Source organism: Rickettsiales bacterium, assembly GCA_035765535.1.
GTDB lineage: Bacteria > Pseudomonadota > Alphaproteobacteria > Rickettsiales > JABCZZ01 > JABCZZ01.
Map to the genome: position 1 here is coordinate 115,343 of DASTXE010000004.1, position 57,671 is coordinate 173,013.

Annotated in this window: 56 protein-coding genes, 1 tRNA gene, 1 other RNA gene and 2 pseudogenes (2 of these 60 running past the window's edge); 25 read left to right on the top strand and 35 right to left on the bottom strand. The window is 52.8% G+C overall.

Going from position 1 to position 57,671, the window contains the following annotated elements; translation table 11 throughout:
* On the top strand, positions 1–1,080 hold the 3' portion of the coding sequence (locus VFT64_06440) for an SLC13 family permease (protein HEU5047466.1). The gene continues 765 nt to the left of window position 1, outside the view; the window shows 1,080 of its 1,845 coding nt (coding positions 766–1,845); the start codon falls outside the window, past its left edge; its stop codon occupies positions 1,078–1,080.
* On the opposite strand, the gene VFT64_06445 is transcribed toward VFT64_06440, so the two are convergent.
* A complete protein-coding gene (locus VFT64_06445) occupies positions 1,077–2,126 on the bottom strand; it encodes a nitronate monooxygenase (protein HEU5047467.1) in 1,050 nt (349 codons plus the stop codon). The genes VFT64_06440 and VFT64_06445 overlap by 4 nt on opposite strands.
* A 100-nt stretch (positions 2,127–2,226) precedes the next feature.
* Here VFT64_06445 and VFT64_06450 point away from each other — a divergent pair, with 100 nt between their 5' ends.
* Positions 2,227–2,985: a hypothetical protein gene (locus VFT64_06450; protein HEU5047468.1), complete on the top strand. Its 759-nt coding sequence runs from the start codon at positions 2,227–2,229 to the stop codon at positions 2,983–2,985.
* A 161-nt stretch (positions 2,986–3,146) separates the two neighbouring features.
* Here the strand turns inward: VFT64_06450 and VFT64_06455 are convergent, their stop codons facing one another.
* Positions 3,147–4,067, bottom strand: coding sequence for a hypothetical protein (locus tag VFT64_06455; protein ID HEU5047469.1), 921 nt, complete (start codon positions 4,065–4,067; stop codon positions 3,147–3,149).
* Between the two features lie 320 nt (positions 4,068–4,387).
* Positions 4,388–5,221: a PDZ domain-containing protein gene (locus VFT64_06460; protein HEU5047470.1), complete on the bottom strand. Its 834-nt coding sequence runs from the start codon at positions 5,219–5,221 to the stop codon at positions 4,388–4,390.
* Between the two features lie 184 nt (positions 5,222–5,405).
* On the opposite strand from VFT64_06460, the gene VFT64_06465 reads away from it, so the two are divergent.
* Positions 5,406–6,002, top strand: a complete 597-nt coding sequence (locus VFT64_06465) for an MEDS domain-containing protein (GenBank protein ID HEU5047471.1) — start codon at positions 5,406–5,408, stop codon at positions 6,000–6,002.
* Positions 6,003–6,201: 199 nt separating this feature from the next.
* Here VFT64_06465 and VFT64_06470 read toward each other — a convergent pair whose 3' ends face one another.
* Together VFT64_06470 and VFT64_06475 are read right to left on the bottom strand one after the other, a co-directional pair.
* The gene (locus VFT64_06470) at positions 6,202–6,792 is read right to left on the bottom strand and encodes an integrase arm-type DNA-binding domain-containing protein (GenBank protein HEU5047472.1); all 591 of its coding nucleotides are present in this window, start codon (positions 6,790–6,792) and stop codon (positions 6,202–6,204) included.
* A 168-nt stretch (positions 6,793–6,960) separates the two neighbouring features.
* A tRNA-Arg gene (locus VFT64_06475) sits at positions 6,961–7,037 on the bottom strand.
* A 156-nt stretch (positions 7,038–7,193) separates the two neighbouring features.
* On the opposite strand from VFT64_06475, the gene VFT64_06480 reads away from it, so the two are divergent.
* The 3 genes from VFT64_06480 to VFT64_06490 are packed head-to-tail and all read left to right on the top strand — an operon-like array spanning position 7,194 to position 11,670.
* Positions 7,194–8,858, top strand: a complete 1,665-nt coding sequence (locus tag VFT64_06480) for an NHL repeat-containing protein (GenBank protein ID HEU5047473.1) — start codon at positions 7,194–7,196, stop codon at positions 8,856–8,858.
* A 53-nt stretch (positions 8,859–8,911) separates the two neighbouring features.
* Entirely contained in the window at positions 8,912–10,669 is a 1,758-nt protein-coding gene (locus VFT64_06485) for an NHL repeat-containing protein (GenBank protein ID HEU5047474.1), read from the top strand.
* Positions 10,670–10,713: 44 nt separating this feature from the next.
* The gene (locus tag VFT64_06490; GenBank protein HEU5047475.1) at positions 10,714–11,670 is read left to right on the top strand and encodes a homoserine kinase; all 957 of its coding nucleotides are present in this window, start codon (positions 10,714–10,716) and stop codon (positions 11,668–11,670) included.
* 4 nt (positions 11,671–11,674) lie between these two features.
* Here the strand turns inward: VFT64_06490 and VFT64_06495 are convergent, their stop codons facing one another.
* The 5 genes from VFT64_06495 to VFT64_06515 form a co-directional block, all read right to left on the bottom strand.
* Positions 11,675–12,247 carry a hypothetical protein gene (locus tag VFT64_06495; protein ID HEU5047476.1) on the bottom strand — a complete coding sequence of 191 codons (573 nt, stop codon included), beginning with the start codon at positions 12,245–12,247 and terminating at the stop codon, positions 11,675–11,677.
* A gap of 101 nt (positions 12,248–12,348) precedes the next feature.
* On the bottom strand, positions 12,349–13,104 hold the full coding sequence (hisF, locus tag VFT64_06500) for an imidazole glycerol phosphate synthase subunit HisF (GenBank protein ID HEU5047477.1): 756 nt from the start codon (positions 13,102–13,104) through the stop codon (positions 12,349–12,351).
* 4 nt (positions 13,105–13,108) lie between these two features.
* On the bottom strand, positions 13,109–13,450 hold the full coding sequence (locus tag VFT64_06505; protein HEU5047478.1) for a hypothetical protein: 342 nt from the start codon (positions 13,448–13,450) through the stop codon (positions 13,109–13,111).
* A gap of 1 nt (position 13,451) precedes the next feature.
* Entirely contained in the window at positions 13,452–14,381 is a 930-nt protein-coding gene (locus VFT64_06510) for a class I fructose-bisphosphate aldolase (GenBank protein HEU5047479.1), read from the bottom strand.
* Positions 14,382–14,504: 123 nt separating this feature from the next.
* Positions 14,505–16,346, bottom strand: a complete 1,842-nt coding sequence (locus tag VFT64_06515) for a type IV secretory system conjugative DNA transfer family protein (GenBank protein ID HEU5047480.1) — start codon at positions 16,344–16,346, stop codon at positions 14,505–14,507.
* Positions 16,347–16,537: 191 nt separating this feature from the next.
* Here VFT64_06515 and grxC point away from each other — a divergent pair, with 191 nt between their 5' ends.
* The 4 genes from grxC to VFT64_06535 all read left to right on the top strand — a co-directional run bounded on the left by grxC (position 16,538) and on the right by VFT64_06535 (position 18,294).
* The gene (gene grxC / locus VFT64_06520; GenBank protein HEU5047481.1) at positions 16,538–16,795 is read left to right on the top strand and encodes a glutaredoxin 3; all 258 of its coding nucleotides are present in this window, start codon (positions 16,538–16,540) and stop codon (positions 16,793–16,795) included.
* A gap of 66 nt (positions 16,796–16,861) precedes the next feature.
* Positions 16,862–17,258: a transfer-messenger RNA gene (gene ssrA, locus VFT64_06525) on the top strand.
* A gap of 26 nt (positions 17,259–17,284) precedes the next feature.
* The gene (locus VFT64_06530; protein ID HEU5047482.1) at positions 17,285–17,776 is read left to right on the top strand and encodes a ClpXP protease specificity-enhancing factor SspB; all 492 of its coding nucleotides are present in this window, start codon (positions 17,285–17,287) and stop codon (positions 17,774–17,776) included.
* 95 nt (positions 17,777–17,871) lie between these two features.
* Complete coding sequence (locus VFT64_06535; GenBank protein ID HEU5047483.1) at positions 17,872–18,294, top strand: hypothetical protein; 423 nt, start codon at positions 17,872–17,874, stop codon at positions 18,292–18,294.
* Between the two features lie 46 nt (positions 18,295–18,340).
* Here VFT64_06535 and VFT64_06540 read toward each other — a convergent pair whose 3' ends face one another.
* The 4 genes and pseudogenes from VFT64_06540 to VFT64_06555 all read right to left on the bottom strand — a co-directional run bounded on the left by VFT64_06540 (position 18,341) and on the right by VFT64_06555 (position 22,065).
* Positions 18,341–18,505 carry a Flp family type IVb pilin gene (locus VFT64_06540; protein ID HEU5047484.1) on the bottom strand — a complete coding sequence of 55 codons (165 nt, stop codon included), beginning with the start codon at positions 18,503–18,505 and terminating at the stop codon, positions 18,341–18,343.
* Between the two features lie 95 nt (positions 18,506–18,600).
* Positions 18,601–20,082 (bottom strand): annotated as a pseudogene (locus VFT64_06545) (DNA translocase FtsK).
* A gap of 369 nt (positions 20,083–20,451) precedes the next feature.
* Positions 20,452–20,979 (bottom strand): annotated as a pseudogene (locus VFT64_06550) (DNA translocase FtsK 4TM domain-containing protein).
* A gap of 54 nt (positions 20,980–21,033) precedes the next feature.
* A complete protein-coding gene (locus VFT64_06555; protein ID HEU5047485.1) occupies positions 21,034–22,065 on the bottom strand; it encodes an acyltransferase in 1,032 nt (343 codons plus the stop codon).
* Between the two features lie 238 nt (positions 22,066–22,303).
* On the opposite strand from VFT64_06555, the gene prfA reads away from it, so the two are divergent.
* Positions 22,304–23,380, top strand: a complete 1,077-nt coding sequence (gene prfA, locus VFT64_06560) for a peptide chain release factor 1 (protein HEU5047486.1) — start codon at positions 22,304–22,306, stop codon at positions 23,378–23,380.
* 12 nt (positions 23,381–23,392) lie between these two features.
* Here prfA and VFT64_06565 read toward each other — a convergent pair whose 3' ends face one another.
* The 4 genes from VFT64_06565 to VFT64_06580 all read right to left on the bottom strand — a co-directional run bounded on the left by VFT64_06565 (position 23,393) and on the right by VFT64_06580 (position 27,645).
* Positions 23,393–23,863 carry an RNA pyrophosphohydrolase gene (locus tag VFT64_06565; GenBank protein HEU5047487.1) on the bottom strand — a complete coding sequence of 157 codons (471 nt, stop codon included), beginning with the start codon at positions 23,861–23,863 and terminating at the stop codon, positions 23,393–23,395.
* A complete protein-coding gene (locus VFT64_06570; GenBank protein ID HEU5047488.1) occupies positions 23,860–24,972 on the bottom strand; it encodes a divergent polysaccharide deacetylase family protein in 1,113 nt (370 codons plus the stop codon). The genes VFT64_06565 and VFT64_06570 overlap by 4 nt, the downstream gene beginning before the upstream one ends.
* Positions 24,973–25,032: 60 nt before the next feature.
* Positions 25,033–26,346 carry a S41 family peptidase gene (locus tag VFT64_06575; protein ID HEU5047489.1) on the bottom strand — a complete coding sequence of 438 codons (1,314 nt, stop codon included), beginning with the start codon at positions 26,344–26,346 and terminating at the stop codon, positions 25,033–25,035.
* A 180-nt stretch (positions 26,347–26,526) separates the two neighbouring features.
* On the bottom strand, positions 26,527–27,645 hold the full coding sequence (locus VFT64_06580; protein ID HEU5047490.1) for a TadE/TadG family type IV pilus assembly protein: 1,119 nt from the start codon (positions 27,643–27,645) through the stop codon (positions 26,527–26,529).
* A gap of 207 nt (positions 27,646–27,852) precedes the next feature.
* Between VFT64_06580 and VFT64_06585 the strand changes: the two genes are divergently transcribed.
* The gene (locus tag VFT64_06585; protein ID HEU5047491.1) at positions 27,853–28,785 is read left to right on the top strand and encodes a complex I NDUFA9 subunit family protein; all 933 of its coding nucleotides are present in this window, start codon (positions 27,853–27,855) and stop codon (positions 28,783–28,785) included.
* Positions 28,786–28,917: 132 nt separating this feature from the next.
* A complete protein-coding gene (gene atpH / locus VFT64_06590) occupies positions 28,918–29,469 on the top strand; it encodes an ATP synthase F1 subunit delta (protein ID HEU5047492.1) in 552 nt (183 codons plus the stop codon).
* Positions 29,470–29,514: 45 nt separating this feature from the next.
* On the opposite strand, the gene VFT64_06595 is transcribed toward atpH, so the two are convergent.
* From VFT64_06595 to VFT64_06615, 5 genes are all read right to left on the bottom strand, one after another.
* Positions 29,515–30,492, bottom strand: coding sequence for a prepilin-type N-terminal cleavage/methylation domain-containing protein (locus VFT64_06595; protein ID HEU5047493.1), 978 nt, complete (start codon positions 30,490–30,492; stop codon positions 29,515–29,517).
* A gap of 7 nt (positions 30,493–30,499) precedes the next feature.
* A complete protein-coding gene (gene ddpX, locus VFT64_06600; GenBank protein ID HEU5047494.1) occupies positions 30,500–31,051 on the bottom strand; it encodes a D-alanyl-D-alanine dipeptidase in 552 nt (183 codons plus the stop codon).
* Positions 31,048–32,172 carry a thiolase family protein gene (locus VFT64_06605; GenBank protein HEU5047495.1) on the bottom strand — a complete coding sequence of 375 codons (1,125 nt, stop codon included), beginning with the start codon at positions 32,170–32,172 and terminating at the stop codon, positions 31,048–31,050. Before VFT64_06605 ends, ddpX begins: the two co-directional genes overlap by 4 nt.
* Positions 32,173–32,275: 103 nt before the next feature.
* Positions 32,276–33,160 carry a hypothetical protein gene (locus VFT64_06610; protein HEU5047496.1) on the bottom strand — a complete coding sequence of 295 codons (885 nt, stop codon included), beginning with the start codon at positions 33,158–33,160 and terminating at the stop codon, positions 32,276–32,278.
* 100 nt (positions 33,161–33,260) lie between these two features.
* Positions 33,261–33,803, bottom strand: coding sequence for a DUF1697 domain-containing protein (locus tag VFT64_06615; GenBank protein HEU5047497.1), 543 nt, complete (start codon positions 33,801–33,803; stop codon positions 33,261–33,263).
* A 175-nt stretch (positions 33,804–33,978) separates the two neighbouring features.
* On the opposite strand from VFT64_06615, the gene VFT64_06620 reads away from it, so the two are divergent.
* Positions 33,979–34,305, top strand: coding sequence for a BON domain-containing protein (locus VFT64_06620; protein ID HEU5047498.1), 327 nt, complete (start codon positions 33,979–33,981; stop codon positions 34,303–34,305).
* A gap of 166 nt (positions 34,306–34,471) precedes the next feature.
* Here the strand turns inward: VFT64_06620 and rlmN are convergent, their stop codons facing one another.
* A complete protein-coding gene (rlmN, locus tag VFT64_06625) occupies positions 34,472–35,572 on the bottom strand; it encodes a 23S rRNA (adenine(2503)-C(2))-methyltransferase RlmN (protein HEU5047499.1) in 1,101 nt (366 codons plus the stop codon).
* Between the two features lie 36 nt (positions 35,573–35,608).
* Between rlmN and VFT64_06630 the strand changes: the two genes are divergently transcribed.
* The 3 genes from VFT64_06630 to ybgF all read left to right on the top strand — a co-directional run bounded on the left by VFT64_06630 (position 35,609) and on the right by ybgF (position 37,901).
* Positions 35,609–36,325: a YbhB/YbcL family Raf kinase inhibitor-like protein gene (locus tag VFT64_06630; protein HEU5047500.1), complete on the top strand. Its 717-nt coding sequence runs from the start codon at positions 35,609–35,611 to the stop codon at positions 36,323–36,325.
* Between the two features lie 182 nt (positions 36,326–36,507).
* Positions 36,508–37,002 carry a peptidoglycan-associated lipoprotein Pal gene (gene pal, locus VFT64_06635; GenBank protein HEU5047501.1) on the top strand — a complete coding sequence of 165 codons (495 nt, stop codon included), beginning with the start codon at positions 36,508–36,510 and terminating at the stop codon, positions 37,000–37,002.
* Between the two features lie 107 nt (positions 37,003–37,109).
* The gene (gene ybgF, locus VFT64_06640) at positions 37,110–37,901 is read left to right on the top strand and encodes a tol-pal system protein YbgF (GenBank protein ID HEU5047502.1); all 792 of its coding nucleotides are present in this window, start codon (positions 37,110–37,112) and stop codon (positions 37,899–37,901) included.
* Positions 37,902–37,957: 56 nt separating this feature from the next.
* Here ybgF and murJ read toward each other — a convergent pair whose 3' ends face one another.
* The 3 genes from murJ to phaZ form a co-directional block, all read right to left on the bottom strand.
* Positions 37,958–39,499 (bottom strand): murein biosynthesis integral membrane protein MurJ, encoded by a 1,542-nt coding sequence (gene murJ / locus VFT64_06645; protein HEU5047503.1) that lies wholly within the window; start codon positions 39,497–39,499, stop codon positions 37,958–37,960.
* Between the two features lie 159 nt (positions 39,500–39,658).
* Positions 39,659–39,922 (bottom strand): accessory factor UbiK family protein, encoded by a 264-nt coding sequence (locus VFT64_06650; GenBank protein HEU5047504.1) that lies wholly within the window; start codon positions 39,920–39,922, stop codon positions 39,659–39,661.
* Positions 39,923–40,090: 168 nt separating this feature from the next.
* The gene (gene phaZ / locus VFT64_06655) at positions 40,091–41,335 is read right to left on the bottom strand and encodes a polyhydroxyalkanoate depolymerase (protein ID HEU5047505.1); all 1,245 of its coding nucleotides are present in this window, start codon (positions 41,333–41,335) and stop codon (positions 40,091–40,093) included.
* 168 nt (positions 41,336–41,503) lie between these two features.
* On the opposite strand from phaZ, the gene rlmB reads away from it, so the two are divergent.
* From rlmB to VFT64_06685, 6 genes are all read left to right on the top strand, one after another.
* On the top strand, positions 41,504–42,262 hold the full coding sequence (rlmB, locus tag VFT64_06660; protein HEU5047506.1) for a 23S rRNA (guanosine(2251)-2'-O)-methyltransferase RlmB: 759 nt from the start codon (positions 41,504–41,506) through the stop codon (positions 42,260–42,262).
* Positions 42,263–42,268: 6 nt separating this feature from the next.
* A complete protein-coding gene (locus VFT64_06665) occupies positions 42,269–42,832 on the top strand; it encodes a hypothetical protein (protein HEU5047507.1) in 564 nt (187 codons plus the stop codon).
* Between the two features lie 46 nt (positions 42,833–42,878).
* Complete coding sequence (dusB, locus tag VFT64_06670; protein HEU5047508.1) at positions 42,879–43,868, top strand: tRNA dihydrouridine synthase DusB; 990 nt, start codon at positions 42,879–42,881, stop codon at positions 43,866–43,868.
* A gap of 26 nt (positions 43,869–43,894) precedes the next feature.
* The gene (locus VFT64_06675; GenBank protein HEU5047509.1) at positions 43,895–44,506 is read left to right on the top strand and encodes a YqgE/AlgH family protein; all 612 of its coding nucleotides are present in this window, start codon (positions 43,895–43,897) and stop codon (positions 44,504–44,506) included.
* Between the two features lie 59 nt (positions 44,507–44,565).
* On the top strand, positions 44,566–45,474 hold the full coding sequence (locus VFT64_06680; protein HEU5047510.1) for a prepilin-type N-terminal cleavage/methylation domain-containing protein: 909 nt from the start codon (positions 44,566–44,568) through the stop codon (positions 45,472–45,474).
* Between the two features lie 170 nt (positions 45,475–45,644).
* On the top strand, positions 45,645–47,312 hold the full coding sequence (locus VFT64_06685) for an autotransporter outer membrane beta-barrel domain-containing protein (protein ID HEU5047511.1): 1,668 nt from the start codon (positions 45,645–45,647) through the stop codon (positions 47,310–47,312).
* 43 nt (positions 47,313–47,355) lie between these two features.
* On the opposite strand, the gene prfB is transcribed toward VFT64_06685, so the two are convergent.
* The 6 genes from prfB to VFT64_06715 form a co-directional block, all read right to left on the bottom strand.
* Positions 47,356–48,481, bottom strand: a protein-coding gene (gene prfB, locus VFT64_06690) for a peptide chain release factor 2 (protein HEU5047512.1) whose coding sequence is annotated in 2 segments (ribosomal slippage) — positions 47,356–48,411 and positions 48,413–48,481 — 1,125 coding nt in all. Because the reading frame shifts where the segments join, the coding sequence is not laid out codon by codon here.
* A gap of 73 nt (positions 48,482–48,554) precedes the next feature.
* On the bottom strand, positions 48,555–49,484 hold the full coding sequence (locus tag VFT64_06695; protein HEU5047513.1) for a hypothetical protein: 930 nt from the start codon (positions 49,482–49,484) through the stop codon (positions 48,555–48,557).
* Positions 49,485–49,560: 76 nt separating this feature from the next.
* The gene (locus VFT64_06700; protein ID HEU5047514.1) at positions 49,561–52,092 is read right to left on the bottom strand and encodes a penicillin-binding protein 1A; all 2,532 of its coding nucleotides are present in this window, start codon (positions 52,090–52,092) and stop codon (positions 49,561–49,563) included.
* 187 nt (positions 52,093–52,279) lie between these two features.
* Positions 52,280–52,801 carry a CarD family transcriptional regulator gene (locus VFT64_06705; protein HEU5047515.1) on the bottom strand — a complete coding sequence of 174 codons (522 nt, stop codon included), beginning with the start codon at positions 52,799–52,801 and terminating at the stop codon, positions 52,280–52,282.
* 343 nt (positions 52,802–53,144) lie between these two features.
* Positions 53,145–54,113 carry a class II fructose-bisphosphatase gene (gene glpX / locus VFT64_06710; protein ID HEU5047516.1) on the bottom strand — a complete coding sequence of 323 codons (969 nt, stop codon included), beginning with the start codon at positions 54,111–54,113 and terminating at the stop codon, positions 53,145–53,147.
* Positions 54,114–54,157: 44 nt separating this feature from the next.
* Positions 54,158–55,450 carry a homoserine dehydrogenase gene (locus VFT64_06715; protein ID HEU5047517.1) on the bottom strand — a complete coding sequence of 431 codons (1,293 nt, stop codon included), beginning with the start codon at positions 55,448–55,450 and terminating at the stop codon, positions 54,158–54,160.
* A gap of 123 nt (positions 55,451–55,573) precedes the next feature.
* Here VFT64_06715 and VFT64_06720 point away from each other — a divergent pair, with 123 nt between their 5' ends.
* Positions 55,574–56,128 (top strand): TlpA disulfide reductase family protein, encoded by a 555-nt coding sequence (locus VFT64_06720; protein HEU5047518.1) that lies wholly within the window; start codon positions 55,574–55,576, stop codon positions 56,126–56,128.
* Between the two features lie 5 nt (positions 56,129–56,133).
* Here VFT64_06720 and VFT64_06725 read toward each other — a convergent pair whose 3' ends face one another.
* Positions 56,134–56,703, bottom strand: coding sequence for a YdeI/OmpD-associated family protein (locus tag VFT64_06725; protein HEU5047519.1), 570 nt, complete (start codon positions 56,701–56,703; stop codon positions 56,134–56,136).
* Between the two features lie 161 nt (positions 56,704–56,864).
* On the opposite strand from VFT64_06725, the gene VFT64_06730 reads away from it, so the two are divergent.
* Positions 56,865–57,323, top strand: coding sequence for a PAS domain-containing protein (locus VFT64_06730; protein ID HEU5047520.1), 459 nt, complete (start codon positions 56,865–56,867; stop codon positions 57,321–57,323).
* Positions 57,324–57,521: 198 nt separating this feature from the next.
* On the opposite strand, the gene mscL is transcribed toward VFT64_06730, so the two are convergent.
* Positions 57,522–57,671 carry the 3' portion of a large-conductance mechanosensitive channel protein MscL gene (gene mscL / locus VFT64_06735; GenBank protein HEU5047521.1) on the bottom strand. Its footprint extends 237 nt past the window's final position, so the window shows 150 of its 387 coding nt (coding positions 238–387); the start codon falls outside the window, past its right edge — the gene reads right to left on this strand; it ends in the stop codon at positions 57,522–57,524.

Here is a 57,671-nt window from a genome sequence, read left to right on the forward strand (position 1 = left end):
GAAACAGGAGCAAGATCGGGAGGCATTTTCGCCCGCGTCAAGGATGCACTGGAAGAACCCTCTTCGTCCGCAAGCAAGCGCTCCACTTTACGCGATATTCCTCTTCAGGCAGGCGACCGTCTTTGGTTTAAGACAAACCGCAATGAGCTGCTACAACTCAAACAGCAGATCGGCATCACCTTTGCAACGGAAGATATGCATCTGGCAGAGCCTCTGGCCACACGCGAAACGGTGATGGTCGAAGGAGTAGTCGGCCCGAACTCCGCTTTTATCGGCCGCAATCCGGATAGTTTACGGCTGCGCCGCCGCTACGGCTGCTATATTCTTGCCATTCATCGCGGTGAAGCGCATATCAGCAGCGATTTCAGCTCTCTCGTATTACGCAGCGGCGATACGCTGCTGCTGGAAGGTCCGCGTGACGAGCTGGAAAAATTATTCGAGCATGAGGGAATATTAAGCCTCGGAGAAATCCGGCGACGCAGTTTCGACCGGCGCAAAGCCCCGCTTGCCATAGGCGTGTTGCTGGGCGTAATTCTGCTTTCCGCCGTGGGAATGATGCCGATTGCAGGGCTGGCGCTCATCGGCGCAATAGTGCTGATTGTAACAGGCTGCGTGACGGGGGAACAGGCTTATGCGAGCATTCAGTGGCGCATCCTGCTGCTGATCTTCGGCACGCTCGGCATCTCGCGGGCCATGGAAAGCAGCGGCACGGCACGCCTGATCATCGATGCCGTTGCACATGCCGCTCAACCCTTCGGACCGCAGGCTGTGCTGGCCGTGGTGTATCTGGTTGCGATGCTGCTTACCGAATTCATGAGCAATAACGCCGTGGGTGTTCTGGTTACCCCCATTGCCATCGGAATCGCACAGTCATTAGGCGTCAATCCCCGCCCCTTTATCGTGGCCGTGATGTTCGCCGCTTCCGCAAGCTTCGCCACTCCCATCGGCTACCAGACGAACAGCCTTGTTTTCGCGGCAGGCAATTACCGGTTCCGGGATTTTCTACGCATCGGCATCCCGATGAATCTGCTGATGATGGCACTGACCGTGACCATCGTTCCGCTGCTCTGGAAGTTCTAGGACAAACCCGCCATTTCACGCGCAAGTGTTCTGACCAGTTCAGCCGCAGGCATGGACCGGGCAAGCGGTGCGCCCTGCCCCGCCCATTGCGCGCCGAATCCTCCTTCGCCCTTAGCTAGAGCCGCCGCATTCAGCGCCTTACCTGCATCATACGCAATGGGATAATCCGGCACCGGCAACCCTGCAAGCGCTTCGCTCAAAGCGGTAAACCGGTTCGCAAGGCACCGCGCCGGACGGCCTGAAATCATGTCGGTCATCACCGTATGCTGCGCGCCGGGCCCTTTCAGAGCGGCACGAAACGCATCATTCGCGCTCGATTCCGGACAGGCGATAAAGGCAGTGCCAAGCTGTGCGGCAACCGCGCCAAGGCGCAAAGCTGCTGCAATACCCGCACCATCCATAATACCGCCGCTTGCGATCACCGGAATATCAAGCCTTTCCACCAGCAGCCTTGTGAGCACAAAAGTACTGAGCGCATCGTCATGCGCTTTAGGATCGAACACGCCGCGATGGCCGCCCGCTTCAATCCCCTGCGCCACGCCCGCATCGATCCCTGCGGCCTGGATAGCATGAGCTTCATCCAGATTCGTCGCTGTTGCGAGCAATGTAATGCCCGCATTTTTTAATGCCGCAATATAAGCAGGAGACGGAAGGCCGAAATGAAAGCTGACCACGGCAGGCCGTGCCGCAAGCAGCATATCGAGCATGTCGCCATCTTCACGGAAACTCTTATAGATTTCCCGAATCGACTTCGGCGGCTCAGCATCATACGTTTGGAAATACGGAGCAAGGGCTTTGAGCCACGCAGCCTCACGTTGCGCATCCGCACGAGCCGCCTCATGCACAAACACATTCACATTAAAGGGCTTGTCCGTGAGCGCTTTCGTTTCCTCTATCGTACGGCGTGCACAAGCCGCATCCATCGCACCGACGCCCAGCGAACCAAGTCCCCCTGCATTCGAAACGGCTGCAGCAAGCACAGGCGTGGATACACCCGCCATCGGCGCCTGTATGATCGGCAATTCAATTCCCAGTTTTGAAAACACGAGCTACCCCTTCATTGCGATATCATAAACTTATTTTGTATATCTTATATAATCTGCTACTCAGAGTATATATACAGAGAGCAAAATAGGAGTCAGAAAATTGGCTTATAGTACAATCAAGACTTACTCTACTGCAATGGCAGCGGCTTTAGTAGCCTTCGGTTTTTCACTGCCCGCACTGGCAGGTCCTTACCGGGTGGATTCTCCCACGGTCGACCCCGGCATCCTGTCTCTTGAAACCCGTAACCATTTCGACTCCGACCACCGCGCCGCGGATGACGGGCTGCAGGGATACCAGCTCCTGATGAAATACGGCATGACGGACCGTATGAGCATTGAACTTAAAACAGACGGTGAACACCGCCCCGATCAGGATTTCGTAGCAGCCTCCTCGCAGATGGAAGTGAATTACTGGCTCACCAAACAAAAAGATAACTGGTTCTTTGACACGGCGGTTCGCGGTTATTACCGGGTCAGTGAAGAAAGCGGCGTTCCCGATGCGGTCGGCAGTAAATTTCTGGTGATGAAAGATCTGGGAAAATGGACGCATGTGGCCAACCTCCGTATCGAAAAGGAAGTAGGCGAAAATGCCAGTAAGCGAACAGAATTCGCATTCCTGTGGCGCACGAAATATAACTATAAAACAGAATTCAGTCCCGGATTTGAAATCTATGACGGCTTCAGGGAATTCAGCCATGTGGGCACTTACAACGAGCAGAAATACAATGCCGGCCCGGTCTTCTTCGGCAAACTGGGCGACCATGTGCGCTACGATGTCGGTTATCTGGTAGGGATTTCAGGAGCCGCCGTGGATAATATCATCAAAATCAACCTGGCCTATGAATTCCCTTATCCTTAGTAAGTAGGACTGGTGCCCCGGCGGCTATCATATTAAGACTTAATATGAGCAGAATTGCTCGACTTATAGGAATGGGGAATTTTTAGTTACCCCCAGAGTTACCCCCACACCGCTCATGGTAGCGCCTCAAACTTATCGTCTTCTATCATCTTTATCACACTTCATATTGCTAAATTTTTAGGCAACCAGTTCTCTGCACCATACGGATATATGTATATTTCATTCAGGCTCCACTGAGGAACTTCTTGAAAACTAAAGAATGACCTCAAAGATGATTGCCGAATACGGTCTGAATGTAGACCGTACTGACCTGCTATTAATATACCACAGGCTGTAACTGCATTAAAAGCTTGGCAAAGAGTTGCCTGCTCAAAATTATTCTCTCTATCGTGTTTTGCTGCGTTATATGCATCATACCATTTTAAGGATCGCGAAGGATTTGCTATATCCCATCCCTCAAAGGGCTTGGTGGGCAATAGCCATGGGTAATTTGGATAAACAACTGCATATTCATCAAGCCGCATGACTTTATTAAGTTTCACATAATCGTTGGTATTAAGATTTGCTGCTGTATAGCCATTGGCAGTTAGAATGCCACGCCAATGACTTTCGATCTCTGTGCAGGCAAGAATCAACAAGTTACGTATATCATGACCAAATGCATCAGATGTCTTATCGCTTGGATGGATTGTCTGACATATGCGATTAAGCTGGGTTGTCAGTGCATCGAGCTGACCGCATGCTATAGCAATTGAATTAGCTTCATTTTTAACACTTGGACTTGTTCCCGGAGATTCATGCACATGTTGATCTACTGGGCGCGCTATTCTTGGGTAGTACTGTCCCGGTTCTAAATCAACTTTATGAAAAGGGTTTTTACCGTGCGGCTCAAACCAAGGTGTTGCGTTACGAATGGTATCCCAGATTGTCTCACCCGATTTAGCTTTAAAGTAAGCCCCAGCAACCTTTTCTGGCTCATGAATCCCAAGTCGACAAGCCGAATCATGATCTATTTTCCATACATCAAAAGTTGGTTTTGATTCGTGACTCAACCGATCCGTTGTTCGTATGTAATATTCCATTACCCCTCTTCACAAGAAATACCTACAATCAATTATCAGAGCCTTCTGAAGCTAATATTGCTGGCAATTTATTCCGTATTCCGAAACCGCTGACTCAAAATCATTCTGTGCACTTTTAAGGCGATTAAATGCTAGCGAACAATCATCATGACCATGACTATCGGACACACAATTTGAATAGTGCTTCATAGCATAGCCTATATCTTGGAGTGCAGCATTATAGGTATCTATAGATGACTGGCATTCATAAGAGTCAGCATATGCTATCGATGCCATCCCGCACAAACTGATCGCAACAATGGTAACATATACTACCCCTCTCATTTGCCATCCCCATGAGTTATTACTTCTTTAGCAACAGACAGTATTTTAACTTCCTTCTTCAGAATTTTTCCATCGCGATACAATTTGAGAGTAACGCTCTGCCCTTCATATTTATTCAGAAGCTGCCCATATTGCTCTTGTGAATAGACCTTATCACCTTCAACAGAGAGTAATATATCACCTGGAAATATATTGGCTTCAAATGCTGGGGTTCCCTCAACTACATCCGATACTCGGAGGCCACCGTTTGAATTGAGGCGTTTTCGCGTTGCAATATCAAGCTCGGAAGACTGGGCATCAAAAAATAATCCGAGACGCGCTTTAGCCTTTGCAAGATAAACAGCTCCAAATTCTGATCGCTGTATTGAATATGGCATCATCAGAGTTTCGCTGCCATAGGTTGTTGTCGTTCCGGTCCCATAAGCATTAACCACTCCCCCCGGCCCATATGCCGTAGCATTAGCGGTAGAGTATGATGTAGACGTCGTGGGAATTGTCACAGGTGCTACACCTGAAACGGTGCGGGAATAATGTGAACTGACGAGTACAATCTGCGCTCCTATTTTTTTTGCCTGTGCTCTAGCCTGATCGTCAGTGATCGAAGCACTAGGAGCTTCAAACGCGGAATAGCCAATAACAAAATATCCTTTCCGTATTAAGGCATGTATATCGTGAGTAAAATTATTTGAAGGATAAACCTGTATATCTGCTGACAACGCTTCATAATACGGGTTTACCCTTGCATCCGGAGCACCTTGGTAAAACTGAGAGTAGGGATTTGCACATGCAGTTAATATACAAAGCAGGAAGAAAACTATACCGCGCCTCATGATTGAAATACTCCCAATGTGAATCCCGTATTGGTTCAACATAGAGGGATGTATATTTTTGGCAATTATTATTTCATTATGACACACCTCATTTCTCTATACCTCACATTATATAAAGAGGAATAGCGACTGCGGAATGAGTTTGAAGCGTTGGTTGCGGGGGCGTCGGCTAATATGCTATAATATGTATTATTCAATCTCATCTGTAATTTTTCATATGGACGCACTACCCAGACATCAATGCATTGTCTATGGAGGCCAGCCGACGCTTCATTTACAAAGCCTGGCGCTGACGATCATTGGCAAGCTGAAGGGCAAGAAACGTTGCCTGTACCTGAACAGCCCGGCGATGGTTGCTGAAATGCGGACCGCACTTATAACGGCGGGACTTGATCCGGCGGCGGAAATCAAAAAAGGATCTTTGGTCTTTGTGTCGGACCAAAATCATCTGGTGGATGGCAAGTTCGATGTCGACAAGATGATGGATATGCTGAATATCACGCTACAACAGGCGCTGGCTGACGGTTACACCGGCCTGTGGGCAACCGGTGATATGACCTGGGAATTCGGCAGTGAAAAGAACTTCGCTAAGCTTTTTGAATATGAGCAGCGGCTGGATATATTCATGAAACACAATCCGGGGTTATCCGGCGTCTGCCAGTATCATCGGGACAATATACCAATCGAGGCTATCGAAACAGCAGGTCGCGTCCACCCGGCGATGTATGTCAGCGATACGCTATCTCACATCAACCCGGATTATGAACTACCTGCAGCCTAACCATCCTTTATCATTTATTCTTTTTTAGACTTATCAAAAGCATCTAGAAGGATTTTTGTTTCATTCGCTATGGAGCGCTTCCCTGGCTTTTTCTTGGTAGCCCTAGGATTTTCAATAGGAGGAATCCCTTCTGTCACGCTTGCAACGTAGCTCCAGCCGTTTTGTCTGGATCTGGTTTCTAATGCCCGAACTTTCTCTTCTACCGCATCTTTAAAGTTGGATCGGGAACGCGACGTGCGCGCCGCTGCAAATCCATCGCTTGATAGCATATCTGCCCACAGTTCTGTAATGCTCTATGGGCAGTCTCCAGTGCCTTACGATCCTCTATGCGCCTGATGCAGGTAAGCAGCACTGAGGGCGTAATCTCCCTTATCGGCTTGTTACCCAGCCAAGGAAAAATGCAGCGCTCCAACCTGCGGATCACTTTGTCTGCATGCCCTGGCGTCCAGCCTTCTGAGAATTTCGCCCACCACTCACGCGCAATAACTTCAAAGGTATTGGCCGCAAGTTCTACCTGGGTAGCCTTTACAGCCTTCCTGTTATCACTGGGATCAACCCCGTTAGCTAACAGCTTGCGAGCTTCTTCTCTACGTTCCCGTGCTTCCTTCAAAGATACCTCGGGGTATGTGCCAAGGGACAATAGCTTCTCCTTACCCCCAAATCGGTATTTAAGACGCCACCACTTACCCCCAGCCGGTTTTACAAGCAGGAACAGGCCACCGCCATCAAAGAGCTTGAGCGCCTTGTCCTTGGCCTTTGTGTTGTTGATAGCAGTAGCAGTGAGCTTCATAATTGGGGGTAACTCATTTTACAAACTTCGCAGTTACCCCTGAAGTTACCCCCGGTTACCCCCAGATGTCAAGAAATGGCATGAGACGACCTGAAGCAATCAATATGACCACAGCAGGCAGATTACCTATAATTATGAGTGATTATGAAATACCGTGAGATAAGAATTTGGTGCACCCGGCGGGATTCGAACCCACGACCTTCGCCTTCGGAGGGCGACACTCTATCCAGCTGAGCTACGGGTGCCTGTGGCGGCTAAAAAGCAGCCAAATGTTTAGTAGAGCAACCCTCACCAATTGTCCAGCCCGCTTTAACTCACGAAAAAAGATACAAAATCCGTAAAATTTTACTCTACCTTAAATTGCAGATACCTTATTTGGCAAAAATGGGTTATAATGCAGAATGATGAAACGCGGTTTTACGCTGATCGAGCTCTCCGTGGTGCTGGCAGTCCTTTCTGTGGTGATGGCCGGCGGCCTTTCCATACTGACCGTGAGCCTCCAGCAGACGCAATATGATGAAACCGTCAATAAAATCCATACGATTAAGGACGCGCTGCTGAGTTACAGCACCGCTTTCTCCCGTCTGCCCTGCCCGTCCAGCCTTACAGCGCCTCCCACTAATGCCAGCTACGGCGCTGAAGTCAGCAGTCCCGGCAGCTGCAGCGGAGCCAATTACACCAATTCCGGCGTAGCCGAAGGCGGCGTGCCCACACGTGTGCTGCAGCTTCCCGATACGTATATGTACGATGCCTGGGGCCGCAGGCTGCGCTATGCCGTGGATACAAGTTTCACCTATGCAAGCGGCTCCAACGCTGGGCTGCCCGCTCCCATCGGCGGCATGGGCGTTCCCAGCGCCACCCCTATCACGGTGAAGGACGCCGCAGGGGCCGCACGTGTCGGAAACGCAGTGTATGTCATTCTAAGTCACGGCGCAAACGGACATGGCGCTTTCACTAAAACCGGCAGCCAGATGAATGGCGCCAGCAACAATACGGATGAATGGACCAACTGTCATTGCGACGGATCTATTGTAAGCACAGGCTACTCGCCCACTTACATTCAGCATAGTGCTAACTACCAGACCGCAGGCGACCCAAGATACCGCTTTGACGATATCGTATCCTTCGCGCAGCCCTGGCAGCTCGCTTCCCAGTCCTCTTCGGTGTCTGCCCTTTCCGCAACATTGCCGAATTACATTTTTCTGATTGATTACAACAACAGCAAATTCTGGAAATATAACGCCAACACGAAAACCTGGAGCAACCCGACCGTTGCAGGGCTCAATAACCCGCAGGCGCTCGGAGTGGATAGCAGCGGCAACATCTATATCGGCAACGATACGGGCAGCGCCATCTATAAATACACCAACAGCACAGCAACCTGGGCGGCCTGGTCCGTCACCGGCGTAAGCCGCCCGAGCGCCATCATATTTGACACAAGCGGCCATATCTATATTTCAAACTACGGCGGAAACAATATCACCGAGTATAACTCGAGCGGCGGCAGCCCCATCAAAACCCTGACAGACGGCTTTACCGGCCCTCAATCCATTGCGCTTGACGGCAGCGGCAATCTCTGGGTGGCCGACAGCTATGTCCCCAACTGCAATAACCTTGCAGGCTATGGTGCCACCACCGCTGCAGGTACGGGATTATGCATTGCCAAATATAACGGCACGTCCTGGACCACCATTGGCAAAGCTGGCACCGGTCAGGGTCAGTTTTATGAACCGCAGGGACTTTATGTCGACGCCAATCAGGTGCTATGGGTAGCTGATTACGGCAATAACCGCATACAGAAATGCTCGCTCAGCACCGACTGCTCCGTGACCACCAACTGGACCGTCTACGGAGGCACATCAACTGGAACCGCCGCCGGACAGTTCAACACCCCCAGCGGTATCTGGGGAGATGCACAGGGCAATATCTGGGTCGCAGACGGACACAACCGCAGGCTGCAGGTGTTTTGGAAAAAAACGCAGCAATGGGATATTTTCGCGGATATGACCCTCGTGACAACACAATCGTTATTCTTCTCCTATCCGATTGTAACCATGGGCAGATAGCCCTATAATAATCATTGCATGGCCGTTGGGGCTTTGTTACTTGATAATGTAATATGATGAAACGCGGCTTTACCCTCATTGAGTTATCCGTCGTTCTGGCCGTGCTTGCCGTTGTCATGGCAGGCGGCCTCTCTGTGTTGACCGTGAGCCTTCAGCAAACACAATATAACGATACGCTCGCCCGGATTTCCGCTATTGAAAAAGCCCTGGCGGATTACGCTGCGGCATTCGGCCGCCTGCCCTGTCCGGGAGATCTTACTTTGCCCCCCACCAATGCCAATTACGGCGCGGAAGCAGGCTCTTCTGTTGGCGGCAAAGGCACAGGCGAGTGCTATACGAGCATGACACCAGCCGCGAACTATAAATCCTCCTCCGGCGCAGAAGAAGGGGCTGTTCCTACACGCACGCTGCAACTGCCCGACAGTTATATGTACGATGCCTGGGGCAGAAAATTCCGCTACGCGGTCAATCCAGACTATACAGGCTATACATTCAATTCAAAGGCCCCCTTCCCTAATGGCATCTGTTACAGCAGTAGCAAAGGCATTACGGTACAGGATGCAACCGGAGCAACACGCACGAGCAGTGCTGTTTACGTCCTATTCAGCCACGGTGCAAACGGGCATGGCGCCTATACAAAAACCGGTGGCAGGGTCAACGCATGGGATAATAACAGCGAAGAACAGTTCAATTGCCATTGCGACAGCTCCGGTGTAGACAGCGGCAGTTACCTTGCCAGTTATATTCAGCACGCTCCCACCTATCAAAGTTCACACGCAAACGATGCCACCTACCGCTTTGACGATCTCGTCGCTTTCCGTATCCCCTGGCAGCTTCAAAGTCAGAACAGCCAGATCTCCGGCAATTGCACATCCAATACCGTCATATGGATCGCAGACTACAGCAACAGCCGCATTGTGGAATTCAGCACGCTAACGGGATCATATGTAACCTCCATCAGCAGCACGACGAGCCCGGCCTTTCCGTTCGGCAACACCAACAGCGTCGCGCTGGATAGTGCAGGTAATATATGGGTTGCCGATACCGGAAACCGCGTAGTGGAACTCGACAGCGCAGGCAACTGGAAAAAAACGTTAGGAGGCGCGTATACGGATTCATGCGCCGGGACAGCCAACGGCGCCAGCTGCAGCAACATCAGTTCGTATGATGGCTCACATTCCAGCACTTGCTGCGTGCCCAGCAGTGGAAGCTGCTTATGCAACTCAGGCGCCGCTAACGGTCAATTCGATACCGGAGGCGCACCGACGCAGATGGCTTTCGATAGCAGCGGTCATCTCTGGGTAACAGATTACAACAATAAAAGACTGCAGGAATTCAATGCTTCGACCGGCGCCTGGATGAAAAGCGTATCCCTGTCGGGCAATCCTGCAGGCATGGTTATCGATTCCAGCAATATCTTCTGGATTATGGAAGAAACCGTGCATGCACTATACAAATATGACGGCACAACGGAAACAGCAGCCGGCTATTCATCCTTCAGCAACGCTGGCTATTCATCCGATTACATGGCGATCGACACAAGCAACAATATCTGGGTAACGGATGAAGGAAACAATAAAGTTAAGAAATTCTCCAGCAGCGGTGTTTTCTCAAGCTCCCTCGCCCCCACAGGTGTGAGCGGAAATACAGGCATCTTCTTCGACTCCCAAGGCTATGCCTGGCTGGCTTCAGAAAACAGCAACTCAATTTATAAGGTGAACCCTTCCACCGGAACCATTCTGCTGACCATTAACACTGCAAACGGAACAGGCTTCGGCTCTCCCCAGCTCAGCTTCTCCAATGCCCGTTAACATATAACATTGCATTACGAAGCAAGCCGTATATATAGGACTGCATGGCCGTATATACCGAACTGACCCAATCCGAAATAGCGGATTTCCTGACAGCTTACGACCTGCCCGCGCTAAAGGCAGCGGAGGGTATTCGTTCGGGCGTGGAAAACACGAATTACCTGCTGGTGCTGGAAGATGGAAGCAAGCACATCCTGACCTTGTTTGAAAAACGCACGGAAGCAAAAGACCTGCCGTTCTTTGCAGGCCTTATGGAACATCTTGCCACCAAATCCATCCCCGCGCCGATGCCGGTGCGCGGCCGTGACGGACAGGCGATTCGCACATTAAAAAACAAACCGGCGCTGATCGTCACTTTTCTAAACGGCAAGGACGCTGCCGAACTCACTCCTTCCCATCTGGCGCAGCTGGGTGAATATACTGCGAAATTGCATATCGCCGCCTCTGATTATCCACAGCAACGGGCAAATGGACTCGCTTTTGCAGGCTGGCATGCATTGCTTGCAAAAATCGAAGCGCGCGCGGATGAAATTACGCCGGGTCTCGCGGATGAAATGCGTAAAGAACTGGCCTTTCTCGAATCCACATGGCCGAAGAACCTGCCGCAGGGCGTGATCCATGCCGATCTTTTTCCGGATAACGTATTCTTCGATGCGCAAGGCAAGCTCAGTGGCATCATCGACTTTTACTTTGCCTGCAATGATCTCTTTGCCTATGAAATCGCCATCTGCCTGAATGCTTGGTGCTTCGACGCGCAATGGGAATTCTGCCCGGAAAAGGCAAAAGCATTTATGGCTGCTTATGAAAAAGTTCGCCCGCTATCAGAGAGTGAGCGGACCGCCCTGCAGGTGCTGGCACGCGGTGCAGCATTGCGCTTTCTGCTGACCCGCACGCATGACCGGCTATTCCCGGTGGAAGGCGCGCTGGTCACTTCTAAAGATCCGATGGAATATCTGACGAAATTGCGCTTTCACCGCAACGTGGAATATTACAATATATAAAGCACTATCCTCGCTGATTGGTGCCTCTGCCGACTCCCGCCATGGGAGGCGAGACATCCGGTGCGAGTGGAGGAGCCATATCAGGTCCAAAACCTTGGCCACGTCTCTGATTCTCTCGCCCTACGACATTTTCAACTTGCTGGGAAGAAGCATTCGGTGTTTCCGGCTTTTTATCGAGATGAAAAATTTTCCCGACGATTCCCGTAACCGCCCCCTGTATGGCACCGCCAATCGCAATCGCAGCCGCTCCGATTGCAAGCATTCCAATCCCGGGCAAAGCCATTCCCGCAACCGCCGCAATACCGACACCCACCGCCAGCGCGGCAACTCCCAGAAGCGCACCGGCCTTTGCCATCCTGCCGATGAAGCCACCTTTGCCGCCTGTCACACTGTCGGTAAGGCCGAGAAACCATCCTTGCACGGCACCTAAGACAAAACCTCCCGCTGCCACCAGGGGGAGCGCCAGAAGGGAAAGCCCGCCCGTGGCTGGCGCCATGGCCAAAGCCCCTATGGCTCCCGCACCGATATTCAACGCGGCAGAACTTTTGATAGCACCTTTGCGGAAGTCTTTATCCATAGCTATACCAGTATCTTAACGACAGGACACAGTATAGTGGATAGTCACGGAGGATTCAAATGACCCTATGATGACAATTCCATACCATTGAATTCAATGTATTATCTCACGGCAATGCCAGCATTACGCATTGCTTCCTTAGCCTGAGCGATCGTATAAGTGCCGTAATGGAAGATGGAAGCGGCAAGTACCGCACTTGCATGGCCTTCACACACGCCTTCCACGAGATGTTCGAGCGTTCCCACACCACCGGAGGCAATGACAGGAATCTCCACCGCATCAGATACGGCGCGCGTAAGCGGAAGATTGAAACCTTGCTTGGTGCCGTCACGGTCCATGGAAGTAAGCAATATCTCCCCTGCTCCAAGTGACGCCATATGTTTCGCCCATTTCACGGCATCGATACCGGTAGCGTTACGTCCGCCATGCGTGAAGATTTCAAACTTATTCGGGGCGGTGGATTTTGCATCGATCGCCACGACAATACACTGTGCTCCGAATTTATCCGACGCTTCACGCACGAATTCCGGATTACGCACGGCTTCTGTGTTAATGGATACCTTATCCGCACCGGCCAGCAGCAGCTTGCGTATATCTTCCACCGTCCGCACGCCGCCGCCAACGGTCAGCGGCATGAAACATTGCTCCGCAACGCTTGCCACGGCATCATACAGAATCGAACGGTTATCGCTGGAAGCGGAAATGTCGAGAAAGCAGAGTTCATCCGCACCTTGCTTATCGTAGAGTCGCGCCTGCTCCACCGGATCGCCCGCATCCTGCAGGCCGACAAAGTTCACGCCTTTAACAACACGCCCGTCTTTTACGTCAAGGCAGGGAATGATTCGAGTTTTCAGCATAGATTTAAAATACACTCACGCCGAGACCTACGTCCACTTGCGGTGCAAGGTAAATAGTCTCGCCTACTTCATTGGGAACGCCAAGAACCAGTACTTGGGAAACTTCCGGCCCCATTTTCTTTTCTCCCAGATTCATGACCGCAATAATTTGTTTGCCAATCAGAGCCTCCTGAGCGTAACTCATGTAGGCGCCGCAAGAGATGCGTGTACCAAGCTCAGGACCAAAATCAATCGTTAGGCGATAGGTAGGTTTTTGGGTTGCAGCAGTCTCAGCCTTGATAATTTTGCCTACACGAATATCCAATGCATCGAAATTGGCAAAATTTGCAATAGACTTTAGTGCCACCCTACTCTTCTCCCTTATAAATCGCGATGATCTTCGCCAGCATGTCGAGCGCTTCGGCTTTCGGGCGCTGGAACGTATTGCGGCCGATGATCGAACCGTTACCACCGCCATCGCGGATCGCGCGGCATTCATCATACACATCGTTCAGCCCCTTGGAAGCACCGCCGGAGAAAATCACGATACGCTTGCCGCCAAACGTGGTCTGCTTTACATGCGCAATGCGCTTGGTCAGCGTGGCAACGTCGATCTTTTCCTTCTCGTAAACCTTCTTGGCTTCCGGCAGTTCAAGGAAATCCGTCGGCGGTTTAACCTTGATGATATGCGCGCCGATCAGCGCAGCAATATGTGCAGCGTAAGCGCAGATATCCACTGCGGTTTCGCCGTCCTTGCTGATGAAGCCGCCGCGCGGATACGACCAGACAACCGAAGCCAGACCGTAAGATTTCGCTTCCAGCGTCATCTCGCGTATTTCTTCAATCATGTCGTTCAAATCGTGCGAGCCGGGATAAATCGTGAAACCGATCGCTTTGCAACCCAGACGCAGTGCATCCTTCACCGTTGAAGTGATCGCCTGGTTCGGCGCCTGGTCTTTGGGAACCAGCGAATTGGAGGAATTCACTTTCAGGATCAGCGGAATCGCACCGGCAAACGTATCGGCACCGGCTTCCAGCATGCCAAGCGGCGCTGCGTAGGCGTTCAGGCCTGCATCAACTGCCAGCGAGAAGTGATAATGAGGATCGTAAGCTTCCGGATTGGGAGCAAAGCTGCGCGCAGGTCCGTGCTCGAATCCCTGATCCACCGGCAGGATGACGAGCTTGCCCGTACCGCCGAGCTTGCCATGCATGAGCATGCTGGCGAGGCTTGCCTTGGTGCCGGGATTATCGCTTTCGTACCAGCTGAGAATCTCTTTGACCTTGCGCGTAATTTTCATAATACATACCTTTATAGAAACGTTGCTTTTTAGCCCTCAGAGCCCCCAATACACCAAAAGCCCCTTATTGTCACTGGTATTTAGCCACAGCAACCCGCCACCGGAAGGCGAATAAATAAAACGCTAGGTTGTGGCCACTTCCTTCTTGCCGCCCCCACCTCCGCCGCCGCCAGACTGGGGTTTTTCCGGCTCTTTGGGAGCAGCTTTCTTATGCTTGCGCGGATCATAGGGTTCCTGTGTCGGCACGAAGCAGGTCGGCGGACCACTCTTCTTGGGGTTTTTCGGATCAAATACTTTCGAGGTAAAGAACGAATCCTGGTAATAGAAAATCTTCTTCGTCTTGATGGGCGCCGTCGATTCGATCAGGATGATCTGCTCGTCACGCGGCAGCGTAATCACTTCCTGCGGCAGCAGCAGCGCACGCTGCACTTCCGATTCGTTCATCGTACGGGATTTGGGATCGAAATCGAGGAACTTCGGAATATTCTTGGAATATTGCTTAACCGTCTTATTGCCCACCAGTTCGGAAATCAGCTTCGCGGTTTCAATGTTGTTCGCCGAGAAGGTGATACGGTAGTATGAGTTGGACAGGAACGAGTTCATGCCCGCATCTTCATAGATACCTTTCAATTGCTGTGTATCTTGCACGATCAGAAAGAGCTTCACGCGGTAACCGCGGAAGTAAGCGATACCAGTCTGGAACTGCTTCATTTCGCCCAGCGTTGGAAACTCGTCCATCAGGAAAAGTACGCCGTGCGGCTCATCCTTGCCCGGCATCTTACGCGTGAGGAAGTCCGTCGCCTGCTGGTAGAACACTTTCAGCAGCGGCTCCAAACGTTGCAAGTTGTCCGGCGTGACAGCGCAATAAACGGAAATCAGCTGTTTTTTGAGTTGCTGCAGGTCGAAATCGCTCGACGCGGTAGCGGTGTCAATCAGCGGGTTCGCCCAGAGTTCGAGGCCGGAGTTGAGTGTGGAAACAACACCGGAACGTTCCTTATCAGCCTTCTGCAGGAACGCCGCAATGTTCATGTAGGAGACCGGATGGATACGCTTACCGATCGTATCAAGCACGACCGCAAGACTATACACTACGTCATCGCTGCGCATCGTACGCACCACTTCGCCGAATGAACAGGGTTTTTCCGGCACCGCGTACAGATACAGGATCACGCCCAGCAGCAGCGAACGTGCTTCGTTCTGCCAGAATTCCTGCTCGGGAAGGATCAGGTTGCAGATCTTCTGCACGTCATCCACCATCTGGCCGGGCTTGCTGGAAATCCAGTCCAGCGGATTATAGCAATGCGTACGGCCTTCGGGATCGGCAGGGTTCCACATGAACACTTTCTGCCCCATTTTCTTTTCGCGATAGCCGCTCGTGAGTTCGTGGTTTTCACCCTTGATATCGTGACAGATCATTGACCCTTGCCAGAACACCAGGTTCGGCAACACGAAGCCCACACCTTTACCGGAACCCGTAGGAGCAAACAGCAGCACGTGCTGGAAATCGTCCGCGATCAGGTAGCGGTTGAGCCCGGTGCGTCCGAGCAGAAGTCCCTTCTTCGCGCGCAGCTTTGCGGCCTTGATTTCCGACTCCGTCGCCCAGTGCGCATCGCCATGCAGCGATTCTTTTTTCTTGAACGGACGGAAGTCGATCAGCGGCGCGCGCATCATGTACAAAAGCGTCAGGCTGAAAAACAGCGAGATGACCGGAGGCCCGAACAGATGTACGGTAAACTCGCCCGGAAACTTGGGATTCGTGTGATACGTATACCAGTAATTAAACAGATACTGCAGCATCGTTTCCAGGTAGCGCGCGCTATTGGCGCAGGCCTGCATGTATTTATAGCCGTAATTCCAGTAGATGATGCCGAGCCCGGAAAGGTAAAGCGGCCCTATCAGCACGAGCAGTATGATGAACAGAACGACGATTTTCGTACCGATGGCGTTTTGTAAATTGCCTGCCATAGAACTAGGGCTATCCTCGAATGGTCGGTGTGCGTATGGATCCGCAGCCGCCGCTTGGACGCACTGCACCTGTTATAGATTGTTTTAGGCGAAAACCGTCTAAATACAAGTGAAACTTATCAATGGATGCCAGAGCCGCCCTGTGGTAAACTACCGCCTTTCAGCAAGCACAAATCAATGGGGAGAATGAGATGCAGGAAATCACCATATACACCACACCGGTCTGCCCTTATTGCGTACGCGCCAAAGATCTGCTGATGCGCAAGGGGCGGTCAGATTATCGCGAGATCGATATCACGCAGCACCAGGACTACATGAAAGAAATGCTGGAGAAAAGCGGTGGCAGGCGCACCGTGCCGCAGATCTTCATTGGCAATACCCATGTCGGCGGGTGCGATGACCTTTACGCGCTGGATTCCGCCGGCAAACTGGATGCGCTGCTTAAATAGCACCTAAGAACGCTTTTCTAAGCCCTAAACCACCCCTTTACCCCTGGGTCTACCCCTCGCGCCTTGCCCCTTGCCAGTTGCAGTACCTTTCTATATAATAAGGGTGCTGGAAACAGCTATGGCAATAAATGGTTGCTCAGAATAGGCGATTCGGACCCGGGGGCGGAACCCGGCGTCTCCACCATCCGCCTTCCCCTGCCCTTCAGGCTGTGGGGCAAGGAAAGGCGGATAGCCTACGATATGGGGACGAATTAGGCTCGACGGGCGCAATAAAGGTGTAATTTTTGCTCGGCATGATACCGCCGTAAAGGATCAAAAACTATAAATGCCAACGACAACGTTGCATTTGTTGCTGCTAACGACAACAACGTCGTAGAAGTTCGCGCTGCAGCCTAATGGGCTAAGCGCATACTCTAGTATGTAACGCGGCTGGGGGGGTGCCGGGCAACAGAAACCCCCTAACGAAATAGCGAACGAAAGATACAGTAGATGACTTCTGAAACGATTGATTACGCTGCATTCATCGATAACGCCATGCGCGGTGCAGTGAGGGACATACTGCGTCAGGTGGAGCGCACCGGACTGCACGGCCAGCATCATTTCTTCATTTCCTACCGCACGGATTATCCCGGCGTCGAAATGTCCGACACGCTGCGCAACAAATACCCGCAGGAAATCACCATCGTTCTGCAATACCAGTTCTGGGACCTGCATATCTCTGAAGATAAATTCACCGTCACGCTGAGCTTCAGCAATATTCCGGAAAAACTCGTCATCCCGTTCGCCGCACTGACCGGTTTCGCCGATCCGAGCACGAAATTCGGCCTTAAGTTCCACAATACTCCGATGGACGAAGAAGAATCGCTGTCGCAGGAACAGGAAAAAGACGCAGCCGGAGCCGAGAGCGCAGAGGGCACGGATGGTGCACCGAAGGAAAGCGGGAAAGTCATCACGCTGGATGCGTTCCGCAAGAAATCCTAAGTTCCATTACGTACCCGATAACGCATTGATCCGCAGTTGTGATCGCATGCTTACGTAACGAGCGTTTGAATCCTTATTCCCAGATAGCGATCTTAATGGAACATGAATTTTTTCTTGCTGCTTTTGAGGGCTGCAAAATATCCAAGGCTGAATGGACACATGAAGCCCATGTCAGGATGGCATGGTTATATCTGAAAGCTTATGGGGATTGGACAAGCGCTTTACCGATAGTCCGAAACGGCATTAAGCGCCTCAATCAATCCCATGGCAATATGAATGGCTACCACGAAACCATTACAATCGTTTACCTGCAGCTTGTGGCAGAACGGCTAGAAGACTCCGAAACAGTATTAAGCTGGCCGGAGTTTATGAGAAAATATCCGGAACTATTGGATTATAACTCCCCTGCTTTTTTACGTTATTATTCGCGTGAACTCATTTTTTCACAGCAGGCAAGGCAACAGTTTGTAGCTCCTGATTTGACGCCTCTTCCTTTTCATGCTCAATCACCTGCATAATTCATCTATTCTTTAGCAGGCACTTCCAGAGTATTTTGGAGAAAGCCTAACGGCTCATATTGCTGGCGACATTATTGAACGTATTATTGATCGTATGACCAATCTGCTGGATCGCAACGAATGCAGCAATCGAAATGAACATGGCGATCAGCGCGTATTCAATTACGGTGGCCCCAGAATCGTCCCCTAACAGCATCTTCAAAATACGCATAAGCCATTCCCGGAATTGAAAATTTCTTAATCTTTATATCGTAACATCCTTGCACACAAACTGCAATATATTACAACTATTCGGAAATAAGCCTATTATCCAATAACTTCTCGTTTGCCCACATGGTTAGCCGGTCCCACAATACCTTCGGCTTCCATACGGTCGACCAGTCGGGCGGCACGGTTATAGCCTAATTTAAGGGTACGCTGCAGATAGCTGGTAGAGGCTTTACGGTCGCGCAGTACAATGGCCACCGCCTGACGGTAGATCGCCCCGTCGTCACTGTCGTCTCCCTCACCACCTTCCGTGAGCCCCAACTCCTCTTCCTCATCACGCGTGACATCTTCAACATAAGTCGGCGCGCCCTGCTCACGTAAATGCGAGACGATATCCACGACTTCATTGTCGCTGATGAAAGGACCATGCACGCGCGTAATGCGTCCGCCGCCTGCCATATAAAGCATGTCGCCGTGACCGAGCAACTGCTCCGCCCCCTGCTCACCCAGGATTGTACGGCTGTCGATGCGTGATGTTACCTGAAAGCTGATACGCGTCGGGAAGTTTGCTTTGATCACACCCGTGATAACGTCCACGGATGGGCGCTGCGTCGCCATGATGATATGGATACCCGCCGCACGCGCCATCTGCGCAAGGCGCTGGATGGAGGATTCGATCTCCTTACCGGCAACCAGCATGAGGTCAGCCATTTCGTCCACCACCACCACAATAAACGGCAGCGGATTCATATCGAGCGGCACTTCTTCAATGATAGGTGACCCACTGTCAGGATCAAACCCAGTCTGCACGGAGCGCACGAGATTCTCGCCTTTCGCGCTCGCATCGTTAATGCGTTTGTTGTACCCATCGATATTGCGCACCCCAAGGCTGGACATCAACCGGTAGCGGTTTTCCATCTCCTTGACCGTCCATTTAAGCGCCACCACGGCTTTGCCGGGCTCCGTCACCACAGGTGCCAGCAAATGCGGAATATTGTCATAGACCGAAAGTTCAAGCATCTTCGGGTCGATCATGATGAATTTGCACTGATCCGGCGTCAGCTTGTAAATCAGCGAAGCGATCATGGTGTTGATGGCCACGGATTTACCGGAACCCGTCGTACCGGCCACGAGCAAATGCGGCATGCGCGCAAGGTCCACGATCACGGAAGTCCCGCCGATATCCTTGCCCAGCGCAATCGGCAGGCTGGCCTGCGTACCCACGAATCCTTCATCTTCCAGCAGTTCGCGCAAATATACGGTCTCGCGGGACTGGTTCGGAAGCTCAATACCGATGACATTGCGTCCCGGAATCGTGGAAATACGGGCCGAAAGCGCGCTCATCGAACGGGCAATATCATCCGCCAGGCCGATCACGCGCGAAGATTTTGTTCCCGGCGAAGGCTCAAGCTCATAAAGCGTCACGACCGGGCCCGGACGCACTTTCACAATCTCGCCGTTAATACCGAAATCGTTCAGCACCGTCTCCAGCAGGCGCGCATTCTGGGAAAGCGATGCTTCGCTGACCTGTTGCTTCTTGGATTTCTTGCCGGGTTCCGCAAGCAGCGTAAGCGACGGCATTTCATATTCACCCATGCGCTGCGGCAGGTCGAATGAAGTCTGGGCCGAGCGGGAACGGTTTTTGAGCTTCGCCGTATCCACCAGATCCTTGCGCATTTTCTTTCTAACGGGACGAGGCGCCTCTTCTTCTTCCTCTTCCTCTACTTCTTCCTCATATTCCTCATCGGCCGTTTCTTCACTATGCTCCTTGCGCGCCCAGAGCCAGCGCAGCCACGCGGGGCGCTTATGGCCTTCTTCCTCGTATTCCTCATCTTCTTCCTCTTCCTCACGCGCACTCGAACGCCCAAAGATCACGAGTCCTACCATATTGAAAGCCCCACGTATGGCTTTCCACGTACCCCGGCTGAGCGCACGCCATTCGCGCCAGGTAAGCCCCAGCGCCACCGGCAGCGCTAGCAGCAGCAACGGTACGGCAACTAGCGCATAGAGCGCCGCATTGAAGTGATGAAGCACCCAGCTCTTCGTGAGGAAGCCGATAGCACCTCCCAACCCGCTATCCCACGACACGGGAACTTCAAGCAAAGACAGAATGGAGGAAAGCAGCACAAGGCTTAACAAGAACATTGCAAAACGTATCCCTACAAGCGAAGGCACGCGCTTGCTCGCCAGCAACCGCCAGCCCCAGGCGGCAATCATCAATACAACAAGGATCGAAGCCAACCCCAACGGCTGCATGACGGAATCCGCAATCGCAGCTCCTAATGGCCCGGCCATATTGCGCACGGGATTGTTATTGATGCGGTTCGGGGACGGATCGGTATTATGGAATCCCAGCAGCGCAATGGCCATGAAGAACGCAAAACCGATAAAAAACAGGCCGATCAATTCCCTGATCAGCCGGCTGGACCACGGCATGGAATTCTCAACAGTGATAGCCTTACTCATAAATGCTTGCATTTCCGGTCGGTTGTTACCGCGACATCATACTTTCCCGGGGGTTTTTATGCAAGATCAGGTTTTAAGCGCTAGGGCACGCTTTTCCACTAAGTGCCAGGAGAGCACGGCGCACAGGAATGTCGCGCAGAAACTGGCAAGCTGGAACATCCTGAAATCCGCGTCATTGCCGAGCAGGTGCAGGAAGAATTGCTGCATGACGAACGCGTAAAGGTAAAACCCATAAGAAAAATCGCCCCAGCCGCCAAATCCGTGCAGCAGCGGCAGCCGCATGAATCCGAAACAGATGATGCAGTAAGCAATCGTCATATCGAACAAGACATATCCCACCGCCGGATAAGGGAGGTAGATACTGACACCTGCAACAACCGCCGCAATCGCAAAACCTCCAAGCGACGGGGGAACTCTTTCACGCGCAAGATAAAGGAACGCACCGGCAGCGAATTCGCTGGCCAGCCGCACAATAACTTCCCATTCACTCCATGCATGACCGAAAAACACCTGCTTGGAATGCAGGTGCATGACCGCCCCGTATATCCGCACGGCAAAAAGCCCCAGCAGTATGACGCCAAGCAAACGCGGCTGTAATATTCCGAGCACGCCCAGCAGTGCAATCACGCCGTAAAACCGCACCCCGTGCGGCAGCACCCACAAACTGCCATTAACGACGTCGCTCGCATTATCTTTGAAAACATCCGGCAGATGTTCACGTACAGGAAAGATCAGCAGATTGTGCAAATAATCAAACGTCAAGGGACTGACAAAATAAGCATGAGGGGAGAGCTTCGTGCTGACAGGGCCGATCACAAAAACGGTCAATAATATGACCACAACCAGAGCGGGCAAAATTCGCAATGCACGGTTGCGAATAAAAGGCAGCAGCCGCTCATTTATCTCATAACTGCGGGTAACGAAATAGCCGCTGATAACGCAGAATACCGCCACTCCAAGATCGGCAAACGTTCCAAATGGCACGAAACGGGTCATGGGATCGGGCAGCGCGCCCAGCGTGTAACAATGGCCATACCACACCAGAACGGCGGCAACAAAGCGCAAAAAATCGAAATTATTGCGGTGGGAGGCTTCCATGTGCTAGATTATATGCGCGGATCAGATCGTTTATGCAAGAGACTTCTTTACGGAGGGGATTGTTTCAAAAGTCGCTAGACCGTCAGCGAAAATAGCAGTTTTACTGGAATCGCAGCGCAGCGTACGTAAAAGTACGTGAGCAGCGGAAGACGGTAAAACTGCTATTTGCAGCAAGGTATAGTAGACTTTAGAAATAATTCCCGCTTGACCTTAGCAGGATAAACATTAAGAAACTCCCATGAATTTTGAAGATAAACTAGACATGCTCACCCGCCGGCACGACGAACTGCGCGATGCTATGGCGCGCCCGGATGCCGGAAATGAATTCGCAAAACTCTCCAAGGAGTTTTCAGACCTGAGCCCTGTCGTGGACTCGATCAGGGAATTGAAGAAAGCCCGCGACGAACGCAAAGCCATGCAGGAAATGCTGGCCGATCCGGCTTGCGATGCCGAGATGAAACGCATGGCGGAAGAAGAACTGCGCACGCTGGAAAAACAGATTCCCGATCTTACGCGCCAGGTGCAGCTTGCTCTGCTGCCTAAGGACGCAGCCGACGAGAAGAACGCCATTATCGAAGTCCGCGCTGGCACGGGCGGCGAAGAAGCCTCGCTGTTTGCCGCGCAATTATTCCGCATGTATCAGCGCTACGCCGAAAATCTGGGCTGGAAGTTTGAAATACTGTCCTTCTCCGACACCGGCTTGGGCGGCTGCAAGGAAGCGAGCGCCGAAATACGCGGCCGCGGGGTATTCGCGAAACTCAAGTTTGAATCCGGCGTGCACCGCGTACAGCGCGTGCCCGTGACGGAAGCAGGCGGACGTATTCATACTTCAGCGGCCACCGTCGCCGTGCTGCCGGAAGCGGAAGAAGTCGACATCGTTATCAATGAAAAAGACCTTCGTATCGATGTGTTCCGCGCAAGCGGCCCGGGTGGCCAGTCCGTCAACACGACCGACAGCGCCGTGCGCATTGTCCACATCCCGACCGGATGCACCGTGCAGCAGCAGGACGAAAAATCGCAGCATAAGAACAAGGAAAAGGCGATGAAGATCCTGCGCTCACGCCTGTATGAAATGGAACGCGCCCGCGCCGATGCCGAACGCGCCGCCTCACGCAAGGACCAGGTAGGCAGCGGCGACCGTTCCGAACGTATCCGCACCTATAACTTTCCGCAAGGCCGTGTGACCGACCACCGCATCAACCTCACGCTTTATAAAATCGACGCCGTCATGGACGGCAGCGCAGTGGGCGAGCTGATCGACGAACTCGTCTCGCACGATCAGGCGGAAAAGCTCGCGGAATACGGCAACAACTGACGCTTCCCAATATCAAAAGAACTTCTGGAACTCCGCCACCAGCTCCGTATAAAGCTGGCGCTTGAACGGAACGATAAGATCCGGCAGCATCTTCGGTTCCACCCATCGCCATTCGGAAAACTCCGGCTCATGCGTGGCAATATTAATGTCCGAGTCCTTGCCGGTAAAACGCAGCAGGAACCATTTCTGGCGCTGGCCGCGGAAACATCCGCCCCAAATGCGCGGAATCAGCACTTCCGGTAGGTCGTAATAATACCAGTCCTTGCTTTCGGTAATGATCTCAGCCTTGCCGGTACCGATTTCCTCTTCCAGTTCACGCAGCACGGTTTCACGGGGTGATTCGCCTTCATCCATCCCGCCCTGCGGCATCTGCCACGCTTCTGAAGTCATGTCGATACGCTTGGCAACAAACACTTTGCCTTCCGCGTTAAGCAGCATAGCGCCCACACCAGGGCGATAAGGTAATGACGCAATAGAACTCATGGCAATACTTTCTTAGCGATGGTCGAAACCGGCACAAGGACGACTCCCTGCCCCTGTAGCGAATCCACCCAGGCAGACAGCGCTGCCGTTGTCGGCGGATAAGAATGGACAAGCCCAACGGCATAGCCCTGCTTCTTGGCCGTATCCACAAGGGTTTGCAGATGGTTTTCTATATACCCTTTGCTCGGAGTCGCATCAATCAATTCGTCGATACCCAGCGTATAAAACCCGTTGATCTTTGCAAAATCCTCCAGATCGGAATTCTTCTGGGTCTTCACATACAGGAATAAAAGCCCGCGTTTTTTCAGCTCGACAAGATACGGTTTAATCTCTTCCTTATTGGACGTCATCGTTTCACCCACACTCGCCAGCATGCCGATATAGCCGGGGAACTGGTAAAGCACCTGGTGAAGGCGGCGGATATTTTCATCCGGACTTAAATCCTCCATCAGGCCGAACATGCCGGGGTCGGAGAACGGGTAATCGAACGTCTGGATCGGCAGATCCACCACCGATTCAAATCCGTCCCTGCGGGCGCGGAAAGCAATCTTGCCGCTGTCATTGGCATAGGGCGAGAAGCCAAGCGTGAATTCCGGTGGTAGCTTCAGCACATCCTGCGTCTGCGATTCATTAAGACCGAGATTAGTGAAAACGATCGCTACCATCGGCAACTGGGCTTTCACGCCGGCAGGACGCGAATAATATTTCCAGGGCTGCGTGCCGTCCGGTCCGACAATCGGCAGCGCTCCCTTGTCCGTCATTTCCACGAGGCTTTCCAGCGGCACGGGCATCATACCCTGCTTGTCCGGCGTCTGCGGTGCCGAAGGCAACGTTTTCACAGGCTGCGTATGCGTTTCAGGATTCACAACATTGCTGGCTGGAAGACCGCCGCCTTCAACAGTGCCGCTTGCGATAGTGATGACGGCACGCTGGCCGTTATGCACTGCCTGCTGGGTGAGTTCGCGGCCTGAGAAAGCCACCTTGATCAGCAGCGTCATCAGGAAAATACCCAGCGCATATGCCAACGCCGCCCACAGGTAGAAAGCGAATGAAAACTTCCTCGGCCGTTGCGTGCCATTCGTCCGTAACTTACCGAGTATCCCACTCACATTCATGACCCCATCAGCCTTCAGATGACGCAGGCACCAGGCGACGCCTCAACGGCGTGCCTAGTTAATCGTCTTATAGATTGCAAGCGAACGCAGCAGATCGATAGCGCGTGAAAGCTGGAAGTCTTCCTTGGCCGGGAGATCCCCGTCCGCAGTTTCAGAAGATTCCTCTTTCTTGCCTTTGCCTGAACCAGCCGTTTTTTCGCTGTCATCCGCCGACGACGACTCATCTTCCCTGCGCAGACGATGCGGCAGGTTTGCTTCAAACAGCGGCTTCATGGCACGCTTGATCGGCTCAATCTTAGCCTGTTCGACGATGATGTCCGGCGTAATACCCTTGGCCTGGATGGAGTGGCCCGAAGGTGTATAATAACGCGCCGTGGTCAATTTCATCGCACCATGGCCCGGCAACGGCATGATGGTCTGCACCGACCCCTTGCCGAAGGATTTCACACCCAGGATAACTGCACGCTTGTGATCCTGCAGCGCACCGGCCACGATTTCCGATGCGGAAGCCGAACCGTTATTCACAAGCACGACCATCGGAACGCCCTTGGCCATATCGTCGCCATGCGCCATGAAGCGTTTGTTATTTTCCGGGTCGCGTCCACGGGTAGAGACGATCTCGCCGCCATCGAGGAACGCATCGGAGACAGCCACTGCCTGATCCAGCAGACCGCCCGGATTGTTGCGCAGGTCGAGCACGATGCCTTTAATGCCGCCCATGGCTTTCTTCTGCTTGTTCCACTCGTCTTTCAGCTTGTCGATCGTCTGCTCGTTGAACTGGGTGATACGCAGATAGATAATGCCGTCGCCTTCCGCACGCGAACGCACGGACTTGATACGGATGATCGCGCGCGTCAGCGTGAAGCTGAGCGGCTCGTTTTCGCCTTCGCGCAGCACCGTGAGTTTGATCTTGGTGTCCGGCTGGCCGCGCATTTTATCTACTGCATCGGACAGCGTCATGCCCATGACCGGCGTCTCATTAATCATGCTGATATAGTCGCCTGCATGAATGCCAGCTTTATAGGCCGGAGTGTCATCGATCGGAGAAACTACTTTTACAAGTCCGTTCTCCATCGTAACTTCAATACCAAGCCCGCCAAATTCGCCACGGGTCTGGATTTCCATTTCCTTGAAATTCTTTTCGTTCAGATAGCTCGAATGCGGATCGAGCGAAGAAAGCATGCCGTTGATCGCCGCTTCAATCAGATCCGTGTCCTTCACCGGTTCCACGTAATCCGTGCGCACACGCTGGAACACCTCGCTGAATAGATTCAGCATATCATACGTGTCATTTTTGTCTGCGAGGCTGATACCGGAAAAAATAACGAGGGCGACTGCTGCGACGGAAAGAGGAAGGAGGCGACGCATGAAAAACTCCAAGAGTTAGCGATGGCACTGACGAATCTGAAATGAATCAGCAATACCGTTCTTAAATTAAACAAATGAAAAGAACAAGGAAGAAAGCAATAAAAATAGTTGCATGGCAGGAAAACCATGACAGCAAAAAGCCCGCAGTCAGAGACAGCGGGCTTCAGGAATTTTCATGCTTTAATTAGGGATAAAAATAATCGTCCAGGAAGCATGCTCCGAATACACCAGCCTTTCGGTGTAAGGCCCATAGTTACCGCCGCTGGCCATGCACATATCGGCGCTGCCACTATAGGCGGAACTCGTCGGAGGCGGCGGACCAGTATCCAGATGGACGAACGAGACTGCCCAGTCATGCCAGTTACCGTCATTACCCGCACCGGGATAGATCAGGTTACCCTGCGCTACAATCTGTCCGGCAGGAAGATCGGCCGGAACCGTAAAAGTGATATGCGTACAGATTGTGGCATAGGGTAGCGTAGTGGGATAACCGCTTGAAATCCACGGAGCTGCAGCCCAATCCGGAGCGATGCCGCCTGTGCCGTCCCAGTGAGAAGAACTGGCCTTGGTATTCGGCCATGCAATGCCGCCGGCAAACACGTAAGGAATATTCTGGCAGGAGAACAATCCTGTTTTAGAATTATAGGTCAGCTTCTGCCATGGCTCGCTGCAATCTGTAGCCGTACTTCCGCTGCCCGTCTGAGTGAAAGGTACGCACTGCCAGGGCGGATTCTTCGTATGGTCGTATTGAAGAAAATAACCATTTTTAGTGCAATCCTTGGGCACAATTGAACCGATCTGCACGACCCCGGAAGACTGCGTGATCTGTATGTTCTTCGCCCCTTTAACAAAATTCCCCAGTGGCGTAACGCTGCTTTTTGCCAGCGCAGCGCTGATAACTATATAATACGCACCTGTTCCTGTCGGATCACTGACGTTAAAGTTTGTATCGGCACAAGGAGTCGCCGCTTGTGCAACCGCAGCGGAAGCATAGGCCCGTCCGCAAATATAATTACCGCCCGTTTGGAACTTGACCAACCCGGAACCATAGCTTTTTGCCAGAGTCTGCAACTGCGCATTCGTAAGGCTTGGGTCGCGCTGGATGGCCTGCGCAAGGCTGCTGACGGCGCTGGAAGTGATCTCCGATTTGACGAAATACATGCCGAATTCGATGACCGCCAGAGATAGGACAATAAATGCCGGAAGCAGGATGGCGTATTCCACAGCGACGGAGCCCTGGTTGCCGATCTTGCGGAATAAACGGGAAAAGAAGAAGGTGGAAAGGGTGCAGTACTGCATATGGTTAATGAAAATAAAATGTTAAGAATTAACCTATTGTTCCATAATGGGTGTAATATAGCATAATTTTAGTTAATAAATCGTTAAAAACCGTTAAGTCTTTTAAGCTTCGCGGTTAAGTTGTGGTATTATATCGGAATTTTTAAATCCGCCCCGGCCAAAAAAGCGATTGAGTTTACCGGCGCTTTTGCTTAGAAATATTCCCCTATGGAAAGAAAGATTATCACAGTCATTGGCGGTACGGGCTTTCTCGGCCGCTATGTTATTGAACTGCTGGCCGCCCAGGGCTGGCAGGTGCGCGTTATCGCGCGCGACGTGGATTCGGCGCTTAAATTAAAGACCTACGGCGATGTAGGGCAGATCGCGCTGATGTCGGGCGATATTACAAAGCCCGCCTCCCTGCAGGGCAAGCTGGATAATTCTTTTGCCGTCGTCAATCTCGCCGGGATTCTTTATGAACGCGGCAGGCAGCGCTTCAATGCCGTGCATGTCGAAGGCGTGGAAAAACTCGTTGCAATGGCCGCGCAGGCTGGCGTGCCGCATTTCGTGCATGTCTCGTCGCTCAGCGCGGACGGTGCCGGTCAGTCGCAATATGCGCGTACCAAGGCCGCCGGGGAACGCGCCGTGCGCGCAGTCTATCCGGGCGCTTCCATCCTGCGCCCCAGCGCCATCTTCGGCGCGGAAGATAATCTGTTCAACCGCTTCGCCAAAGCCGCTAAGATCGCTCCCTGCCTGCCGTTGATCGGCGGCGGCAAGACACGCTTCCAGCCGGTTTACGTCGGCGACGTGGCACAGGCCGTTTCAGTATGCCTGGCCGGAATTCCCGGAACATTCGAATTGGGCGGACCGGATATTTACACCATGCGCGGCATCATGGAATTCGCAAGCCGCACCATAGGACGCAAGCCCTGTTTCATTAACATTCCCTTTTCCCTGGCCGGTTTACTGGGCAGCGTGGCTCAGTTCCTGCCATGCCCGCCTTTGACGCGCGATCAGGTTATCCTGCTCCAGCATGACAGCATCGTCACTCAGGGGGTAAAAACCTTTGCAGACCTTGGGATTGCACCGCAATCCGTAAGCAATATCGTCCCGGGTTATCTTGCCCGCCTTGCCAAGGCAAACTTTCATATTCAGGCATAGTATTTGGCCAAAAATGCGAAGAAAGCTTGCATAACCGCCAAATCCATGTTAGGGCAGGTCGCTTTCCTTTTCCATCCGCACGCTTGCGTAAGGGAAACGGAACCGAATAAAATTTGTAAGGTACTTTAGTTTATGTCTTCCTACTCCAATGTCATCGCTGCCCGCTATGTAAGCGCCCTTTTCGATATGGCAGCCGAAGCAAAACTGCACGATAACGTAAAGAAAGACCTGCTGACCGTGAAAGATATGCTTTCCGGCAGCGAGGAACTCCAGAAATTCCTGAACAACCCCGTGGTCACGCGCCTGCAGGCTGAAAAAGCTATTAGCGCGCTGCTCACCGCAGCTAAGGCATCCGATCTCACCCAGCGCTTTTTTACCCTGCTCGCACGCAGCCGCAGGCTTTCGCTGACCAGCCAGATCATCGACAAATACCTCGCCCGCTTGGCGGAAAGCCGCGACGAACTCCCGGTGAAAGTCACCACCGCTTCCGCGCTGGACAAGAAACAAGCCGATACTCTGGCTCAGGCCATAGCGAAAGCAACCGGTAAGAAAGTGGAACTGCAGCTAAGTGAAAACCCGGATCTGATCGGCGGCATGCAAGTCAGAATCGGCAGCAAGCTGCTGGATAACTCCATCAGCGGCAAACTCGCTCGCCTGCGCCTCGCACTGAAGAAGGCTGCCTGATTTTAGAGGGTGCTAACCTCTATTTGCAATAAGGCATAACAGACTTTACTGAAGCCCGAAAGATAATGCGCAGTTCGTAGAACTTGCATTCTGAGCAACAGAGTAAGCCTGCGCCTTACCGGCAACTCCGCCATTATCGTAGCAATTGGCCGGATCATACGTCACTGCGGTCGTAAACGCATTGCAGCGGCTGCCATTAGCCCATCCCGCATTTGCTCCTGTCTGGCCAAGCGATAGCCCGGCAGGGGGAATACCATAACCATGATATCCGGAATTCCAGTTGACGTAACAGGCTGTGACATTACCTGCCAGCGGCACCCCGTCATCAGTCTTTTTATCAATATTATAGGCCTGTGTCACCGTAACGCCAGGATTCACGGTCGTTTCGTAATCGTGATTATTGAAGAAATCCGTGATCGTTGAAACCGCAAAATAATTCTTATAAGTATTGGCAACGCTAGCGCTTGAAGCATTGCTCCAGACATACACGAAATTGCCGTTTCCCAGTTTTGCGGTGGGCAGCCATTGATAAAGGCCGGGAGAACTGCTCAGGGTGATAGCCTGGCTGTTGATATGATATGCGGAAGGATAACCGGCGCCTTTGGCGTCGTAACTCTGTATATTGACGTCAACCAGCCCGGCTGTGCTCAGATCCGCCCAGAAAATGGCCGTTTCTCCGACAGCTTCGGCAGCAGCTCCGGTGACACCATCCGCCGCAACATATCCCTGCAGAATGCCGTTGCCGTCTCCCTCACCTCCCGGTACACCGGTTCCCCTTGCTGAGAAACCGAAATTGGAAGCATAAGGATCCGGGATGTCGCCTGGCAAATACCCGTATTTAAGCTGGAACGTACGTATCGCCGTGCCGTATTTCTCGATCTGCGCAATCTGTGCGCGTTGCGCTGCGGTTTCTATCAGGTCGCGGCCTGTCAATATGCCGCCAACGATCAGGCCGATAATCACGAGCACGATGCTCAGTTCGATGAGCGTAAATCCCAGTATTTTACTGTTACCCGATGCCATCGTTTTCCTACATCATGCCTGTGCCCGCATCCGCATCACTGAGCAATGCATAACTGCGGGAATTGAAAAGCTGGTAATGCCACCATTCATTACGATAAAAATCCCAGCCGGCAGCGGTCATAATACCCATCAGCAACAAACGGTTCTTTTGCGCCTCAACAGGAATATCCGTTCGCCCATGGTGTGAAAGCGGCGTGAATGCGTCAAACGGCGTGCCCATATCCAGCAGCCTGCCTGCGCCATCCAGGAATCCCAGATCCACCGCAACGCCGCGTGAATGCGGTGAGCCCTTGGCTGGGTCAGCCAAGAATTCCGGATCCGGCGTATGTTCCCATAATTTCCATTGCGCTTCCGAAGGACGATAAGCATCGAATATCATGAACCGCAAACCCAGTGGCTTTGCCAGGGCAATCGCTTTCTGCAATGCTGCCGCCGCTTCCACATGCAGGAAGCATTTAGGCGCCTTATAGACAGGCACCCCCGTAAAATTATCGGAAGTGGCGTATTTGATGTCGATATCAACATCGAATGCAGGCTGGCAAATCTCTACAAGGCTCATACTTTCTCCAGGACAGTAGCAATGCCCTGGCCGCCGCCGATACACATTGTCGCAAGCGCGTATTTCGCTTTATTCCGGTGCAGCAGCAATGCCGCCTTGCCGGTGATCCTTGCGCCCGATGCGCCGAGCGGATGGCCGATGGCAATCGCCCCACCTTCAAGGTTCAGCCTGCTTTCGTCAAGCCCCAAATCGCGGATGACCGCAAGCGACTGTGCAGCGAATGCTTCATTAAGTTCGATGATATCCATGTCCTTAAGCGTTAATCCCGCGCGCGTAAGGGCTTTCTGCGCTGCCGTCACTGGGCCGATCCCCATAATTTCCGGCGGCACACCGTCCAGCGCAATGGATTTAATGGCTGCAAGCTTGGGCAGACCATGCTTATCGGCATAGGCTTCCGAGCACACCAGCACAGCCGCCGCACCATCGCTGACAGGCGAAGAGGTAGCTGCGGTTACCGTGCCGTTCGCATCGAATGCCGGAGCAAGCGTCGCCATTTTTTCCAGCGATGCATCCGCACGGATACAGCCGTCTTTGGCAACAACGCCCCCTTTGGTGGTAATGGGAACAATCTCATCCGCAAAAGAAGCGGCAGAAGCTTTCTGGTGGCTTTTAAGCGCAAAAGCCTCCTGCTCTGCACGTGAAATACCGTATTTCTTCGCAACCGTTTCCGCTGTCTTGCCCATGGCATCATAAGCCTGCGGGAAGGAGGCATAGAGCCCGGGATTCGGCAGCGGATTGAAGCCGCCCATGGGAACACGTGTCATAGACTCCACGCCGGCACAGATAAATGCTTCTCCCGCCCCCAGCGCGATTTTCCCTGCAGCGATATGAATGGCATCCATGGAAGATCCGCAGAAGCGGTTCAGCGTCGATCCGGCGACACTGACAGGCAGTCCGGATAGAAACACCGCCATGCGCCCGATATTCATGCCCTGCTCGCCTTCGGGAAATGCGCAGCCCATGATGAGATCTTCGATTCCTTCCGGCTTTGCACCTGTCTTTGCAAGAAGCTGCTTGATCACCTGCGCAGCCAGATCGTCAGGGCGGACACGCGCAAGCTCACCTTTTTTGGCAAAGGTGAATGGGGAACGGACATAACCGGCAATAATGGAACGCGACATGGGAATACTCCACTGGTTGATATATTCATTATACCAATGATACCATAGGAAGGTAAAGAAGTGGTTTATTTTTCAGGCTATAACGCCATGCCCCACAATGGGATCAGCGCACCGGTGCCGAGCCTACCCTGTCCGCCTGCTGCTGACGCTCGATGGCTCTTTCCTCATGGCTTGTCTCTGCCCGCTGGCCACCGGTTCTGTCCATATAGGAAGTCGATCCCTGAGGAGCAAATTTACTGGCCATGCTCCCCTTACCTGCCATATCGCCCGGCACATGATGGTGGGGCTCCGCAGAATTATGTGCATTCGGTGTGTCTGGTGTTGCATCTTTGGCGTGAGCTATATCGTTGATTGCCTTATCCTCGATCACAGCGGGATGCTGGTTCATCGCCGTATCCGCTGAAGGCGCAGTTTCTTTGGACATACCAGCGGCATTATCTTGCGCAGAAGGGGCTCCGGTCGCAGCAGTCTGTTCAGGCCGCGACTGTTGCGGCATTTCTGGCATGGCCGATTGCTGCGCAGCCATCTGCTCAGCCATATGGCCGACATGTTCTTCCACCCTCTGGGCATATTTATCGGACAATGCATTCATCTGTCCGGCCAGCTGCTCCATTTTTCCGGCTTTAGGAGCAAGTTTCCCTGAGACAATAGCAGATATAGCACCACCCAGAGCGGCCGCTGCTGCTTTCATCCACGGTTTAAGATTTGCTTTGGCCGCCGCAAAATAGGATGCCGCCGCACCAAGCACGCCACCGGCAGCGGGCCAGGCAACGAATGACATGGTGGTGGCTTTGGAAAGATTGGCAACTTCATAACGCAGATGTCTGCGCTGCTCTTCCATTCCGAGCTGCCCCATCAAGGCATCTACGGTAGCAAGCTTGGCCTGGGCTTCTTCCATAGCTGTCGGACTGCGGGGTTTGCCGCCGATACCTGCCGCTATCTGGCTCTCATTTTCCGCCACGGATCCTTGCATATCCTGTATTGCCATAACTCCATCCAGTTCTTTTTTATCGTATAAAACTATATACGCGTGAGCGCGGATATCCTAATGAAGGTTTTATGACAATTGGTCATAATATCCTCTTCTGTTACTCACAACCTCTTGCAAGTTCTAGCATTTTAGACACCGTATTCCAATTGCGGGCTGTTGCACCTACGCCCAGAAGACGTTCGGCTTTAGCCGCAAGCTTTGAACGCCCTATCCCATCAGGTGCATGGAGGTAAAAAAGCCTGTCCTGTAAGAAAAACGCCTCGTTTGCCGCTTTCACACTCTCTAATTCCCGCATATCCGGAGAGGGCGGTGTTTCCGTCAGGAAAAACACATGGAGACTTTTAGGGTCTTGCTCCGCATGGGAAAAGGGATTGGAAGCAGCGGCACGTTCCAACTCCTCCAGCCGCAACAGTACCATATGAGGAGCAAAACCATGCTGTGCTTCTATGGCGCGGCGGATAATGCCGGACAATTTGGCCGCATTACCTTCCTTATGACGGAAAACCGCGTTGCCGCTCTGAATATAAGTCACCACTTCCGTGCATCCCTGCTTTTCCAGAAGCGCCGCGAGCGCCTTCATAGGCAGCAGATTATTGCCCCCGACATTAATACCACGAAAAAATGCGATCCAGATGGCCATGTAAATAATATACGCATTTCCTGGAAGAACTCAATCACATCCAGGACAACCTATTGAATCAGCTATATTCCGTTTACACTTCCTTTATGCCGCAATCTTGTATGGACGGTAGAAATCTTATGCCTGCCTGCCTACATTCCACAACGTCTCAAGGTTTAGAAATATGGAGGAACCCATGACACAGAATAATAATCTGAAATGCATCGTTGCTCTCAGCATGATGACGTTGCTGGCTGCAGGCTGCGCGGTCTTCTCAGGCAAGGAAAGCGGCGGACAATATCTCGACGACGCCACGATCACTTCCAAAGTGAAAGCGCAGTTAGTCAATGATACCACCACGCGCCGTGACTCACCGCAGATCCACGTGGAAACGATGCGCGGCACCGTACAGCTTAGCGGGTTCGTGGATTCGCTGGCAATCAGAGACCGTGCAGAAGTGCTCACCTATCACGTAGACGGTGTGAAGTCCGTGCAGGATAACCTGATCGTCCACAGCGATTAGTAATCGCAATAAATCGTATCGCTAAATCGGTTCAATATCTCGCTGCGGCATAGCGAAAATAGTATTTTTTGAGCATCGTAGCGCAAGCGTACATTAAGTACGTGCGCAACGAAGCGCAGGAAAATGCTATTTGCAGCACGCCGCAGTAGAGATAGTGAACCGATTTTTAGTGGAGTTTGACTTTCTCGCCCTTTTTCCTCTCCGAATCGGATTTCAGCTGCCCGCAAGCTGCAAAGATATCGCGTCCGCGCGGCGTGCGCACGGGAGAGGAATAGCCCGCATCATTGAGGATTTCGGCAAAGGCGTGGATGCGGTTGTTGGAAGAGCACTCGTAAGGTGCGCCCGGCCACGGATTGAACGGAATCAGGTTAACCTTGGCATGGATGTCACTCAGCAGGCGGACAAGCTCACGCGCATCCGCATCCGTATCATTTACCCCCTTGAGCATCACATATTCAAACGTAATGCGGCGTGAATTGCTTGCTGCCGGGTAATTGCGGCATGCTTCCAGCAATTGCGCGATCGGATATTTTTTATTGAGCGGCACAATCTCATTACGCAGATCGTCGCGCACCGCATGCAGCGAAACCGCCAGATTCACGCCAAGCTCTTCGCCGCAACGCTCGATCATCGGCACAACGCCTGAAGTGGAAAGCGTAATACGGCGCTTTGAAATTGCGATACCTTCCGGGTCCATAATGATATTGAGCGCCTTGGCCACCTGGTCATAATTATAGAGCGGCTCTCCCATCCCCATCATGACAATATTAGACAGCAGGCGGTTTTCCTGCGGCGCAGGCCATTCGCCGAGACTATCGCGCGCAATCAGCACCTGACCGACGATTTCCGCTGCCGTCAGATTGCGCACCAGCTTCATCGTGCCCGTATGGCAGAAAGTGCAGCTCAGCGTGCAGCCCACCTGCGATGAAACGCACAGCGCGCCGCGATCCTCTTCCGGAATATGCACACTTTCCGCTTTATTGCCGTCGGAAAATTTCAACAGCCATTTGCGCGTGCCGTCCTCGGAACGCAATTCGCGGTCCACTCCGGGACGCTCGATAATAAAACGTTCTTCAAACGCAGCCTGGCGCGATTTCGAGATGCTGGTCATGCGTGAAAAATCCTGCACGCCGTGCGCATACAGCCATTGCCAGACCTGCTTGGCACGGAACTTTTCCGCCCCCGCATCGGCCAGCGTCTGCGCCAACTCTTCGCGTGAGAGCCCGATGAGGTTTATTCTATTATCCGTTGTTGCCATTTCAGTCATAGTCGCTAGAATACCCGAAAAAAGGAGGAGAATCCAATGAAACGCGTCCTTTACACCGCATTTCTCGGCTTTGCAACCTTATATATGCCGGTTTCCCCTGCCATCGCGGAAGCCCCTGCATTGACCGTTACCGTTGAGGGAATCGGCCCGGGCGGCTATATTGAGCCGACTTACGCATTCTGCGTACCCGCAGCAGGCAGCTTGCATGTGAAGGACGGACCGGACAAAAGCGTAGGCATCGCCTGGTCCAAAGGACCGGAAGGCACCAAATCCTATGCTATAGTTATGGTGGATACGGACGTGCCGACGAACTTCGAAGATGCGGGCCGGGAAGGCAAAACCATTGCCGCGACAATGCCGCGCAAGAACTTCTATCACTGGATTTTGTTCGATATCCCTGCCACCAAAACCATGATTCCCGCCTATACGGATAGTGACGCGCTGGTGAAAAACGGTAAATCCGTCATCGACACTTCTTACGGCACCCGCGGCGTGAACGATTATGCCCCTTATTTTGCCACCGACCCGGAACGCAAAGGCGTATATGCCGGTTATGACGGCCCCTGCCCGCCCTGGAACGACACGCTCGTGCACCATTATCATTTCAAGGTCTTTGCACTGGACGTTGCCACACTCGGAATCCCGGGTCTGAAAGCCACCGGTCCCGCTGTGATACAGGCCATCAAGAAGCATACGCTTGCGGAAGGGGAAGTGGTGGGCAAATACACACTCAATCCCTCTCTGAAACCGTAAGCATTTGTTAACGCCTGATTTGTTGCACACACAACAACGAAGCGCATAATTCGTGCTTTTTCCCGTAAAAAACGGTTGATTTTTATAGCAGTCCCCCATATTAGGTGGAGGCAATGACTTTCACTTTGCCTGGGTCAAAGCGGTCAGAATGCGTAACAAATTAATCCTTTGGGGGAAAAATCATGAAACTTTCTATTAAATTACTTGCGGCTCTTTCCGCTGTGGCCCTGCTCGCTGCGTGCGAATCCGGTCCGAAAGCTGGCGGCGACGCTTCCGGCAATGGCAGCGAAATGGGCGCTGGCAGCTCCAGCAGCATGGGCTACCTGGATGGCGACAAGCACCAGGTTAGCGATCGCGTATTCTTCGCTTTCGACAGCTCCGTAGTTGATTCCGACGGCCAGACCACCCTGCAGAAGCAGGCTGATTACCTGAAAGCTCACTCCGGCATGAACGTGACCATCGAAGGTCATTGCGACGAACGTGGCACCCGCGAATACAACCTCGCTCTGGGTGAACGCCGTGCAAACGCTGCGAAGAACTACCTCGTTAGCCTCGGCGTAAGCGCTAGCCGTATCCAGACGATCTCCTACGGCAAAGAACGTCCCGCTGTTATCGGCGATGACGAATCCGCTTGGAGCCAGAACCGCCGCGCTGTAACGGTTAAGACCGCTCAGTAAGCCGTTTGGTAAAAAACAATCCCGCCTCTTGTTAATCGACCCAACTTAGGGTAGTTAATGGAGGCGGGATTTTTTTATGCAATTTTTTACTTAAGGGTTGGATGCTTATGAACATTTCACGCCTTGCCGTTACCTCGATTCTCTCCGCCTCTTTTCTGCTTTGGGCACCGGCGGCAATCCACGCTGAGGACGATTCCGAATCCAGTGCCGACGTCAACGTCGCAAGACTCCAGGTCAAAATATCCCAGCTGGAAGAGGAAATCCGCGGCCTGCAAGGCAGGGTCGAACAGGTATCGTTCGAGAATAAGCAGCTCAAGACCCAGATGGAAAAGCAGAACAAGGACAACCAGTTCCGTTTCGATGCGCTGGAAAAGAACCAGCAGCAGGCTCAACAGCAGCCTCAGAATACGCCAAACCCTTCGGACGGCCCGGTGCAGGATTCGGGCCAGCTTAAGCCCGTGGAAACTTCCGGCGGCGAAGCTTCCTCTGTCAATGTGCCGGAATTCGGCACGTCACGCGAACTTTACAACTATTCCTACCAGTTGCTGAACCAGAGCAAATACGCTGAATCCGGCGCAGGATTCAATGCGTTCACCAAACGCTACCCGAAAGACCCGCTGATCGGTAACGCTTACTATTGGGAAGGTGAAACCTATTACGTGCAGAAGGATTATGTGCACGCCGCCGACGATTTCCGCCGCGGCTACGAAGCCATGCCGACCGGCCCGAAAGCCCCGGATAACCTGCTGCGCCTGGCCATGTCGCTCAACGTCATGAAGAAAGACCGCGAAGCCTGCGTGATCCTGAAGCAGATCGTCGTGAAATTCGGCCATAGCTCCACGAACATGAAGCACCGCGCCGAACAGGAAATGACTTCTATCGGCTGTAACAAACAGTAAAAAGCCAGCTCACCGCTTCAAAAGCCGCCAGGTTTTACAACCGGCGGCTTTTTTTGTTAGCGTCTTTTAAAGTACTCACGCAGCTGGGCAGGATTCAGCACCTTTAACACCAGCAGCATACCGCCATACACGCCGCCGCCCACTGCAATCAGTCCGGTTAGAGCGCATACTTTAACGACGAGTTTGCCGGTGAAATACGCCATCAGCAGATGCTGGGCAGGTAACAGCGCTCCTCCCATTAATATAGCAGCGAGAATAAGGCGGCTCATGCGGAACTTAAACATCGTATCGGCCACGAACAGCGAACGCTTATGCAATTGGTACCCCAACGCGAACGCATTCACCCACCCCGCAATGGAGGTGGACAACGCTAGGCCGACATATTGCATCGGCCCCATAAGCGTGAGATTGAAGAACAGGTTAATGAACACGCAGATAATGGCGATTTTTACCGGCGTTTTCGTATCCTGATTGGCATAGAAGGTGGACGCAAAAACCTTGACCATCAGGAATGCCGGCAGGCCGCACGCATAAGCAATGAGCGTGTGGAATGTCGCGATTGTATCCTGTGCACTGAACGCGCCGCGCTGGTAAATAACGGCAATAATTGGCTCTGGAATGACCATTAACGCGACCGCAGCCGGGATACCGAACAGGAAAGCCAGCTCCAGCGCCCGGTTCTGCGTGTGCAGTGCATGGGCGATGTCACCGGTGCGGATCTGGCGCGAAAGCATCGGCAGCAACGCCGTGGAAACGGCAATACCGATCACGCCCAGCGGCAATTCACTGATACGGTCCGCGTAATAGAGAAAAGATGGCGCTTTCGGAATCAGCGTGCCGATCTGCGTGTCGATAAGCAGATTGATCTGCGCCACGCTGGAACCCAGCGCCGCCGGGCCGATGAGAGAGAACAGCTTCTTCACATTGCCCGTCATGCGCGGCATGATCATGCGCGGCGCAACGCCAGCCTTGCGGCAGTAATATTGCAGCCACCAATATTGCGTCACACCGGAGAAAATCACGCCGATTGCCAGCGCATGCGCCGCCGTGGGCGTAAAGGGAGTGAATATCAGCATCGCAATAATAAAGCAGACATTCATGATGATGGGCGTCGCCGCCACAGCCGCAAATTTATCGATGCTATTGAGCAGCCCTCCCTGCAACGAAACCAGCGAAATGAACAGAATATAGGGGAATGTAATGCGCGTGAGCGTCACCGCCAGTTCATATTTCTGCGGATCTTTATCGAATCCTGGCGCGAGCACATACATCACCTGCGGCATGAAGATCACCGCCAGCACGCACAGAACGAACAATATCGAAACCAGCACCGCATGGATTTCCTCCACAAGCGTACGCGCCGTTTCCGGCCCTTCCGTCGCCACCGTTCCCGCATAAAGCGGCAGGAATGCAGAATTAAAAGCCCCTTCGGCAAACAGCCTGCGCATGAAATTGGGAAGCTTGAATGCGACAATGAATGCGTCCGACATAATACCCGCCCCCAGCATCGACGCGATCATCATGTCGCGAACAAAGCCAAATATACGGGAAACGAGGGTCAGGGAGCCGATTGTAGCGGAAGCGCGAACCAGAGACATAGGGACAAATCTTGCAAAAACAGGTTAATTCACCTGCCATTCATACAGGCGAAAGCCCCTCTCCGGCAATGGATTTTACACCTTGTGGATGTTTGAAAGAGATACAAAGAATAACAGTCCGGTCAGCAGACCGACGCAGGAACGATCCCCAATAATCGCTTACTCAGAGCAGCCGCCTTTTTCGAAGCGCTTTTCCAGCCGGTGAATTCTTTCTTCCAGCCGCTCCTGCTCTGCACGCGCTTTTTCTGCCATCAGACGCACGACTTCAAATTCTTCGCGTTTGACCAGTTGCATGCGGTGCAGCAATTTTTCCATCTTGTCCATAACTGCCGCTTCAATTTCCTGTTTTATATCGGAAAATGTGCCCACAGCGCCGGAAGCAAGCTTGGCAAAATCGTCAAAAATTCTGGAATCTTTTTGCATAAGCAAAACCATCATCGTTTTGAATTAGGAATGAAGATTCAATATAGCGCATTTGGGCCGGATTGTCACCCTTTTCATCGAAAAACCGGGAAAACATGAACCATTACAATGGTTCAAATACAAAGCACCGGCCCCCTTACGAGAACCGGTGCTGAGTAGTCGCTTAAATTACTTACCCTGCTCTTTCATGAAATCCACGATGATGGGCAGCACGTTATTGCGGAATTTGCGGCCGTTGAAGATGCCGTAATGGCCGACGCCTTCTTCCAGGTGGTATTTCTTCTTGGAAGCGGCGAGCCCCTTCGTGAGATCCATCGCCACACGGGTCTGGCCCGGACCGGAAATATCGTCAAGCGAACCTTCCAGACACAGCATCGCTGTTTTGTTGATGGCTGCCGGATTGATGATATCGCCTTTATACGTCATCTCGCCCTTGGGCAGCAGATGGCGCTGGAACACGATATCCACCGACTGCAGATAGAATTCAGCCGGCAGGTCGATCACAGAGAGATATTCGTCATAGAATTTGCGGTGCACTTCCGCGCTTTCGCCGTCCCCCTGCACAAGGTGATTGAAGAACTGCATGTGCGAATCGATATGGCGCTCCAGATTCAGCGACAGAAAGCTCATCAGCTGCATGAAGCCCGGATAAACGCGACGCATAAAGCCCGTATGGTTAATGGGCACACGCGTAATCAGATTGGATTCAAACCAGCTCAAATTATGTTTCTTGGCCAGTTTACAGACTTCCGTGGGGTTCTCACGCGTGTCGATCGGTCCGCCGATCAACGTGATCGAACGCGGGGAAAGCGGGTCCTTCTGCGCATTCATGATAGCGGCCGCGGCAAATACCGAAACGGAAGGCTGGCACACCGCCATTACATGCAGATCGGGCGCAAGCTGGCGCATGAATTCGATCGTATAAGAGAGATGGTCTTCCATGTCGAAGCGGCCTTCATAGAGCGGCACATTGCGCGCATCCAGCCAGTCCGTAATATAGACATCCGCGTGCGGCAGCATGGCTTCCACCGTACCGCGTAAGAGCGTCGCATGGTGTCCCGACATCGGCGCAACGATCAGCAGTTTCGGGCTTTGCACTTTCGTGTCACGCACGAAATGGATCAGGTTGCAGAAAGTTTTCTGCGCTACATATTCCTCATGAACGGCCACTTTCTTGCCGTTAATCTCGGTATGGGTAATGCCGAATTCCGGCTTGCCGTATTGGCGCGTCACGCGCTCGATCAGCTCGGAAGCAGCGGCAGCATGGCGCCCCGCATGCGTATAGCTCATGGGAAATAACGGGCTGCGATACAGCGCCTTGCCGAAATGCGCAAAGAAATTCAGTGGACTGACCCCGGCTACATGCCATTCGCGTAACTGGTATAACGGAGTATTTTCAAACGTCATCATCATCGTAGTAGCACCTTCTCAAAAGTGGACTGCCGGGTCTAACACCTGCCATTATAGTGCAATATAGCACGCAATAGTAAATAAAAGATGAATTTCTGAAAACAATAATGCTTTCTTTTCAGTTTGTTAAATACTAATATACGGATTTATCGCTAAATTAATGGGATTTGGATGCAACAGCGTAAATCGAAACCGGAACATCACGATGCAAAAACGCGCGCTTACTGGCTTTATGGGCTGCACGCCGTTCGCGCGGCACTGGCTAATGGGCGCCGCGAAATTAAACGCCTGGCTGCCACCAAACCCGCTGCCGAAAAACTAGTGCAGGAATGCCGTAAACGCGGAATTACCCCCCAGATCGTAACACCGCAGGAACTGAGCAAACTCCTGCCCGCTGACGCCGTGCATCAGGGCGTGGCGATGGAAGTCAAGCCGCTGCCGGAGCTCTCGCTGGAGATGTATCTTGCCGGGCTGAAGGAGCACAAGCCCCTGCTGCTGCTTGACCAGGTGACCGATCCGCATAACGTAGGTGCGATACTGCGCACCGCCGCCGCATTCGGTGCCGGAGCCGTGATCGTCACGCGTGACCACGCCCCGCAGGAATCCGCTGTCATGGCCAAAGCCTCCTCCGGCGGTATGGAGATCGTGCCGCTTATTGCCGTCACCAACCTCGCGCAGGCGATCGAGCTGATTAAAAAACATGGCTTCTGGTGCGCAGGGCTGGAAGGCGAAGCAAAGCAGACGCTGGACGAAGCAAAACTCGACCATAAAACAGCGCTCGTGCTCGGCGCGGAAGGCAGCGGCATGCGCCGCCTGACCGCCGAACGCTGCGACGTGCGCGTACGCCTGCCGATTGCTTCCGCCATGGAAAGCCTGAACGTGTCCAATGCCGCCGCTGTGGCGCTTTACGCCATCACGCGCAAGGCATAACGTTCTATGCAAAACACCATTCCCATACCGCTGAAACCCCGGGAACGGATGGAGCTGGATATCGACTCCGTCTTTTTCCAGTATTCGCAAGCCAAACTCTGGCTTACCAATCAACGGCTTATATTTCAGGAACGCACGCGTTCCGGCAAGGGAAGAATCACCGACATCACATTTGTGGAAATTACGCAGATGCGGATCGGCGCAAACCGCATCACGATTCGCTATGATGGCGATAAGAAAGCGACTTTCTCCGTGCAGGAGGAACGCTCCGGCGCATTTTCCACCCATCCGGAAGCAACGCTGGAACTGTTCGAGTGGCTGGAAACGATGCTGCCGAACGCAGAAACCGGCGAAGACCGGCTGACCCGCAAAGGCCACTGGTTCACCGCTGCCATGATAGGTCTGGTCATCGCTTTCATCATCCTCAAGCTGATGGGAACATTTGAGCATGCGCTTCATCCGCAAATAACGCAGCCAGAGCAATCAGTTAACAAAAACACTCCCACTTCAGCGCCCGGCACTCCCTGCCCTCCCGACAGCGAAAAACCCGCCGGTTGCGAAAAACGCTGAAATATGCTAATCACTGCGCCACGAAATTAAACAGCCATTAAGCTTTATGATCAAAATCGACTCGATAGCACTGGAGCATCCGGTATTGCTCGCCCCAATGACAGGCGTTTCCGACCTGCCGTTTCGCCGCTTAGTGAAGCGGTTCGATGTCGGCATGGTCGTCTCGGAAATGATCGCAAGCCGCGCCATGATCCTGGAAACCCGCAACAGCCTGCGCATGGCGAGCCATACGCCAGACGAATTCCCCATGGCCGTGCAGCTTGCAGGCTGTGAGCCGGAAGTCATGGCTGAAGCCGCCAAACTCAACGAAGATCGCGGCGCACAGATTATCGACATTAATTTCGGCTGCCCGGTGAAGAAAGTCGTGAACGGCGAGGCAGGCTCCGCCCTGATGCGCAACGAGCCGCTGGCCGCAAAGATATTGGAAGCCACGGTGAAGGCCGTAAAAATTCCGGTCACGCTGAAAATGCGCATGGGGTGGGACCATAACAGCCTGAATGCCCCGAAAATGGCGAAAATCGCGGAAGAATGCGGGATCAAGATGATCACCGTGCATGGCCGCACGCGCTGCCAGATGTATAAAGGCTCCGCCGACTGGGCATTCGTGCGTAGTGTCAAGGAAGCGGTGAACCTGCCCGTCGTCGTTAACGGTGACATCACAACGTATGAAGACGTGGATAACGCCGTGAAGGAATCCGGCGCGGACGGCGTCATGATCGGCCGCGGCAGCTACGGAAGGCCGTGGTTCCCGGGTCAGGTCTGTCATTACCTGAAAACCGGTGAGAAACGCCCTGCTCCCTCGCTTGAAGAACAGCGCGATATCGTGCTCGAACATTATAACGACATGCTCGCGCTCTACGGCACGGTCAATGGCGTGCGGGTGGCGCGCAAGCATATCGGCTGGTATTCGTCCGGCCTGCATAACTCCTCGGAATTCCGCTTCAAGGCCAATCAAAGCGAGAATCCTGAGGAAGTTAAGGACATGTTAAGAAGTTTTTACGATCAGGCATTGGAGAAAAATTCATATACCAACTAGCACCTTTTGTGCTAGAATGCCCGTATATGGATACAAGCTCCAATAGCAGTAATGCGGCCAAGTCGGAGGTTATTCCCCCGGGAGGTTACCTTACCAGCAGGTTACTGATAGCCACGCCTCTCGTATCTGCTCCGGCTTTTTCGCGCGCCGTCATCCTCATGTTCTCGCATGACGAGGAAGGGGCGATGGGCTTCATCATCAATCACATCATTGAAAATATCAGCTACAAGGATCTGTTCGAGCAGCTTTCCATTGATAGCAGCGCGAGTGTGGAGCACCTGCCCGTGCATTATGGCGGTCCGGTGGAAATCAATCGCGGCTTCGTTATTTACCACTTCGACGATATCCCCTACAGCGACACTCTGCTGACCACAGGCAACATCGCCGTATCCTCGTCCATCCATGTGCTGCGCGATATTGCTCAGGGTAACGGCCCTAAAGACCGCATCCTCGCGCTCGGTTACGCCGCCTGGGGCGCAGGCCAGCTGGAAGCGGAGATGGAAGCCAATAGCTGGATTACGGTTCCGGCAACGCGCGAACTGATCTTCGAGCCGGACAATGCCATCAAATGGAAACAGGCCGCCAGTTCCTACGGGATCGACATCAGCAGATTGACCAGCTATGTCGGGCATGCCTGAGAAATCTTGTGCAAGCCACTGAGATAGGCTAGGAATACGTTAATAAAGATATTCCTCGTATGAGCCCGAAACGCACATCATCTGCTATCCGCAATTCTGCATGTCGCATGCAGGGCTTTACGCTGCTGGAACTGGCTATAGTGCTTGTAGTCATCGGCCTCATCACAGGCAGTATTTTCGTCGGTCGCGATCTTATCCGCACCGCCCGCGTCAACAGCACCGTAGCGCAACTGAATCAGTTCAATTCCGCTGCTAATGCATTCGAGACGAAATACGGCTACCTGCCGGGTGACATTCCGGGCGAGAAAGCAAGCCGCTTTAATCTGTACTATATAACCGGAACCCTGCAGGATGCCATCGGCTGCGGCGATGGAAACGGCATCATCGAAGGATGGAATACCAGCCCTTGGGTAGGAGGCGCCAATTTTGCCGGTGAAGTGGTCATGTTCTTCCTGCATCTGTCACAGGCTGGCATGGTAGACGGTATGTACGGCGCAGGCGGTGCGCATGTCACCATCAGCGGCGCCACGACGACCGGCGGCTCCTATAGCGGCTCCCAGCCTCCGACAGTCACTTCTACCAGCTCTTATGTGAATGAAATCCTACCCGAAGCCAAATTCGGTCATGGTAATTTCTTCACGGTCGGCTCCAGCGCAACGGTCAATTATTTCATTCTGACCGGCGTCAATAAGGTCAAAAACTCCGCCGACCTTGGCAGTACGAATAATATTACTCCCGTGGAAGCAGCCATGTTCGACAAGAAAATCGACGATGGAATGCCCGGAACCGGCACTGTATTTGCACTCGATACAGTCACTACCCCTATTTCTCCACCGGGCGGCGGAGGCACGGAAGTGACCACCATGTCCGCAAATAACTGTATCGACGCCACCGGCAAATATTACAACACCGCCAGCAGTACCTACGCCAATACCGAGAACTGTTCGCTAAGAATACAGTTTCAGTAAAATCACCCGCCCTGGTTGATATATCGAATATTTCTCCAATCAAAATGTTGCGACAATGCAACGCAGGTGATCAATCAGCAGATACGGTATTATTTCAAGTACAAATAACACTGAATGGTTGTATATTTCACCATTATTCCCAACTACATAAAATCATAGAGGATGGAAATATGCCCATTCATGCTCGTGTAATAAAAAAGATAATCGCTTTATCTGCATTACCGGCAGTATTGTTTGCACAGAGCGGATGGGCGCATACCGTATCCGTGGGCTATGAAAGCGCAGGCGCAGGAACCGTGGACTTCTGGTATGGCACCTATCATTCCCCTGCCCAGGCAACCTATACTGAAGGCAGCATGTCCCTGGTAGGCATAGGGAACTCATTTTCGTCAACCACACCCTTCACCTTACTGACCTCAACCAAGCCCGGTGGACTGGTAGATGGCACCACTAACTTTTTTACCGACGGCACCTCACTGGTCGCAGTGAATACGAACGGCACGGTACAGACATGGCAGGGTGTCCAGATCACGGGCCTTACACCGGGAACCTACAGGTTTACCTATATACCGATTGCAAGCCCAACCTCCGTATGGGCACCGTGGGATAGTGTTATCCTTTCAAGCATTGTAACGCTTAGCGCATCCATCACCGGATCAAGTTTTTCACCTAACGCATCGCCTTCCAGCAACGAGGCCGCTGCAATGCTCGACAGCATTACCAGCACTGCCACAGGAGATATGGCAAACGTGATTACAACGTTACAGGGCATGAGCACAGACGAACAGCATAATGCCTTGCAGCATATTGCCCCCCAGACCAACACCGCAATAGCCCAGGCGTCCACCCAAACTGTCAGTGGCTCACTCGATAGCGTTGAGACCAGGCTTGAAGGGTTACGTTCGCAAGGTTATACAACCACGGCTGCGGATGATTTGTTTAATGGCAAGTCCATACAGGTTGCCGACAATGGCGATCTGGCAGAGACCTTGTCCGGCGATGTTTCCAAAAAACATAGCGTATGGGCAAAAGTCATTGGCTCATACGATAACCAGGGAATGAAAGACGGCTTTGCCGGATACACCTCCAAAACAGGCGGAATGGTGGTTGGAGGGGATACGCTCCTGGGTTATAAATGGGTCGGCGGGGTAGCACTGGCATACGCAGAAACCGACGTATCCATGCATGATTACCGCTCAGGTGACAGCACAAAAATAGGCAGCTATCAAATTACCGGCTATACCAGCCGCGATTTCGGCAAATGGTATATGGAGGGCATGACCGCTTATGCACGCCAGCGGTTCGATACTTCACGTGACACCATTGTTTCCGGAGTGGCGCAGGGAAGCTTCAATGGCGATCAGGTTGCGGCACGCCTGACCGCCGGCGTTCCAATCGCGATCAAAGATCAATGGACACTCACACCAACAGCAGGCATGGAAATAAATTATATGCACCAGGACGATTATACGGAAACGGGTGCGGGAGCTTTGTCGCTCAGCGTAGATTCGGCATCCGCCACACGTGTGCGCAGTGTTATAGGGGCAAAACTTGCCACTGAGGCTGAATATGGGGAATACACCCTACGCCCTTCAGTCCATACGGCATGGAGACATGAATTTCATAATAACGGCATCGATTCGACAGCCGCCTTTGTCGGCGGAGGCACAAACTTTACCACCACCGGCGAAAGCCTGGAACGCAATAACTATAACTTCGGTGGCGCAGTCAATATAAGCAAGACCAAAGATTTTTCCCTGACCGCTCAGGTGGATACGGACAGAGCTTCAAGCTATGCCGGATATACGGGACAGGTTCTGGCACAATGGAAGTTTTAAAGCGCACTGCTAAGGCCAGTAGGCCGCAGCTGGAGCAATTAAACTAGTTCCCTTCCAGCATCTCGCTTTTGCCCTTCACGCGGTCGGCAAGTGCAGCGGACATGAACGCTTCCAGATCTCCGTCCAGCACGGCCTGCGTATTGCTGGTTTCCACATCGGTGCGCAGGTCTTTGATCATCTGGTACGGATGCAGCACGTAGGAGCGTATCTGGTGCCCCCAGGCATTATCCGTCTTGGTGGCATTAAGCGCATTGGCCTTCTCTTCGCGCTTCTGCAGCTCCAGCTCATACAATCGCGCGCGCAGCATGGAATAAGCCTCGGCGCGGTTCTTATGCTGGGAACGCGATGTCTGGCACTGTACGACGATATTCGTCGGCATATGCGTGATGCGAATAGCGCTGTCAGTCTTGTTCACGTGCTGGCCGCCTGCCCCCGAAGCACGAAATGTGTCCACGCGCAGGTCCTTTTCATTGATTTCGACTTCAATCGTATCATCCACCATCGGATAAACCCAGACGCTCGCAAAACTCGTATGGCGGCGCGCATTGCTGTCGAACGGCGAGATACGCACAAGCCGGTGCACACCGGACTCCGTCTTCGCCCAGCCATATGCATTATGGCCGGAAACCTTAATCGTGGCGGATTTAATGCCCGCTTCTTCGCCCGCCTGCTCGTCGATCAATTCCATCTTGAATCCGGCTTTTTCCGCCCAGCGCATATACATGCGCAGCAATATCGAGGCCCAGTCCTGGCTTTCCGTACCGCCCGCACCGGGGTGGATTTCAATGAAACAGTCATTCGCATCCGCTTCACCGGACAGCAGGCTTTCCAGCTCCAGGCGCCGCAGTTTGTCGGCCACCTTGCCAAGCTCCGCTTCCGCATCGCTCACAATGGAGTTATCCCCTTCCGCTTCGCCCATCTCGGCAAGCTCAAGGCTATCCTTGGCGGTTTTATCCAGTTCCTGGTAATTGCCGATGAGTTCCGACAGGTGATTGCGCTCACGCAGCAGGGTTTGCGCGTGCTTGGCATCATTCCACAGGCCGGGATCGGAAGTGAGGCTGTTTAATTCGTCCAGACGGCGAAGGGCATTATCCCAGTCAAAGATACCTCCGCAGTTGGGCCTGCGACTGCTCAATTCGCTTAGCCAGGTTTATAATCTCTGCTTTCATGACAATCCCCAGAATCTATACGGTTTCCCCGTATAGCGCGATCCGCAAAGCCCTGTAAAGATAAATATTCCGCCTATTCCAGGCGCAAATAACGCACGACCTTTTCCTGCATGCCCGGCGAAAGCTGGTGCGGACGGTTCACAGCCGTATAAAATACAGCGAAATACGTGGCTTTGAGCGAACTCACGAGAATCTTGATAATGCTGTGCATCAGTGAAATCAGCACCCCGGCCACGTAAAGCGGCAGCAGGTAAAGGAAGAAAGGCGTTCCCTGATTTGCATTGAAAGTCGTCACCCACTCTATGGGAATATAAGGCGGCAGCAGGTAGGAGGCAATCCCCGCTATCAGCAGTATACCGAAATAAAGCGCCATCAGCATGGCAGACACCACTCCGCCGAACACGTCCATCCCGAATGCACCTGCCAGCGCTTCCGGCACGTTCTGTTTCAATTGGCGCAGTTTTCCCGCCGCATCCTTAATGGGGAGCCGCTCAATGATGATGGCAGGCAGCAGATAGGACTCGGCAACATCATAAAGCCCTTCCAGCGCCGCCAGAGCCGCAGCGATCAGAAATCCAAGCACGCCGTTATTATTCGATTCCGAACTATTGGCTTTCGCCAGCGCAATTTCCACCACGGCAAACATGCGCAGCGGCCATTTGCGCTCTTTGGCAACCTTTTGGGCTTCTATAATGGGCGTGTCGCTTCCCGTGAGTTTGCCGTACGCCACCCAGGTCTGGCAGGCGCGCTTATTCAGGTGAAACAGAAAACTATACGGATAGATAAAGAGCAGCAGCACGAAGAGGCCGAGAATTCCTAACCCCGCATGATAATCGTAAGTAAGGGAGAACAGAACGAACAACACCAGAAGATGGCAGACAACCGTAAAAATAAGTCGAGCTGTAATCAGCTTAACGGTTTCTTCATTGCCCAATAGCTGGAAGCTGGAGACGAAAAGATTGCCGATCTTCCTGCCGCGCTCACCGAAAAACGCCTCAAACATGCCAGCCACCGTTCTGTTATAGGACAGACAATACTTTAACGCGAATCCGCCTTACAAAACAAGAGATTTAAAGTCGCTAGTATAAACCGCCCGTGCCTTCGCTGCCGCGTCGTTCATAACGCGAAGGCGGAAGATATGCACCGCCGTAAGTACTGCTATCAGGCTTGGGCATGTATTCGGCAGGCGGCGGAGCGGATTGCTGCTCGGACGGGAAAGTATAATCCGGCGCTCCTGGCTGCGGCTGCAGCTTCTGGCTGTCCGGAACCTTCGGAACCTCCTCGCCGCCCTGACCCGGCACTTCGTTTTCCTTGAAGGCTTCCATCACGATACGGTCCGTCGTGCCCGGTATCGGCGGCAGCCCCGTCAGGATATCGATCGGCGCGAACGTAATACCCGGCGGAACGTTGAAGGGCTTGGAGGGCTCCTCTTTAAGCGCCTGTTCCATGAATTTGATAAAGCCGGGCAGCGCCACGCTCGCACCGGTTTCGCGCCGTCCCAGCGTCTTGGGCTGGTCGTAACCGACATAGATCCCCGCCACGAGATCCGGCGAGAACCCGATGAACCAGGTATCTTTACTGTCATTCGTCGTACCGGTCTTGCCCGCCAGCACCTTGCCAAGTTTATGCGCTGCGTAGCCCGTTCCATGCTCGACGACGCCCTGCATCATCGAAACGATCTGATAAACGGCCCGGTTATCTGCGATCTGCACGCGGTTATCCGGCAACACAGGCGGCTTGGAAGCCTCACTGACCTGCGCCATGCCATCCAGCAGACAACCCGTGCAGGGCCGTGTATCGTGCCGGAAAATGGTCTTGCCGGTCTTATCGTCAATACGGTCGATCATCCAGGGCGAAACGCGTTTGCCGCCATTATCGAGCATCGAATAAGCATTCGCCAGACGGATCAGCGTGGTTTCCTGCGCGCCGAGTACCAGGGAGAATTCATTGGGCAGCTTGTCGTAAATGCCGAAACGTTTGCCCAGCTCGATGATCTTATCCAGGCCAAGCATCTGCGCAAGCCGCACCGTCATGGCGTTACGCGACTTTTCCAGTGCCGTGCGCAATGTGGCCGGCCCCAGATATCCGCCATGATAATTTTCCGGCTTCCATACCGGCATGCCGGAACCCTGGCTGATCTCCACCGGCGCATCCACCACGATCGAAGCCGGAGTGAACCCGTTCTCCATCGCGGTCAGGTACACAAACGGCTTGAAGGATGAACCGGGCTGGCGGCGTGCCTGCGTCGCGCGGTTGAATTCCGTGCCGCCATAGCTGTAACCGCCCGACATGGCCAGCACCCTGCCATTATATGGGTCCATGACGATCAGCGCACCGTTCACCGCCGGTATCTGGTGCACTTCATACACTTCTTTCTTAGCAGTCGGCGCGACGATGATCACATCACCGATCGCCAGCCCTTTTTCATGCGTCCATTTGAGCGAGTCCTTATCCAGCGTGCCCTTGGTGTTATTGGAGAAGTACACCGTCACCTTGTTATGCGCCACATCCGCCACCAGCGATAGGCGTTCGCCGTCAAACAAAGGAATTCGCTTATTGACTTCAATCGTATCCAGATCCTTCTGCCAGTGCTGGAAATGCTGCATATGCGCGATCGGTCCGCGATAACCGTGACGGTGATCGTAGCTTTGCAGCGCATAACGTAACCCCGCATCTGCATATTCCTGCAGCGTGGGGTTCAGCGTCGTCTTGATATACAGCCCGCCCTTATACAGCGTGTCATTGCCGTATTTGGCGGCGATTTCACGGCGCACTTCTTCCGAGAAGAAATCCGCATTGGCAATTTCCGCCTTATCGCGTACCTTGAGCGTGATCGGCTGCGCAATCGCCGCACGCGCTTCAGCAGCGGTGATGTAACCGTCATCCAGCATGCGGTTGATCACATAATCGCGGCGTTCTTTCGCACGTTCATAATGCTGAGCCGGGTCGCTACGCCCCGGCGCCTGCGGCATGGCTGCCAGAAACGCCGTTTCTTCGATGTTCAGATCGTCCAGCGGTTTATTGAAATAGTTAAGCGCCGCCGCCGCGACACCGTAAGAACCCTTGCCGAGGTAGATTTCGTTCAGGTACAGCTCCATGATACGGTCCTTGCTGTAAACCTGCGTGATGCGGTAAGCAAGAATCGCTTCCTTGACCTTACGCGCAAGCGACTTTTCCGGCGTCAGCAGAAAGTTCTTCACCACCTGCTGCGTGATGGTCGAACCGCCGGAAACCAGATGACCATGGCCGAGCAATCCTTCGATATTCTGCAGCGAGGCGCGCGCGATGCCATAAACATCAATGCCGTTATTGGAGTAGAAATTTTTATCCTCGGCTGAGATGAACGCTTCAACCAGGCGCTTGGGCATATATTTGAACGGAATAAAGACGCGCTTCTGCATGGCATATTCCGCCATCAGCTTGCCATCAGCCGCATAAAGACGCGTTGTTGTTTCCGGATCGTATTTGGCAAGTTCCCGGTAATCGGGCAGATCGCTGCTGTAATGAAAGAACAGGCCGATCACCAGCAGCATGCCGATCACCAGAACGGTAAACGCCGTGCTGACCGTACCGACCAGAAGCCTTATAAAGAAATTGTTCAACTTCGCCATTTAATCACTGCGCATTTGCTCCGATGCCCGGGCTGACACTGGCTGCCGCCGCAGGCAAGTATCCTCTATAGCCGAATTACAGAAGGCTGGCATCTATTAAATAAAAAAATCCGTGGGAACACCGCGCATAAAAAAACCCTCCCGGCAATACGCACGGGAGGGCTTAAGAACTGAAAGGTAAATTTCGTTACGCTGCAGCCTGCTGTTTCAGCACGCCAAGCAGTTTTTCGGTCGCTTCTTTCGCATCGAGCTTCTCAGCCGCTGCCAGCTCGCAGGTCAGGCGGGAGAAAGCCGATTCATAAATCATACGTTCGCTGTAGGAACGTTCGGACTGATCGACGTTGCGATGCAGGTCGCGGACCACTTCAGCAACGGAAATCAGGTTGCCGGAATTGATCTTTGCTTCATATTCCTGAGCTCGACGGCTCCACATGCCACGCGAAGTGCGTGCGCGGCCCTTAAGCGTGGTGAACGCTTTCAGGATTTCATCGTTGGAGCTGATATTGCGCAGGCCCGCAGCGGTTGCTCTATGCACCGGCACGCGCAAGGTCATTTTATCTTTCTCGAAGGAGATCACAAAAACCTTCAGGGAAACTTCCCCGATTTTTTGTGTTTCTTCTGCAAGGATTTTGCCTACTCCGTGTGTAGGGTAAACTACATAATTGCCGACTTTGAATTCGTTAGCAGGCTTTTTCGTCATATTCTTCATCCCTTGTGTAGTTAGACCAACTTGCCAAGACAATGTCACTATAGCACATTTTTAACAGAAATCATCTTATAAATAAAAATTAGTTAAAATTTTATGCAAATGTTAAGAAATTGGACAGGTGCACAGGCGATCTTTTCCGGCGCTATCTCTGGCTTAGAAGCTTAATATACCACAGTTTAGGTACAAATAAAAGATGAAGCGTAAACCTATAGGCTACAGGGTATAACATTAACCTTTTGGCCGTCTGAAACTATTACCCGGATAGAAAATTAATCCCGCCATCAGCAAAAAGGGCGGTTTCCATTCCTGAAAACCGCCCTTTCATAATAATGATGAGTGACCGTTATTGAGGATCGACCCAGGTCTTGCGCACGAAATTATGCTCCGCTTCGATCACACGGACCGTGCCTGTGCGCGAACGCATGATGATCGAATGGGTATGGGCTCCACCCGGGAAACGGCGCACACCGCGCAGCATGGAACCGTCCGTTACGCCGGTCGCCGCGAACATGACGTCTTCGCCGCCCGCCAGATCCATCAGCGTATATTTGCGGCCTAAATCTTCAATGCCCATACGTTTTGCACGTGCTTTTTCTTCTTCGCTGGCAAAAATCAGGCGTCCCTGGAACTGGCCGCCGATGCAGCGCAATGCTGCCGCAGCAAGCACGCCCTCCGGCGCGCCGCCGATGCCCATATACATGTCGATACCCGTATCCTTGCGCGAGGTCGCAATCACACCTGCTACGTCACCGTCCGTGATCAGCTGGATACGCGCACCTGCTTCACGTACTTTCGCAATAATCTCTTCATGGCGCTCACGCTTCAGGATGCAGACCACGAGATCGGATACTTCGCAGTTTTTGGCCTTAGCAAGATTCTTCAGGTTGACCGCTGGCGTATTGTCCAGATCGATCACGCCTTCCGGCAGACCGCCGCCCACAGCGATTTTGTTCATATAAACGTCTGGCGCATGCAGGAAGCCGTTCTTTTCCGCCATAGCCACCACGGCCAGCGAGTTCGGCCCACCCGTTGCGCACAACGTTGTTCCTTCCAGCGGATCGAGCGCGATATCCACCGCAGGCCCGTAGCCAGTGCCGACTTTTTCACCGATATAGAGCATCGGCGCTTTGTCGCGTTCACCTTCACCGATTACAACCGTGCCTTCGATTGTGAGACCATTGAGCGCCTGGCGCATCGCGTTGACCGCCACCTGGTCGGCGGCTTTTTCATCGCCGCGCCCCATCAGCACCGAAGCTGCCAGCGCCGCCGCTTCCGTCACACGCACAGCTTCAAGCGCGAAATTGCGGTCCATGGTAAATTTCTGTAAATGGCCTGTCGTGGCTTCTGCTGTCTGTGTCATAGATTCTCAATCCTTATCATATGGGGGGGTTCAATCACCGAGTCCAGCGCTCCAATGGCATTGAGCGCGGCACGCATGCCTTTTTCGAGCGTTTCATGCGTGGTCATCACTACCTGCACAGACTCGCCCGGCGCGTGGGAATGCTGCAGGAAGGAGCGCATGGAAATACCCTGATCACGGAAAATGCCCGTGATCGCAGCGAGCACGCCCGGTTTATCCGTGACTACAAGACGTACATAATAGGGCGAAACAAGCGTTTCAATGTCGGCCAGCGGCAGCGGTTTCAGATGGTCGGCCGCCACGGTGAACGGTTTATAAATGCCGCCGCGCGCGATATCGGCAATATCGCCCACAACGGAAGACGCTGTCGGCCCTTCACCGGCACCACGGCCTTCCATGGTGATGCGCCCGATCGGGTCGCCATCCACCACAACGCCATTGAACACGCCGCTGACACGCCCGAGCGCAGATGCTTTTCCGACCAGGCATGGATGCACGCGCTGCAATATGCCCTTTTCAGTACGTTGCGCGATACCCAGCAGTTTGATCGTGTAGCCGAGCTTATCGGCGAAATCCATATCCAGCACCGAAATGCCGCGAATGCCTTCCACATAGACAGCGCCGATATTCACCGGGCAGCCATAGGCCAAGCTTGTCATAATGGCAAGCTTATGCGCCGTGTCAACGCCGTCAATATCGAATGACGGATCGGCTTCCGCATAACCCACACGCTGCGCTTCCGCGAGTGCAACGTCAAACTCCTTATGCTCGTCACGCATCGAGGTCAGGATGAAGTTACAAGTGCCGTTCATAATACCGGCAATGCTCTTAAAATCGTTCGCCACCAACCCTTCACGTAGCGACTTGATGATCGGGATACCGCCCGCCACCGCCGCTTCATACGCCAGCATCGCGCCGGAAGCTTCCGCAATCCTGGCCAGCTCCGTGCCGTGATGCGCGATCAGTGCCTTGTTGGCCGTCACCACGTGCTTCCCGGCTTTAAGCGCGGATTCCACGAGTGTTTTTGCAATACCTTCCGAACCGCCGATCAGTTCCACTATGAGGTCGAGCCCCTTCATTCCCACCAGCTCTTCCACCGAAGAAGCCCAATGAATGCCCTCGAGGTTCAGGATTTTTTGCTTTCCCTTGTCGCGCTCCAGTACAGCAACGACTTTGAGCGTTACACCGCAGCGTTCTTTCAGCAAAGAAGCATTGCTTTGCAGCAGCTTCAGCGTGCCGCCGCCAATGGTGCCGAGTCCGGCAATTGCAATATTAAAAATTTTTTCCATCCGGTTTTGTTATCCCAATCCTTTCCGCTTTGCAAGCATAACACGGCCAATATCCAAGAATTTCCTTGTCTTGCCCGCGAAAGCTGGTATCCGTAGGCATAAAATGAACCGCGGAATTCAGCCATGTTCAAAAATGCGAGCCCCGTCACCATGTTCCTGCTCTCAGCCTTTGTGCTGCTGATGGGAGTCTATCTGCACGTGCAGACACGCAAATACGGCGCAGGGCTCGGGCAGGAAATGATAAGCGGAACCGTACCGGATTTTACCTGGCAGGATTTCAACGGCAAATCGCACGACATCAAGGAACTGAAAGGCCGCACTCTGGTTATTCATTTCTGGGCGAGCTGGTGCGGTCCGTGCCGCAAGGAATTCCCCTCCCTGCTTGCGACCGCAAAAGCGGATAAGGACGTCACATTTCTAACCATCTCCGGTGACGATACGCTCGCAAGCGCAGAGAAATTTGTGGAGCAGTCGCAGAAGGATGCAAACGCGAAAGACCTGCCGAACGTGCTTTACGCATTCGACCCGGAAAAAAAAGTTGCTTTCGACATTTTCCAGACTGCCGTTTACCCCGAAAGCATTCTCGTGGATAAAACCCAGCAGATGCACCACAAATTCCCAGGCGCTGTGGACTGGCAGAGTGCCGAAGTGCAGGACGCGCTGAAATCCGTAAAATAACGTTTCTAGTGAAACTTCTTACCCTCATGCAGCATGGCAAGAATGCTTTCCATGCGTTTCTGCCGTGTTTCCGGTTTCTTCGCCGTCTGCAGCCGCCAGGTAATGGCATAGAGATTGGCTTTATTAAGCGTGGCAAAAAACGCGGAGGCTTTCTTATCCTTAGCAAGTGCCTGTAAAAAATCCTCCGGCATCGTGGCACTGGACGCCGCATCATAGGCTTTCTCCCAGCGCCCATCCTGTTTCGCCGCTTCGATTTCTTTTAACCCTGCCGCCTGCATGCGGCCTTCCTTGATCAGGCGCTCCACATGCTCGCGGTTCTTTTTAGACCAGAGACTGCCTTTGCGGCGCGGTGTGAATTTCTGCAGCCACGCGGATTCGTCATGCGTTTTCTTCTGCCCGTCGATCCAGCCGTAGCATAGCGCTACGTCCAGCGCCTCTGCATAGGTCAGCGCTTTCTCATCGACCGATTTTTTAATTAATTTGAGCCATACACCATTGCTGTCAGCCTGATGCTGCTTAATCCATTTCTCCCACGCCTCCTTATGAGGAAAAGATAAAATATTCTGCTCTGCCATATTAATACTCTACCAAAATAGAATTATATTATAATATCTTATGCCCATAAAACAGCACCATACTGCTGACACCGTACATCATTTCATAAAATCTGTACATTACGGTAAAGCTTGTGCTAAACTCTTGTTCATCAATCTTAAATCCCCGCAAGAGCTACGTCATGGACCACATACCCAACGCCGAGAACGAAAGACGTTTGCCCGTACGGCTGCTCAATTACTGGAATAAGATTCGAGGTTCGCGCCGCTTTCCTTCTGAAAGACTGATCGAACCGGAAGAAATCGCTGCGCTTTGGGATCATTGCTATCTGATACAGGTCAACGATCTGGAAAACCGCCTCAAGGCGGATTTCACTTACCTGGGCCCGGAAATCGTTAAAACCTACAAACAGTACCTCGCCGGGGAAGATACGCAGGATATCATCGTGCCTAACTCCAGCAAACTCGTTCCGAACTTCCGCCAGGTGATCGAACGCAAGGAACCTATCATGCAGGCAGATGTCTTCATCACCAGCCGCGGCAATACCATCCGCTTCCGCCAGTGCATGCTGCCGCTGGGCGAGCATGACGACCGCGTGGAAGCCATCTTCGGCTGCATGCAGCTGAAGCTTTATCCTTAAGTCATTTAAGGGGGCTAGTTCGCCTCCCTTCGCGTGACGCTACCCCCTCGCTTCGCGGAGTCGTCGCTTTGCTCCTCCGCGTATCCACGCAATTATCGTGGAACAAGAAGCGAAGCCAGTAGGCTGAGCCCTTTAGTCGCCGAAGGCGTTAGGCTCATCGCGGAGGCCAGAAGGCCGAAGCGGGAGCACTCAAATAAACTATTTCTTCAACAAATCCCTGATTTCGGTCAGCAGTTGCTGATCGGTTGTGAGCTTGGGTTTAGCTTCTTCTGCGCGCTTGATCTTATTGATCAGTTTGACGAACATGAAAATCACAAAGGCAATGATTGTAAAATCAAACACGCTTTG

Coding starts and splice junctions, on each gene's coding strand:
- VFT64_06455 (HEU5047469.1), bottom strand. CDS start 4,067: ATGGAATATTACATACGAACAACGGATCGGTTGAGTCACGAATCAAAA.
- VFT64_06460 (HEU5047470.1), bottom strand. CDS start 5,221: ATGAGGCGCGGTATAGTTTTCTTCCTGCTTTGTATATTAACTGCATGT.
- VFT64_06465 (HEU5047471.1), top strand. CDS start 5,406: ATGTATTATTCAATCTCATCTGTAATTTTTCATATGGACGCACTACCC.
- VFT64_06470 (HEU5047472.1), bottom strand. CDS start 6,792: ATGAAGCTCACTGCTACTGCTATCAACAACACAAAGGCCAAGGACAAG.
- VFT64_06480 (HEU5047473.1), top strand. CDS start 7,194: ATGATGAAACGCGGTTTTACGCTGATCGAGCTCTCCGTGGTGCTGGCA.
- VFT64_06485 (HEU5047474.1), top strand. CDS start 8,912: ATGATGAAACGCGGCTTTACCCTCATTGAGTTATCCGTCGTTCTGGCC.
- VFT64_06490 (HEU5047475.1), top strand. CDS start 10,714: ATGGCCGTATATACCGAACTGACCCAATCCGAAATAGCGGATTTCCTG.
- VFT64_06495 (HEU5047476.1), bottom strand. CDS start 12,247: ATGGATAAAGACTTCCGCAAAGGTGCTATCAAAAGTTCTGCCGCGTTG.
- hisF (HEU5047477.1), bottom strand. CDS start 13,104: ATGCTGAAAACTCGAATCATTCCCTGCCTTGACGTAAAAGACGGGCGT.
- VFT64_06510 (HEU5047479.1), bottom strand. CDS start 14,381: ATGAAAATTACGCGCAAGGTCAAAGAGATTCTCAGCTGGTACGAAAGC.
- VFT64_06515 (HEU5047480.1), bottom strand. CDS start 16,346: ATGGCAGGCAATTTACAAAACGCCATCGGTACGAAAATCGTCGTTCTG.
- grxC (HEU5047481.1), top strand. CDS start 16,538: ATGCAGGAAATCACCATATACACCACACCGGTCTGCCCTTATTGCGTA.
- VFT64_06530 (HEU5047482.1), top strand. CDS start 17,285: ATGACTTCTGAAACGATTGATTACGCTGCATTCATCGATAACGCCATG.
- VFT64_06535 (HEU5047483.1), top strand. CDS start 17,872: ATGGAACATGAATTTTTTCTTGCTGCTTTTGAGGGCTGCAAAATATCC.
- VFT64_06540 (HEU5047484.1), bottom strand. CDS start 18,505: ATGCGTATTTTGAAGATGCTGTTAGGGGACGATTCTGGGGCCACCGTA.
- VFT64_06555 (HEU5047485.1), bottom strand. CDS start 22,065: ATGGAAGCCTCCCACCGCAATAATTTCGATTTTTTGCGCTTTGTTGCC.
- prfA (HEU5047486.1), top strand. CDS start 22,304: ATGAATTTTGAAGATAAACTAGACATGCTCACCCGCCGGCACGACGAA.
- VFT64_06565 (HEU5047487.1), bottom strand. CDS start 23,863: ATGAGTTCTATTGCGTCATTACCTTATCGCCCTGGTGTGGGCGCTATG.
- VFT64_06575 (HEU5047489.1), bottom strand. CDS start 26,346: ATGCGTCGCCTCCTTCCTCTTTCCGTCGCAGCAGTCGCCCTCGTTATT.
- VFT64_06580 (HEU5047490.1), bottom strand. CDS start 27,645: ATGCAGTACTGCACCCTTTCCACCTTCTTCTTTTCCCGTTTATTCCGC.
- VFT64_06585 (HEU5047491.1), top strand. CDS start 27,853: ATGGAAAGAAAGATTATCACAGTCATTGGCGGTACGGGCTTTCTCGGC.
- atpH (HEU5047492.1), top strand. CDS start 28,918: ATGTCTTCCTACTCCAATGTCATCGCTGCCCGCTATGTAAGCGCCCTT.
- VFT64_06595 (HEU5047493.1), bottom strand. CDS start 30,492: ATGGCATCGGGTAACAGTAAAATACTGGGATTTACGCTCATCGAACTG.
- ddpX (HEU5047494.1), bottom strand. CDS start 31,051: ATGAGCCTTGTAGAGATTTGCCAGCCTGCATTCGATGTTGATATCGAC.
- VFT64_06605 (HEU5047495.1), bottom strand. CDS start 32,172: ATGTCGCGTTCCATTATTGCCGGTTATGTCCGTTCCCCATTCACCTTT.
- VFT64_06610 (HEU5047496.1), bottom strand. CDS start 33,160: ATGGCAATACAGGATATGCAAGGATCCGTGGCGGAAAATGAGAGCCAG.
- VFT64_06615 (HEU5047497.1), bottom strand. CDS start 33,803: ATGGCCATCTGGATCGCATTTTTTCGTGGTATTAATGTCGGGGGCAAT.
- VFT64_06620 (HEU5047498.1), top strand. CDS start 33,979: ATGACACAGAATAATAATCTGAAATGCATCGTTGCTCTCAGCATGATG.
- rlmN (HEU5047499.1), bottom strand. CDS start 35,572: ATGACTGAAATGGCAACAACGGATAATAGAATAAACCTCATCGGGCTC.
- VFT64_06630 (HEU5047500.1), top strand. CDS start 35,609: ATGAAACGCGTCCTTTACACCGCATTTCTCGGCTTTGCAACCTTATAT.
- pal (HEU5047501.1), top strand. CDS start 36,508: ATGAAACTTTCTATTAAATTACTTGCGGCTCTTTCCGCTGTGGCCCTG.
- ybgF (HEU5047502.1), top strand. CDS start 37,110: ATGAACATTTCACGCCTTGCCGTTACCTCGATTCTCTCCGCCTCTTTT.
- murJ (HEU5047503.1), bottom strand. CDS start 39,499: ATGTCTCTGGTTCGCGCTTCCGCTACAATCGGCTCCCTGACCCTCGTT.
- VFT64_06650 (HEU5047504.1), bottom strand. CDS start 39,922: ATGCAAAAAGATTCCAGAATTTTTGACGATTTTGCCAAGCTTGCTTCC.
- phaZ (HEU5047505.1), bottom strand. CDS start 41,335: ATGATGATGACGTTTGAAAATACTCCGTTATACCAGTTACGCGAATGG.
- rlmB (HEU5047506.1), top strand. CDS start 41,504: ATGCAACAGCGTAAATCGAAACCGGAACATCACGATGCAAAAACGCGC.
- VFT64_06665 (HEU5047507.1), top strand. CDS start 42,269: ATGCAAAACACCATTCCCATACCGCTGAAACCCCGGGAACGGATGGAG.
- dusB (HEU5047508.1), top strand. CDS start 42,879: ATGATCAAAATCGACTCGATAGCACTGGAGCATCCGGTATTGCTCGCC.
- VFT64_06675 (HEU5047509.1), top strand. CDS start 43,895: ATGGATACAAGCTCCAATAGCAGTAATGCGGCCAAGTCGGAGGTTATT.
- VFT64_06680 (HEU5047510.1), top strand. CDS start 44,566: ATGAGCCCGAAACGCACATCATCTGCTATCCGCAATTCTGCATGTCGC.
- VFT64_06685 (HEU5047511.1), top strand. CDS start 45,645: ATGCCCATTCATGCTCGTGTAATAAAAAAGATAATCGCTTTATCTGCA.
- VFT64_06695 (HEU5047513.1), bottom strand. CDS start 49,484: ATGTTTGAGGCGTTTTTCGGTGAGCGCGGCAGGAAGATCGGCAATCTT.
- VFT64_06700 (HEU5047514.1), bottom strand. CDS start 52,092: ATGGCGAAGTTGAACAATTTCTTTATAAGGCTTCTGGTCGGTACGGTC.
- VFT64_06705 (HEU5047515.1), bottom strand. CDS start 52,801: ATGAAGAATATGACGAAAAAGCCTGCTAACGAATTCAAAGTCGGCAAT.
- glpX (HEU5047516.1), bottom strand. CDS start 54,113: ATGGACCGCAATTTCGCGCTTGAAGCTGTGCGTGTGACGGAAGCGGCG.
- VFT64_06715 (HEU5047517.1), bottom strand. CDS start 55,450: ATGGAAAAAATTTTTAATATTGCAATTGCCGGACTCGGCACCATTGGC.
- VFT64_06720 (HEU5047518.1), top strand. CDS start 55,574: ATGTTCAAAAATGCGAGCCCCGTCACCATGTTCCTGCTCTCAGCCTTT.
- VFT64_06725 (HEU5047519.1), bottom strand. CDS start 56,703: ATGGCAGAGCAGAATATTTTATCTTTTCCTCATAAGGAGGCGTGGGAG.
- VFT64_06730 (HEU5047520.1), top strand. CDS start 56,865: ATGGACCACATACCCAACGCCGAGAACGAAAGACGTTTGCCCGTACGG.